Here is a 57,671-nt window from a genome sequence, read left to right as displayed (position 1 = left end):
CGGCATGTTTATCGCCATCCTGTCGGTGGAGATTTATTGCCGCCTGGAAAATGTGGAACGACTGAAAATCAAAATGCCGGATACCGTGCCACCCAATGTCTCGGCCTCTTTCTCCGCGCTCATCCCGTCGATCATCACCGTCACGCTGGTTGCTACCTTCGGCTTTATCTTCCATCAGGTTACCGGCATGTACCTGTACGATGCGGTCTACAAGGTGGTGCAGCAACCACTGGAGTCGGTGATGCAGAGCCTGTGGGGCATTCTGTTGCTGATGTTTGTCGCGCAACTGTTTTGGGTGATTGGCATCCACGGCAACCAGATGATTAAGCCGATTCGCGAACCGCTGTTGCTGGGGGCGATTTTGGTCAATATGAACGCCTTCGAGCAGGGCAAAGAGGTGCCAAATATCATCACCATGCCGTTCTGGGATGTGTATATGAGCATCGGCGGCTCCGGCTTAACCATTGGTTTACTGACCGCCGTGATGCTGGCGACCAAACGCAAAGAGATGCGCGAAATTGCCAAGCTGTCGCTCGGGCCGGGGCTGTTCAACATCAACGAACCGGTGATCTTTGGTATGCCGATTATGCTCAACCCGATCCTCGCCATTCCCTTCATCATTACCCCGCTGGTAACCGGTTCGATTGGCTATTTCGCCACGGTGATGGGCTTTGCCGGAAAAGCGGTGGTGATGGTGCCCTGGACCACCCCGCCGATCATCAACGCCTGGCTCTCCACCGCCGGTTCAATGGGCGCGGTGGTGACGCAAATCATCTGTATCTGCGTGTCCGTATTGATTTACCTGCCGTTTGTGAAGGTGGCGGCGCGTCGTGCCGAGGCGGCAGAAGCGAAAAATCTGCAACCGGAACTGGCGCAAAACTAAGGAGCAAACATGAGTACCTACAACATCCCACTGCCGGACGGCTTTATTTTGGGTGCGGCAGCATCGGCGTGGCAAACCGAGGGTTGGAGCGGCAAGAAGCCGGGGCAGGATTCGTATCTGGATGCCTGGTATACCAACGATCGTCATGTCTGGCATAACGGTTACGGTCCGGCGGTGGCGACGGATTTTATCAACCGTTTCCGCGAAGATGTCGCGCTGATGAAAGCGGCAGGTTTGACGCACTATCGCACTTCGATCAACTGGTCACGCTTTCTCACCGATTATGAAAACGCGGTGGTGGATGAGGAATACGCGGCCTATTACGACCAACTGATTGATGAAATGCAGCGCAACGGTATTGAACCGATGTTGTGCCTTGAACATTACGAACTCCCGGCACAGTTGCTGGAGCAGTACGGTGGCTGGCAGTCAAAGCATGTGGTGGAGCTGTTTACCCGCTATGTCGCGCAGGTTTTTGCCCGCTATGCCGGAAAAGTGACGCGCTGGTTTGTCTTCAACGAACCGATTGTGGTGCAGACCCGTGTCTATCTGGATGCGTTGCGTTGGCCGTATGAGCAGAACACCCACAAATGGATGCAGTGGAATCACCATAAAAATCTCGCGACAGCGAAGGTGGTACAACTGTTCCGCCAGCAGGGCTATGCCGGGACGGTAGGCACCATCCTCAACCCGGAAGTCACTTATCCGCGCTCGTCGGCGGCGCATGATGTTAAAGCGGCGAAGATCTATGACCTGTTCTACAACCGGGTGTTTCTCGACCCGGCGATCAAAGGGGAGTATCCCGTCGAGCTGGTGCAGTTGCTGGAAAAGCACCAGGTGCAATGGGAGGTAACGCCCGAGGAACTGGCGATTATCGCGGCCAACACCGTCGATGAGGTCGGGTTAAATCTCTACTATCCGCACCGGGTAAAAGCCCCGTCGCGCGCCTGGCATCCGGAAACGCCATTCCATCCCGCTTATTACTACGAACATTTCGAGTTACCAGGCCGCCGCATGAATACCTCGCGGGGTTGGGAAATTCAGCCGCGCATCATCTATGACATGGCACAACGCATGAAGGAGGAGTACGGCAACCTGCCGTGGTTTGTAGCGGAAAGTGGTATGGGCATTGAAAACGAAGCCCGTTTTAAAGACGCACAGGGGGAAATTCAGGACGACTACCGTATCACCTTTATTGCCGAGCATCTGTATCAGGCGGTGCGCGCCAGGGAGGCGGGCAGCAATTGTCAGGGTTATATGCTGTGGGCCTTCACCGATAACGTCTCGCCAATGAATGCGTTTAAAAACCGCTACGGATTAATTGAAATTGACCTGGATAACCAACGCCAGCGGCGAATGAAAAAGTCGGCGCACTGGTTTCGTCAGCTGCGCGACAGCCAACAGCTGACAGTCAACATTGATGATGAAATGAAATAAGGACGCGAAGATGAAACGAATCGTACTGGCTTGCGCTGCGGGTATGTCGACCTCTATGGTGGTGACCCGCATGGAAAAAGAGGCAGCGGCACGCGGTCTTGAGTATCAAATCTATGCCATCCCGGAGCAAAACCTGCGGGAAGAGTTACAAAACTACGGCAACGAGGTGGCGGTGGTGCTGCTCGGCCCACAGGTGCGCTTTAAGCTGGAGGAGAACAAAAAGCTCACTGACAGCTATCAGCTGCCGATTGCGGTGATCGACACCGTTGCTTACGGTACGCTGAATGGTGCAAAGGTACTCGATCAGGCGCTGGCTTTGGTACACTAGCGGCCAGATTGCAGACAGGTTGCAGCCTGCCAGGGAGGCGGCTGCAACCTTGCGCGCCATGATGCAAAAAGGTGAAAGCGTGGAAAAAGCCGAAGCGCCACAAGAGAAAAAGCAGTATCAGGAAATTGGTCAGCATCTGCGCCAGCAAATCATTGATGGGCATTACCCGGTTGGCTCACGTCTGCCGCCGGAGCGTCAGTTGGCCGAGACCTGGGGCGTCAGCCGTACCATCGTGCGTGAAGCCTTATTGATGCTGGAGCTGGAAGGGACGGTGGATATCCGTCAAAGCTCTGGCGTGTATGTGATGCGCATACCTTCCGACAGCGATGATGCGGAAGAGGCGTTTTTCCGCAGCGATGTTGGCCCGTTTGAGATGTTGCAGGCACGTCAGTTGCTGGAAAGTAACATTGCCGCGTTTGCCGCCAAAATGGCGACCAAAGCCGACATTGAAAACCTGCGCCGCACCCTTGAGCAGGAGCAGCGGGCTATCGCGCTCAATGACAGCAGCCAGGACAACGATAAGTTATTCCATCTGCTGCTGGCCGGGGCGACACAAAACCAGATGCTGCTGGACACCGTGACCAGCGTCTGGCGACATCATGAGGCCAGCCCGCTGTGGCAGCAGTTGCGCCCGCAGTTCGAAACCCGCGCTTATCGTCTGAAGTGGCTGGGCGATCATCAAACGATCCTTGCTGCGTTACGCCGCCGGGATGTGATGGGTTCGTGGCAGGCGATGTGGCAGCACCTGGAAAATGTGAAAAATACCCTGCTGGAGTTGTCCGATGCCGATGCGCCGGATTTTGACGGCTATTTGTTTGAATCGGTGCCGATCTTTCAGGGAAAATTGATGTAATGCAGATCCTGCCATTGAATGAAGTGCCGCAATTTGCCGAACAGATAACCGACTGGTTGTGGCAGGCGTTTGGTGCCGGGACCACGCGCGAGTTCTACGCCAGCATTGTGCAGAGCAGCCTGAACGGCGCTGATTTTCCTGTCACTTTTGTCGCGCTTGATGCGGGGCGGGCGGTTGGCACCGTGGGTTTCTGGCGTTGTGATTTGATCAGCCGCCAGGATCTCCATCCGTGGCTGGCGGCGTTGTATATCGATGAAAATGCCCGCGGGCAGGGTGTCAGCCAGGCGCTGCAACAACATGTTATCCACTACGCCCGGCAGCGTGGCTATAACCGGCTGTGGCTATGGTCAACCTTCGCCGGTTATTACGAGCGTTTCGGCTGGCAGTTTGCGGGCGAGGCGCTGGAGTACCCCGCAATCCCCGTGCGGGTTTATCAACGAAAGCTGTCGTAGCGGCGCGATTTATCGCGCCGCGACGGGTTATGCCCGGTGTAAGCGGAACGCCCCCACCAGACGTGACATATGCTCCGCCTGTTCCTGCAACGACTGTGACGCCGCCGACGCCTGCTCCACCAGTGCGGCGTTCTGCTGCGTCACATCATCCATTTGATCAATCGCCCGATGCACCTGGCTGATCCCCTGGCTTTGCTCTGCTGCCGCGGTAGAGATTTCACTGACCAGGCTGTTGACCTTTGATATCACCTCGTTGACGGATTGGATGCTATCGCCCACCTGCGCTGCCTGCTGGGCACCGGACTCAATCAAATTGGTTGAGGCTTCAATCAGCGTTTTAATTTCGCGCGCGGCAGTGGTGGAACGATGCGAGAGATTCCGCACTTCCCCTGCCACCACGGCAAACCCTTTACCGTGCTCCCCGGCGCGCGCGGCTTCTACTGCGGCGTTGAGGGCCAGGATATTGGTTTGAAACGCAATGCCCTCAATCAACCCGGTAATGTCTTTTACTTTCAGGGCGCTCAGATGAATGTCATTCATAGTGCTGAGCATGGTATTCAGCGACTCGGTGCTTTGCTGCGACAGGCTGCTGGCGTTATCCGCCAGTTGGGTAGCATCGCGGGTGTGATCGGCGGTCTGACGTACCGTTTCACTCAGCTCGGTCATGCTCGACGCGGTCTGCTCCAGCGAGGCCGCCTGTTGTTCGGTGCGGGCAGAGAGGTCTTCATTACCGGCGGCAATTTGCGTTGAGGCGCTGCTCACTGAGCTGGCGGCGCTGTTCACCGCCGTCAGGGCCTGCGAAATATGGCGCATCAGCTTGTTAAAGGAACCCGCCATTTTGCTCACTTCATCATTGCGGCTCTCATCCGCTTCGAGCGTGAGATCGAGATGTTGCATGGCCTGCGCCATGATGGAGGAGATGTTATTCAGGCTGCGACGGATTTGCTTAATGGTCAGCAAGGCAAACACCACAATCATCAACACCGCCACGGTGATACCCGCTACTGTCGCCCAACTGACAAAATGAAAAATGGTGCGGTTGGTGGTACGGAGTTGATCTCCCATCGCCATATTCAGCGTCATCTGTTGGCGATAACCGGCAATCAGCTTTTGCAGTGTGCCGCCGACACCGTTAGCATTTGCCAGCACGTTCGGTTGATTGGCTTTTACCGCGTCGAGAAACGCGGGCAGACGCTGGCTCATCAGGTTAAGGGTGTCCGTCGCCTGTTGCGCCAGTTGGGCGTCTTTATCATCGGCGATATGGTTGTTCTGGTAAGCCTGCTGTTGGTCGCGAATGCCGGCGATCTGTTGCGTCAGCTGTGATTCAAGCGAATCTGTCGGGCTGTTTTGATATTGATACAAACTGAGCCACAGTTGTTGGCTACGGTCAGTGAGGTCACTCAGCAGTTTGATTGAGGGAATGGCGCGGCTTTGTACATTCTCGAAGCGATCCTGAAACCCGCTGATAAAGCTGATAGCCAGCGTCCCCTGCGCGATGATAACCGCGGTGATAAAACCCAGAGCCAGAAGTAAACGTCTGGAAATGCTCATCTTTCCTCCTTAAATTTCTATCGATCCTTGCTGGCAAGGCCAGAAAAGTCCGGCACAGGTATCGGCAGAAACGTTAAGAAGATGAGGGATATTTAACAGTCGTATTCCAATTTTGTGATGAATGCCCAGGGCGATTTTCATCGCCCTTACGGGTCACGATAAAATTTAACCCGGCCCGCTAACGGAATGGCGACGTACCAGCGTCGGGCTGAACATATTGGTCACTTCCGGCATCGGCAAATCGTTTGCCAGCGCTAACGCCAGTTGAGCGGCTTGCTGCGCCATGGTCACAATCGGGTAACGTACCGTGGTCAGACGCGGGCGCACGTAGCGTGATACCAGCACATCGTCGAAACCAATCAGCGACATCTCTTCCGGCACGCGGATACCGTTATCGCTCAATACCGCCAGCGCGCCAGCGGCCATCGAATCGTTATAACAGGCCACTGCGGTGAACTGCTTGCCGCGACCGAGAAGTTCGGTCATCGCCTGTTCGCCGCCTACTTCATCCGGTTCGCCCCAGGCAACCAGCCGATCATTACTCGGCAGACCATGTTCCTTCAACGCATCGTAATAACCCTGGAGGCGGTCTTCGGCGTCAGAAATGGTGTGGGTGGAACAGATGAAAGCAATCTGGGTATGGCCCTGTTGGATCAAATGGCGTGTCGCCAGCCAGGCACCGTAGCGGTCATCCAGCGCAATGCAGCGTGACTCGAACCCTTTCAGTAACCGATTCAGCAACACCATACCGGGGACTTGCTTCATCAGTTGCTCCAGATCGTCGTCCGGGATCTTCTTGGCGTGCACCACCAGCGCCGCGCAGCGATGGCGCATCAGTTGCTCAATCGCCTGACGCTCTTTTTGCTCGTTATGGTAACCGTTACCAATCAGCAAAAAGTTGCCAGTCTGGCCCGCCACTTCATCAACGGCTTTAACCATCGCGCCAAAGAACGGGTCGGAAACATCACCGACTACCAGGCCGAGCGTTTCGGTGGATTGCTGTGCCAGCGCGCGTGCGTTGGCGTTTGGGTGGTATTGCAACTGCTCCATTGCCTGAGTCACGGCGAGGCGTGAACTCTCGCTGGCCTTGGGGGAATTATTAATCACGCGGGATACGGTCGCGACCGAGACCCCAGCCATTCTGGCGACATCCTTAATGGTAGCCATGCGTTAGCCTGCTTCCGGGAAAACGTTTACACATGCCTCCAGTGTTACGGAAATCCCCCAGCGTCGCAACCCGGCAGAATGCCAGCGCTGTCGCAAAAGTGCGGAAAATCAGACGCTCGCGGCAGGCTTTAGCCCGGCGCAGCCCCTATGTTATGCTGGCGGAACGAATCACACCTGCCTGCCGGACCCTAATCATGAAAACACGCGTGCCACATCTGGCGCACTGGGGCGCTTTTACCGCGGTGACGGAAAATGGCCGTCTCACCGGTTGCGAACCGTTCTTCGCCGATGCCGATCCTTCACCGATGCTGAATACCATCCCTGAGCTGGTTTATTCGGACAAACGTATTCGCCAGCCGATGGTGCGTCGTTCGTGGCTAAAATCCCGTGAGAACAGCGATCGCACGCTGCGTGGTCGCGAAGATTTTGTCGCAGTGGACTGGGACACCGCGCTGGATCTGGTGGCGGAGGAAAATCGCCGGGTGCGCGACCGTTACGGTGCATCAGGTATTTTTAACGGTTCCTATGGCTGGTCCTCAGCCGGACGCGTAAACCACGCACGCACGCTGATCCGTCGCTTCTATTTTCAGGGCGGCGGCGGGGTTGACCAGCAGGGCAACTACAGTTGGGGGGCGGCGCAGTTCTTTTTACCTTATGTGATTGGCACTTACATGCCGCTGACCGGCCGAGTCACCGACTGGCCGGATGTGGTGGAACATGCCGAGATCTTTATCGCCTTTGGTGGCCTGGCGCTGAAAAATGCTCAGGTAGCGTCCGGTGGTGCGGGGCAGCACAGCCTGAAACCGGCGCTGGAGCAACTGACCGCCAAGGGCACGCCGATCATTAACATCAGCCCGATGCGTGATGACTGCCCGGCGTTCGTCAATGCCGAGTGGATTCCAATTCGTCCCAATACCGATGTGGCGTTGATGCTGGCGCTGGGCTTTGAAATTACCCGGCGTCAGGCGGTGGATGAGGCGTTTCTCGCCAGCCACTGCACCGGTTGGCCGCAGCTACGCGCCTATCTGCTGGGCGAGAATGATGGCATTGCCAAAACGCCGGAATGGGCCAGCCAGATCACCGGCATCCCAGCCGCGCGCATTGCGTTACTGGCGCAACAACTGATTGGCAAACGCAGCTTTATCACCTGTTCTTATTCGGTACAGCGCGCCCATCGCGGTGAACAGCCCTACTGGATGATGATTGCGCTGTCGTCGATGCTGGGTCAGCCCGGTTTGCCTGGTGGCGGTTTCTCCTTTGGTCATGGTTCGATGAACAGCGTCGGCAACCCGCGCCAGGAAGGCCCGGCTCCGCTGATGAGTACCGGACCCAATCCGTCTGGTCTGTCGATTCCGGTGGCGCGCATCAGTGATATGTTGCTCAACCCCGGCCAGCCCTACAGCTTCCAGGGCGAGACGTTGCATTACCCGGATATCCATCTGGTGCATTGGGCGGGTGGCAACCCGTTCCATCATCATCAGCAACTGAATCGTCTGGTCGAAGGCTGGCAGCGCCCGGATACCGTGGTGGTGCAGGATATCGTCTGGACGCCAGCGGCGCAGATGGCGGATATCGTGCTACCTGCCACTACCACGCTGGAACGCAACGATATTGGCGGCTCCTCGCGCGATCGCTTTGTGCTGGCGATGCATCAGGCGATTAAACCGCAGCATCAGGCGCGCCATGACTTTGATATCTTTGCCGATTTAGCCGATCGTCTTGGTTATCGCGAGGTGTTCACCGAAGGGCGCAATGAGATGCAATGGATTGAGCATCTCTATCAGCAGTGCGCGGTGGCGCATGCGCGCAAAGGGATCCACTTCCCGGAGTTTGGTGAGTTCTGGCAGCGTGGTTTTGTCGAAATCCCGCAGGGAGGCGCGCCTTACGTGTTTATGGATGCGTTTCGTGCCAACCCGGTGGCGAATCCGATTCAGACCGCCAGCGGCAAAATTGAACTGTTTTGCCAGACCATCGCGGATTACCAACTGGAGGATTTCGCCGGTCACCCGGAATGGCGTGAGCCGCAGGAGTGGCTGGGGGCAAGACTGAGCGAGCAGTTCCCGCTGCATATGATCTCGATTCAACCCTCCGATCGCCTGCACAGCCAGCTCGACGCTACCGCGACAGTGCAGGCCAACAAAACCGCCGGGCGTGAAACCCTGTATATGCATCCGCAGGATGCGGCGGCGCGTGCAATTAACGACGGCGACGAGATTGAAGTCAGCAACGCGCGTGGCCGCATGTTGGCAGGCGTGCGTGTCACCGATGGCCTGACACCGGGCGTGGTGATTATCTCGACCGGGGCCTGGTTTGACCCCGGCTTTGGCCGCGCCTGGCAGCCGTGGGACCGCGCCGGTAACCCGAATGTATTGACGCTGGATATTGGCACTTCGTCGTTAACCCAGGGGCCAAATGCCATGAGTTGCCTGGTGGAAATCAAAAAACATGAGGTTTGCACAATCCAGTAAGAATCTCATCGCTGGTTACATTTTGCGGGTAACTGTTGCGTTTGAGAGATGGCATCCCGTCTCTGCGCCTTGCTACAGTCAGGGTCCCAGAGGTATTGATGGGTGAACATCAAAAAGTTTTCTTGATTACACCGACCTGCGCAGATGCGCAGGTTTTTTTTGCCCGCACATTTCGCTAACGAACTGAAACACAGTTTTCCTGTTATCCCGCCTCGCGTTTCTTTATAACTGCTGCGTATAGCCTGTTCATCTATTTCTTCGCCGCGGTAATAGCATGCCCCGAATAAAAAAATTTCTGGGAAAAGACCAGATTCAAGCTCCATTTAATCCCTTTCGTTTTCGCCTGATCTGTCTGGGTGTGCTCTCCTGTCTGGGCTTGTTGCTGGCACGCGTCGGCGATTTGCAGCTGATTAACCACCCGATGCTGGAACACGAAGCGGATCAGCGTTCACTGCGTACCGTGACGTTGCCGACTAACCGTGGCACCTTACTCGACCGCGATGGTGAAGCGCTGGCACTGAGCGTGCCGTCGCGCGATATCATTGCTGACCCGATGCGGGTGCTGGAGAGCAACCCGGACTTTACCAGCGCCAAATGGGCCTACCTGGCGAATGCGCTGAATATGCGCCCGGACCAACTGGCGCAGCAGATTGTGGCCAACCCGAAAAAACGCTTCCTCTATCTCGGGCGAAAAATTGAACTGAGTATCGCCAAAGATATTGCCGCGCTGAAGCTCAAAGGCATCAGCTCGGTGTATGACGACAGTCGTTTCTACCCGATGAGTGAAGCCGCAGCCCCGTTGATTGGTATCGTTGGCGCGGATAACAACGGTCTGAACGGCCTGGAAAAAGGCTTTGATCGCCTGTTACATGGCGAAGAGGGTAAAGAGGTTTATCGCCAGGATAAAAATGGCGACATCATCTCGATGATTGATTACCAGCCACCGCAGCAGCCGCCGACGGTGCAACTGAGTATCGACAAATTTGACCAGTACACGCTGTTTAGCAAGTTGCGCGACGGCGTGTTGCTCAACAAGGCCGATTCCGGTGCTGCGGTGTTGGTAAAAATCGATACCGGGGAAATTCTGGCGATGGCCTCCTATCCGTCGTTCAACCCCAACAACTATGACGATGCTACCCCGGCGCAGATGCGTAACTCGGCGATTAACGACAGTTACGAACCCGGTTCCACCGTGAAGCCGTTGGTGGTGTTGGAAGGTCTGGAGCGTCATCTGGTGCGCCCTGACTCGGTGATTGATACCTCGCCTTATTCGGTCAACGGCCATCTGATCCGCGACGTCGGCCACTGGCCGCGTCTGACCATGACCGGGATTTTGCAGAAATCGAGTGATATCGGTGTTTCCCATATCGCGCTGGCGATGCCTGCGGAAGCGCTGGTCAATACCTATCAGGCCTTTGGCCTCGGTAAACCTACCGGGCTGGGGCTGACCGGTGAAAGTGTCGGTTACTTCCCGCTGCATCGTGAACGTTGGGCGGATATTGAACGCGCCACCTTTGCCTTCGGCTACGGCCTGCGCGTTACGCCACTGCAAATTGCGCGTGAATACGCCACTCTCGGCTCCTACGGCATCTACCGACCGTTATCAATAACCAAGGTGACGCCGCCGGTGTTGGGCACCCAGGTGGCCGATGCACAAATGGTACAAACCGTGGTGCATATGCTGGAGAGCGACGTCCTGCCGGGCGGCACCGGGGTGAAAGCGGCGGTGCCGGGCTATCGTCTGGCGACCAAAACCGGTACCGCAGAGAAAATGGGGAGCAGCGGCAAGTACGATGGCGGTTACGTCAACTACACCGCCGGCATTGCGCCTGCCAGCCATCCTGAAGTGGCGCTGGTGGTGATGATCAACCATCCAACCGCCGGGGATCACTTTGGTGGTTCGGTAGCCGCACCGGTATTCGGCAACATTATGGGGCCGGTGCTGAAACATATGAACATTGCGCCGGATGCGATCTACAGTAAACCGACACCAGATAAATCTTAATGAAATCAGGATGTAAACGAGATTGCGGAGTTTTCACACCTCGTTGCATTTCCCTGAATTCGGTTGCGTTTTCCGGCTGTCGTCATCACACCGATGATGCGAGGATGAAAGTCCCAGAGGTATTGATTGGTGTGAAGAATGGCAGCCGATGCTGCTCACCCTGTTCAGTTGCACCGACCCACGCAGATGCGTGGGTTTTTTTTATCTGCGATACCAGGCCAAACCGCTTGTTATCGTCCTGCTTAATCGTTCACACCTCTTATCTATCTCTTAACGTTCCGCCGCCAACAAAAAAATATCTCGTCGTGTAACGTATTACCTAACGCACCGCGATGTCGCATTCCATCAAGGTCCGCCAGCCCCTTACTGTGTTGGTAGCGCAGGTAAGGGGCGTATTTATTGCCTTTGTTGAGTCGACAACCCTATGCCAAAACTCAAAGACAGAACGCCGAAAGGCGAGGGCCGCTCAGCGGCTTTTCAGCTGCGTATTCATCCCGAATTGCATAATCAGCTACGCGAACTGACCGATGACGACAATGTCACCTTGTCCTGTTGGTTAAAGGATCTGGCACGACGTGAATTACGTCGTCGTGGCATTGAGCCGAAAGGGTAATTAGCGCGATAAATCGCGCCGCTACATCAGGGGACAAAGTTTAGCAGTGGCGCTAAAAGTCGACGATCCCGTAGCGGCGCGATTTATCGCGCGATAACTTCTATGCATACCCGAAAACCCGCGAAAAGCTAAAAAACACAGCGATTTATCGCACGAAAGGTTTACCATTTTCGTTTCGAAAATATGTTTTACGCAACCTTAACAGCTGCGCCATTGCCTCCTGCCTACAATGACTTTCCTTGAGAGTAATCATTCTCATTACTTTCCCCAATCTTGTTGAGAAAAACTATGCGCCTGAAACTTCTTTCTGCCAGCGTGGTGTTTTTACTGGCAGCCTGTGATCAGGGTGGAGCGACACCCGCCGCGTCTGCGACACCGCAAGTCGGCGTTGTTACTCTGAAAACCGAACCCGTAACGCTGGTCACGCAATTGCCTGGCCGTACCAATGCGGTTCGTACCGCTCAGGTGCGCCCGCAGGTCAGTGGTGTGATCCAAAAAATCCTCTTCACCGAAGGTGGGGAAGTCAAAGAGGGGCAGCCGTTGTATCAGATTGATCCGGCGACCTATAAAGCGTCTTATGACAAAGCGATGGCGACCTGGCAAAACGACGCGATGGTTGCGAAACGCTATCAGCCGCTGGCTGCCGCCCATGCCATCAGTCAGCAGACCTACGATGACGCGGTAGCTGCGGAGCGTGAAGCTAAAGCTGATGTGGAAACCGCCAAGGTCAACCTCGACTACACCCTGGTAAAAGCGCCGATCTCCGGGCATATCAGCCGTTCGCTCTACACTGCCGGTGCGCTGGTGACCAGCGGGCAGACGGACTACCTTGCCACCATTACGCAGCTCAACCCGATCTATGTCGATGTGAATGAGTCAGCCACCGATCTGCTGCGTCTGCGCCGGGCACTGGCGGAAGGCAAAATTGCCAAAGTGGGTGACAACACCGCGGCGGTGGGTCTGACGCTGGAAGATGGCAGCAAATATAGCGAACAAGGCAAACTGGCCTTCTCGGAAGTCAACGTTGATACCGCCACCGGCACCGTGGTGCTGCGTGCCGTGTTCCCGAACCCCAGTAACGAATTGCTGCCAGGTATGTATGTCCATGCCAGCTTCCCGCAGGGTATCCAGCAGCAGGGCATTTTGGTGCCGCAGGAATCCATCATGCATGACACCAAAGGGCAGCCTTATGTCTATGTGGTGAAAAGCGACAACACCATCGCACAGCGCAGCATCAGCACCGGCGAAATGATCCACGGCGAGTGGCTGGTTACCGGCGGTCTGCAAGAGGGGGAAAATGTGGTGGTGAATAACCTGCAAAGTGTTCGCAGCGGCGTCAAAGTGACCACTACCGCCGCCAATACCAATGACACGCCATCCGCTAATGCCGTCAGCCTCTCCATGACTGATGCTGCGGCACAATAAGGGGGCGTCATGTCTAAGTTTTTTATTGAACGCCCGATATTTGCATGGGTTATCGCGATCATTGTGATGCTGGTAGGGGCGATTGCGACGCTCAATCTGCCGGTTAACCAGTATCCGAATATCTCGCCTCCGGCGGTTTCCATCTCCGTTACCTATCCCGGTGCCAGTGCCGAAACCACGCAGAACACCGTGGTGCAGGTGATTGAGCAGCAGCTCAACGGTCTGGACGGCTTACGCTATCTGGAGTCGAGCAGTGCGTCGGACGGTAGTGCGCAGATCATCGCTACCTTTAATCAGGGCATTAACCCGGATATCGCCCAGGTACAGGTGCAGGACCGTGTGTCCCTGGCCGAATCTCAGCTACCGACTGACGTGACACAGCAGGGCATCCGTATCCGTAAGTACCAGAAAAACTTCATGATGGTGGTGGGGTTGATCTCGAAAGACGGCAAGCTGACCAACGGCGACCTGGCCGATATGCTGGTGTCGAAGCTGGAAGATCCGATTTCACGTACTCCCGGTGTCGGCGACTTTATGGTGCTGGGTTCAGAATATGCCATGCGTATCTGGCTCGATCCGGCCAAGTTGTATAAGTACAACCTGATGCCAAGCGATGTCAGTACGGCTATCGATAACCAGAACGTGCAGGTTTCTTCCGGTTCGTTGGGCGGGCTGCCAACGATTCAGGGCGCCAAAACCCAGGCGACCGTGCTGGGCAAAACCCGTTTCACCACGGTGAAACAGTTTGAAAACGTGCTGCTGAAAGTGAACAGCGACGGCTCGCAAGTGCGCCTGAAAGATGTGGCGTCCGTGGCCCTTGGTCCACAGAGTTACGGCATTGATGCCACCCTGAACGGTAAGCCTGCGGCCGGTATCGCGCTGCGTCTGGCGACCGGTGCTAACGAACTGAACACCGCCAAAGCAGTACGTCAGACCATTGCTGACCTGAAAGACGCCTTGCCGGATAACGTGGAAGTCACCTATCCCTACGACACCTCGCCGGTGGTGAGCGCCTCCATCGAAGAAGTGGTGAAAACCCTGATCGAAGCGGTCATCCTGGTGTTCTTCGTGATGTTGGTGTTCCTGCAAAACCTGCGCGCGACCCTGATCACCACCCTGGTGGTGCCGGTGGTGCTGCTGGGGACATTCGGTATCCTCGCCGCTTTTGGTTACAGCATTAACACCCTGACGATGTTCGGGATGGTGCTGGCGATAGGGCTATTGGTGGATGATGCCATCGTGGTGGTGGAGAACGTCGAGCGTGTGATGCACGAAGAAAAGCTCGATCCGAAAACCGCCACCATTAAATCGATGCAGCAGATTCAGGGGGCGTTGTTCGGTATCGCGCTGGTGCTGTCGGCGGTACTGCTGCCGATGGCCTTCTTCTCTGGTTCGACCGGGGTTATCTATCGTCAGTTCTCGATCACCATTGTGTCCGCAATGGCGCTGTCGGTGATTATGGCGTTGATCTTTACCCCGGCGCTCTGTGCCACCTTCCTGAAAGCCAGTTCGGCAGAACACAAAACCACCGGGTTTGCCGGTTGGTTTAACCGTAAATTCGACAGTGGCGCGATGCACTACACCCGTGGGGTGAATAAAGTGATCTCGCGTCGTGGCCTGTTTTTGGTGGTGTATCTGGTGATTGTGGGCGTGACCGGCTTCCTGTTTACCCGTGTGCCGACCACCTTCCTGCCGAACGAAGACCAGGGTCTGATGATGGTGCAGATGACCTTGCCGGTAAACTCGTCGTCGCAGCGTACCCAGCAGGTCATCAACGATCTGAATGATTATCTTCAGAAAAATGAAGCCTCGGTGGTGACCACCACCTTTGGCGTGGCAGGGTTTAACTTCGCCGGTCGCGGGCAGAGTAACGCTATGGCGTTTGTGCGCCTGAAGGACTGGGGGGAACGTACCCACAGCGGCCAGAGCGTGCAGGATTTGGCGAACCGGGTCATGGCTCACTTCGCCAACTACAAAAACGCCAAAATCTTCGCCATGGTACCGCCTGCGGTAATGGAACTGGGGAACGCCACCGGTTTTGACCTCTACTTGCAGGATACGGGCGCGCACACCCACCAGCAGATGATGGATGCCACGCATCAGCTGATTGATCTGGCAAACAAAGATCCACGTCTGGCTCAGGTGCGTATGAATGGCCTGGAAGATGAACCGCAGTATCAACTGGAGATCAATGACGAGAAAGCCAGCGCGCTGGGCCTGAGCATGACCGACATTAATAACACCCTGTCGGTGGCCTGGGGTTCGAGCTATATCGACCAGTTTATGTATAACGGCCGCGTGAAAGAGGTCTATCTGATGGGGAAAGCGGATTCGCGTGTCACGCCGTCCGACCTCAATAAATGGTACTTCCGTAACTCCAGCGGCACCATGGTTCCGTTCTCCGCATTTGCCTCGGGTAAATGGGTGTATGGCTCGCCCCACTTCGAACGTTTCAATGGCCTGACGGCGGAAGAGATTCTTGGTTCCCCGGCACCGGGTAAGAGTACCGGTGAAGCGATGAAAGCCGTAGAAGATCTGGCAAAACAGTTGCCGAGCGGCTTCCGTGTGCAGTGGTACGGCATCTCCTATGAGGAACAGGCTTCCGGTAACCAGACCACGCAGCTGTATGCCATCTCGATTCTGGTGGTATTCCTGTGTCTCGCCGCGCTGTATGAAAGCTGGTCGATTCCGTTCTCGGTGATTCTGGTGGTGCCACTCGGCGTGCTGGGTACCATCTGCGCCGTGTTGCTGCGCGGCTTGCAGAACGACGTGTTTTTCCAGGTTGGGTTATTAACCACCGTCGGACTGGCGGCGAAGAACGCCATATTGATTGTTGAATTTGCCAAGGAACTGCACGAACGGGAAGGTAAGAGCCTGATTGAGGCGGCGGTGGAAGCAGCACGCCTGCGTATCCGCCCGATCATCATGACCTCGATGGCCTTTATCCTCGGAGTCCTGCCGCTCACCATCTCTAACGGTGCCGGCGCGGGCAGTCAGCACTCCATCGGTACGGCGGTAGCGGGCGGGATGATTACCGCAACCTTCCTCGCCATCTTCTTTGTGCCGATGTTCTACGTGGTGGTGTCGCAATTCTTTGCGCGTAAGAAAAAAGCATCCGTAGAGGGGGTGCAGCATGATAACTAAAACCTTCAATTGGGCGTTGCTGCCGCTGGCCGCCGCACTGGGCTTAACCGGTTGTACTATGGAGCCGCATTACCAGCGGCCATCCATGCCAGTGGATGCGCGTTACGATCAACCCACGGCGGTGGGCAACGTCGCGGATTTGCCGTGGCAGAACTTCTTTAATGACGCGACGATGCGCAACCTGATTCAGCTCTCGCTCGACAACAACCGCGATCTGCGTGTGGCGGCATTAAACGTGGAAGAAGCGCGTAACGATGTGACGGTGCAGCGTGCGGCGTTGATGCCATCGATTGACGCCACCGCCAGTCAGACCTCGGCGCATGAGCCGGGTAATCTGTACAACACTAAAACCACCGGTCCGGTGACCTATCACGAGCTGAACGCCGGTCTGGGCGTTACCTCGTGGGAGCTGGATTTCTTTGGTCGTTTGCGCAGCCTGCGTGATCAGGCTCAGGAAACGTATCTCTCCACGGCAGCCACGGAACGCGCCACCCGCATCTCGCTGATCTCCGAAGTCGCGACCGCATGGCTGACCTTGTGTTCGGATAATGATCTGCTGCATCTGGCACAGAACACCGCGCAGAGCCAGCAGGACTCGTACCGTCTGACCAAAATGAGTTACGACGGCGGCGTCAGCAGCGATCAGGATCTGGCGGAAGCGGAAAGCACGGTGCGCGCCGCCGAAGCCGACGTTGCCAGCTACACACGTCAGGTGCGTCAGGATGTCGATGCGCTGCGGCTGTTGGTCGGCACCGATTTACCGGTATCGCTGTTGTCACATGCCACGCTGGACGCAAACTGGCAGTTCCCGGCTACACCTGCCGGGTTGCCGTCAGATTTGCTGACGCGTCGCCCGGATGTGATGGCGGCTGAGCACACCCTGAAAGCGGCTAACGCCAATATTGGCGCGGCGCGTGCCGCCTTCTTCCCGAGTATCACGCTGACCGCCTCCGGCGGATCAACCAGCAGCTCGTTGGGCAGTTTGCTGGGTGGCGGCACCGGAGCCTGGTCGTTTGTGCCGTCAATTAATCTGCCGATTTTTGACGGTGGCAAAAACGAAGCCAACCTGAACATCGCGCATATCGAGAAGCGCATCGAGATCGCCAACTATGAGAAAGCGATCCAGACCGCGTTCAAAGAAGTGAACGATGCGCTGGCGGGGCAGGACACCTGGCAGGATCAAATGACGGCCCTGCAAAAAGAGGTAGGTGCGAACCAGCGCGACTACGACTATTCTGAATTGCGTTATAAGCAGGGCGTTGATAATTATCTCAATGTGTTAGTCGCCCAACGTTCGCTTTACAGTGCGCAACAGTCGTTGATCAGCGCGCATCTGGGCCAGTTAAGCCAGAAAATCACGCTGTACAAGGCATTGGGTGGCGGCTGGAAATCCTGAGATTCTTAACGGAATCCTTACGGTTTGAGCATGGAAAAAATCCTGCTCTTCCGCCGATAATACGCCCGGTAATGATTTACCTTTGAAATAATCCCCTGCTTTTCAGGGGATTTTCCATTTATCTGATGACCTGAAGAACCTAATGAAGACCAACGTACCTCGCTCCGCTTTCTCTCGCTGGCTGAAATGGCTGCTGCTGTTAGTTGTGCTGTTAATTGTCGCTGGCGTGATCTGGCGCGTAGTCGGGGGGCATGCGCCGGGTGGTATGCCATCGGGTGGTGAACGTGGCGGTCGTGGTGGTCATCGTCCGGCCGGTGGTCCTCCGGGCATGGCGATGATGATGGGCGGTGCAACCCTGGTGCATAGCGGTGTGGCCAGTACGGCGGATGTGCCGGTCTACCTCAATGCATTGGGTACGGTGATCCCCAACGCCAGCGTAACCGTCACCAGTCGGGTGGCGGGCCAGCTGGAAAAAGTCTACTTCACCGAAGGACAAAAAGTGGCAGCGGGCCAGTTGCTGGCGCAGATCGATCCGCGCAGTTATCAGGCGACGCTGGCGCAATATCAGGGCGATCTGGCACAGAACCAGGCGTTACTGAAAAGCGCAGAGCTGACGCTGACACGCTACAAAAAACTCTATGCGCAGGACTCGCTGGCACGTCAGGATCTCGACACGCAAACCGCCACGGTCGGCCAGTATCGGGGGGCGGTGGCTGCCGATGAAGCGCAGATCGCCAGCGCCAAACTGGATATCGAATATTCGCGCATCACCTCGCCGGTCAGTGGTCGCGTCGGCTTACGCCTGGTCGATCCCGGTAATATGATCCAGACCACCGACACCACCGGCATTGTGGTGGTGACACAGATGCAACCGGCGGCGGTGACCTTTAGCGTGCCGCAGAGCAATATCCCGCAGCTGACCAAAGCGCTGCACAACAATCAGAGCCTGCCAGCGACGGCATTTGATCAGGACAACACCACGGTGCTGGCGCAGGGTGACGTGCGCTATATCGGTAACCAGATCGACACCAGCACCGGCACCATCGAACTGAAAGCCAGCTTCCCGAACGAAGACGAGTCGCTGTTTGCTAACCAGTTCGTCAACCTGCGTCTGCAAACCGATACGCTGAAAAATGCCACGGTGATCCCGGCGCAGGCATTGCAGTTGAGTAGCGACGGCAGCTTTGTGTTCATCATCAACAAAGACAACACCGTGACGCGCAAAGCGGTCACCACCGGCCCTGCCTTCGGTGAGGATCAGCAGGCGATCCTGAAAGGGGTTGAACCGGGCGATCGTCTGGTGACGGAAGGTATCGATCGCCTGACCGACGGCAGTAAAGTGACGCTGGCCGATGAGAGCAAACCGACTGCGACCGCCGAGGCCAAATGAACCCGTCACGCCTGTTTATCCAGCGTCCGGTCGCTACCATCCTGTTGATGGTCGGCGTGCTGATCTCTGGCATCTTCGCTTATAAGTTTCTTTCCACCTCGGCGCTGCCGCAGGTGGATTACCCCACCATCCAGGTGACCACCTTGTATCCCGGTGCCAGCCCGGATGTGATGGCTTCTTCCGTCACCTCGCCGCTGGAGCGCCAGCTCGGACAGATGGCGGGGCTGAGCCAGATGACCTCCACCAGCTCCGGCGGTTCGTCGATCATTACCCTGAAGTTCAGCCTCGATCTGTCGCTGGACGTGGCCGAGCAGGAAGTTCAGGCGGCAATTAACGCTGCCAACAACCTGTTGCCAAGTGATTTGCCTAATCCGCCGACCTATAAAAAGGTCAACCCGGCAGACAGCGCGGTGATCACTCTGGCGGCCAGCTCCGATACGCTGCCGCTTACCCAGGTTCAGGATCTGGTGAATACCCGTGTGGCACTGAAGCTGTCGCAGATCTCCGGCGTCGGTATGGTGACGCTGGCGGGCGGCCATCAACCGGCCATCCGCGTGCAGATGGACCCAAGAGCGCTGGCGGCGCACAACCTGACGCTGGAAGACGTCAACACCCTGATCAGTAACGGCAACGTTAACGGTTCGAAAGGGGGCTTCGACGGCAAATATCACTCCGTCACCATCGATGCTAACGACCAGCTTCGCACCGCCGAAGAGTACGGCAACCTGATTATCACCTACCAAAACGGTGCTGCGCTGCGCCTGAAGGATATCGCCCATATCGAACAGGGGCCGGAAAACAGCTTCCAGTCGGCCTGGGCCAACAACAGCCCGGCGATTGTGATCAGCGTGCAGCGTCAGCCTGGGGCGAATGTGATTCAGGTGGTGGATGCGATCAAAGCCAAATTGCCGACCTTGCAGGCCGCACTGCCGGATGGCGTGAAGATGAGCATCCTGTCGGATCGTACACAAACCATTCGCGCTTCGATCAGCGACGTGCAGTTTGAGTTGATGCTGTCGGTGGCGCTGGTGGTGATGGTGACCTTCCTGTTCCTGCGCAATATCGCGGCGACGCTGATCCCCAGCGTGGCGGTGCCGCTGTCGTTGATTGGCACCTTTGGCGTGATGTATCTGGCCGACTTTAGCCTGAATAACCTGTCGCTGATGGCGCTGACCATCGCCACCGGCTTCGTAATTGACGATGCCATCGTGGTGGTGGAAAACATCTCGCGGCGGCTGGAGGAGGGCGAAACGCCAATGCAGGCGGCGTTGAAAGGATCACAGCAGATTGGTTTTACCATTATCTCGCTGACCTTCTCGCTGATTGCGGTGCTGATCCCGCTGCTGTTTATGGGCGATGTGGTCGGGCGTCTGTTCCGCGAATTTGCTATCACCCTTGCGGTATCGATTCTGGTATCGATGATAGTGTCGCTGACGCTCACCCCAATGCTGTGTGCTTATTTGTTGCAGCATATCCCGCCGGAGAAACAATCGCGCTTCTCGCGCAAGGGCGGCGAGTTCTTTGACAAATTAATTCGCGGTTATGACCGCTTGCTGACCATCGTCCTTAACCACCAGAAGCTGACGTTGCTGGTGGCGCTGGCAACCTTCGCGCTTACCGCGTTGCTGTACATCGCTATCCCGAAAGGCTTTTTCCCGACGCAAGATACTGGCCTGATTCAGGGTGTGACCATCGCGTCGCAGGATGTGTCCTTTAATGAGATGTCGAAACGTCAGCAGGCGCTGGCGCAGGTGATTCTGAAGAATCCTTCGGTGGAAAGCCTCTCCTCCACCATCGGCATCGACGGCACCAATACCAGCCTTAACAGCGGCAGCATTCAGATCAACCTCAAACCGTTTGGCGAGCGTGATGATAAAGCCGACGTGGTCATTAAGCAGCTGCAACAAGCCGCCGCGCAGGTGACGGGTATTCAGCTTTATCTGCAACCGGCGCAGGATCTGACGGTCAACGACCAGGTCACACCGAATCAGTATCAGTTCACCCTCGATGATGCCGACAGCGAAAATCTGGTGAAATGGACGCCACAACTGGTTGCTGCGTTACAGAAACGCCCGGAATTTAACGGCGTGGTGAGCAATTTGCAGGATCAGGGGCGCGTGGCGTACGTGGAGCTGAACCGCGACAAAGCTGCGCGCTATGGCATTACCGCCGCCGATGTCGATACCGCGCTGTATAACAGCTTTGGTCAGCGTCTGGTTTCCACCATCTTTACCCAGGCGAACCAGTATCGCGTGGTGCTGGAGGTGGCGCCGCGTTTCCAGCAGTCGCCAGCCTCGTTCGACGATGTCTGGCTGCCCTCGACCACCAGCACCAGCGATAGCAGCACCAGCAGCAGTACCACGACATCATCGTCCAGCAGCACCACGAGCAGCTCGACCTCCAGCAGTTCTGATTCGAGCAGCAGCACCACCACCGGTATGGTGAAACTGACCTCGATCGCCACCATTCATCAACGCACCGGTTCACTGATGCATATGCGCCTGAACCAGTTCCCGGCGGTGATGGTGTCGTTCAACCTCAACAGCGACTATTCGCTGGAGGATGCGCAGAAAGCGATTGCCGACGTGACACAACAACTGAATCTGCCTTCGAGCATCACCTTGCGTTATCAGGGCGAAACTTCCGCCTTCCAGAGCGCCACCAGTAACACGCTGTGGCTGATTCTGGCGGCGCTGATCACCATGTATGTGGTGCTGGGCATTCTGTACGAAAGCTTTATCCATCCGGTGACCATCCTCTCCACGCTGCCATCGGCGGCGGTCGGAGCGCTGTTGACGCTGCTGCTGGCTGGCAGCGAGTTCAGCCTGATTGCGTTGATCGGGGTGATCCTGTTGATCGGTATCGTGAAGAAGAACGCGATTATGATGATCGACTTTGCGCTGGAAGCGGAAAACAAACAGGGGATGAGTCCACGCGATGCTATTCATCAGGCGTGTTTATTGCGTTTCCGCCCGATTCTGATGACCACGATGGCGGCGCTGCTCGGTGCGTTGCCGCTGATGCTGGCCTCCGGCTCTGGCGCGGAACTGCGTCAGCCGCTCGGCCTGGTGATTGTCGGCGGATTGATCGTCAGCCAGGTGCTGACGCTGTTCTCCACCCCGGTGATCTACCTGTGGTTTGATGGTTGGGCGCAGCGCGGCAAGCGTTTCGTGCAACGCAAACAACAGCAGGCGCGAGGCGAGCAATGAATTTGACGCGGCTGTTTATCTTCCGCCCGGTTACCACCTTACTGCTGACGCTGTCGATCATGCTGCTCGGCCTGCTGGGCTACCGGTTGTTGCCGGTAGCGCCGCTGCCACAGGTGGATTTCCCGACCATTATGGTCAGCGCCAGTCTGTCTGGTGCCAGCCCGGAAACCATGGCCGCCACGGTGGCGACACCGCTGGAGCGCTCGCTCGGCCAAATCGCCGGTATCACCGAGATGACCTCCAGCAGCTCGCAGGGTTCCAGTACCATTATTTTGCAGTTTGAACTGGACCGCGATATCAACGGTGCAGCGCGAGATGTGCAGGCGGCGATTAACGCGGCACGCAGTTTGCTGCCCAGTTCAATGGAATCGCTACCGACCTATCGCAAAGCCAACCCGTCGGATGCGCCGATTGTGATGCTGGCGCTGGTATCGGCAACCCGTACCCCTGGTGAACTCTACGATCTGGCGGAGAGCAAGATTGAGCAGGCGGTAAGCCAGGTGCAAGGGGTGGGTGAAGTGTCGCTGATGGGCAGTGCGCTGCCTGCGGTGCGTATCGACCTGCAACCGCAGAAACTGACGCAGTACGGAATCTCGCTGGATACGGTGCGAACCGCCATTGCCGACAGCACCACCAACCTGCCGAAAGGTATCCTGCAAGGCAACAGCCAATCCTGGGTGGTGGACAGCAACGGCCAACTGGATAAAGCGGCGCAGTACCGCAATCTGATCATCACCTATAAAGACGGCAAAGCGGTACGCCTGCATGATGTCGCCACCGTCTATGACTCGATAGAAGACAAGTACCAGGCCGGTTTCCTTAACGCTACCCCGTCGGTGATGGTGGGGATTAAGCGCCAGGCGGGGGCTAACATGCTCGATACCATCGACGCCATCAAAGCCCAGTTGCCGGAGCTGGAAAAAGATCTGCCCGCCGATACCCAGTTGAAGGTGGTGGTAGACCGTTCTCCGACGGTGCGCGAATCTCTGTACGACACCGAAGAGACGCTGTTGATTGCGGTGATGCTGGTGATTGCGGTGGTGTTTATCTTCCTGCGTAACGTGCAGGCGGTAGTAATCCCGGCGCTGGCGCTGCCGGTGTCGCTGATTGGCACCTGTGCGGTGATGTATTTACTTGGCTATAGCCTCGATAACCTGTCGCTGATGGCGCTGATCATCTCCACCGGTTTTGTGGTCGATGATGCGATTGTGGTGCTGGAAAATATCACCCGCCATATCGAAGAAGGGCTTAGCCCGCTGCGTGCCGCCTTACGGGGTGCGCAGGAGGTGAGTTTCACCGTGCTGTCGATGACCATGTCGTTGATTGCGGTGTTTATTCCTATCTTGTTGATGGGCAGCATTGTCGGGCGTCTGTTCCGTGAGTTTGCGGTAACCCTGACCATCTCGCTGCTGATCTCGATGTTTGTCTCGCTCAGCCTGACGCCGATGTTGTGCGCGCGCCTGCTGAAGGCCAAACCGAAAGTCACTCAACGCCCGCACCCGGTGTATCAGTTCATTGAAAACCAGCTCAATGCGCTGCTGGCCGCCTACTCGCGCGGTCTGGCGTGGGTGATGGCACACCAGAAAATCACCATGTTTAGCCTGGTGCTGACCGTGCTGCTCAACCTGTTTCTCTATTCGGTGGTACAGAAGGGCTTCTTCCCCAACCAGGATACCGGCCTGCTAATGGGCGCGTTGCGCGCCGACCAGAACATCTCGTTCCAGGCAATGAAGCCGAAGATGCTGGAGTTCACCAAAATCATCCAGTCCGACCCGGCGGTGGAGAGCGTGATGTCATCGATGGGGAGCGGCATGTTTGGTTCGCGTAACAGCGCCAACTTCTTTGTGCGTCTGAAGGATTTTGATCAGCGCAGCGCGACCGCGACCGAAGTGGCTAACCGCCTGAGCATGAAAACCAGCCATATTGCCGGTGGGCAGATGTTCCTGATGGCGGCGCAGGATCTGCATATTGGTGGCCGTAGCGCCAACGCCACCTATCAATACAGCTTACAAGCCGACGATCTTGACCTGCTGCGTACCTGGACACCCAAAGTGCAGGCGGCGCTGGCAGCGATCCCGCAGCTAAACAGCGTCGATTCCGACTCGCAAACCGGCGGTCAGGAAGTGGTGATCAACATCGATCGCGATCGGGCGAAGATGCTGGGCGTGAACGTGCAGATGATCGACACCATGCTGAATAACTCCTTCAGCCAGCGACAAATTGCCACGCTGTACCACACGCTCAACCAATACCATGTGGTGATGTCGTTGCAGGATAGCTACACCCGTGACCCGGACATTTTGCAACAGTTGTTTGTGGTGAATGACAGCGGCGATCGCGTGCCGCTTTCGGCATTCGCCACCTTTAAGGGCGGCAACGCGCCGTTGTCGGTGGCGCATCAGGGCCAGTCAGCGACCAGCACCATCGCCTTTAACCTGAATGACGGCGTGTCGCTGGAACAGGCGCAGGCGCTGATTAAGCAGGCGATGGCGAAACTGGGCCTGCCTTCGACGATTCAGGCGGGCTTTGCCGGGACGGCGGCGGCCTTTGCCCAACTGACGGCCACCATGCCGTGGTTGATTCTGGCAGCGCTGGCGGCGGTGTATATCGTGCTGGGCGTGTTGTATGAAAGCTATATCCACCCGATCACCATCCTTTCTACGCTGCCCTCGGCAGGGGTGGGGGCGCTGTTGCTGCTGTTGCTGACCAATACGCAACTGACGGTGATTGCGCTCATTGGCATCATCTTGTTGATCGGTATCGTGAAAAAGAACGCCATTATGATGATCGACTTTGCCATCGACGCGGAACGTCGCCTGGGGCTGACGCCGCAGCAAGCGATCACGCAGGCCTGTCTGATGCGCTTCCGTCCGATCATGATGACCACGCTGGCGGCATTTTTCGGTGCATTGCCACTGGCGCTGGGCAGCGGTGGTGACGCCGATCTGCGTAGCCCGCTTGGTATGGCGATTGCCGGTGGTCTGGCGCTCAGCCAACTTCTTACCCTGTTTACCACGCCGGTTGTTTATCTCTGGCTCGATAGTCTGAGCCGCGCCACGAAACGTCAGTGGCGGCGGTTGCGTCATGCGGAATCCTGATCCATGAAAATGTCGTTATCTGTTACCCCGATCGTTATGGCGCTGTTGCTGGCAGGCTGTACCGTTGGCCCTGATTATCAGCGTCCGACGATGGCGATGCCGACCCATTTTAAAGAGGCCAAAGGCTGGACCCAGGCCATGCCGCAGGATGATAAGAGCAAAGGTGAATGGTGGTCGGTCTACCACGATGCCACGCTCGACAGCTTGCTGCGTCAGGTCAGCATCTCCAACCAGAACGTTGCCAACTATGCGGCGCAATATCGTGAAGCCCAGGCACTGGCGGGGCAGTCACGCGCCGAGTTGTTCCCATCGGTCAGCTATGACGCCAGCAGCACCCGCAGTGGCAGCCGTGCCAGCACCACCGGGCAGCGCAGCGTCAGCAACAGCCATCAGGCTGAGCTGAGCGCCAGTTGGGAACTGGATCTGTGGGGCAAACTGCGCCGCACGCTGGAAGAGAACAAAGCCAGCGCTCAGGCGAGCGCGGCGGAACTGGCGAATATCACCCTCAGTGCCCAGTCCGAACTGGCGCAGGACTATTTCCAGTTGCGTATCATGGACGAAAAGATCGCCCTGTATCAGCGCAGCGTTGATGCCTATCAGCGTTACCTGACGGTGATTCAGAACAAATATCAGGCAGGTAGCGAATCACGCGCCACCCTGGCGCAGGCTCAGATGCAACTGGAGAGCGCCCGTGCCTCGGCGCAGGATTACCAGTGGCAGCGCGCCCAACTGGAGCACGCCATTGCGTTGCTGATTGGCCGTGCCCCGGCGGATTTCTCACTGCCGGTGGCGAAGCTGGAAGCGACCTTACCGGAGATCCCCAACAGCATTCCGTCGCAGTTGTTGCAACGCCGCCCGGATATCGCCTATGCCGAACGTAACGTGGCGGCAGCCAATGCGGCGGTGGGGGTAGCGATTGCCGGTTACTACCCGGATCTGACCCTGAGCGCCAGTGGCGGCGTCAGTTCATCAACCTTCAGTAATCTGTTCTCGCTGCCGAACCGTGTCTGGTCGCTTGGCCCGGAACTGAGCGGCACGCTGCTGGACTTTGGTGCCACCTCGGCGAAAGTGGAACAGGCGAGGGCTTCTTACGACGCCAGTGTCGCCAGCTATCGCCAGGCGGTGCTGGAAGGGATGCAGGAAGTGGAGGATTACCTGGTGGAGCTGAACACGCTGAAAGGCGAACTGGTTTCACTGCAATTGTCTACTGCTGCTGCGCAGGAATCGGCACGCGTGACGCGGAATCAGTATGAGGCGGGGATGATCGATTATCTCGACGTTGCCACCACTGAAAACAGCAGCCTGAGTGAGCAGCAGACCCTGCTGTCAACGCAAAGCACCCAATGGGTGACCAGCGTTGAGCTGATTGCCGCGCTGGGTGGGGGTTGGCAGGCGGATAAATCGCTATAGTTTGTGCTGGTTTCGTTCGCACTGAGGTGGTTTCGTTCGCCTTGGGCTGATGTAGTTGCAGTTCGCCGGTGCGGCGACCGAGCAAAGGGCGCCTGGCCGCGCCCTTTGCAATCCCGGGCCTCGCGCCAGCCTCCCTCGCCGCTGCGCGGTGCCTTCGCTCATTCACGCTGCCGACGGACCGGCGTCGATTCGCTCCTGCTCAACGCCGCCTTTCGCCGCATCCATGCGGCTCATCCTGGCAGCATTCATTCGCTCAGCGAGTCCGGATGGCGCCCCACCATCGCTGTAGCTGCAGCTATCTTTTTGTTTTTTCCTTTTCGCTTTTTGTTTTTTCTACTGGCTTACAGGCGGTGGGGTGGGCGGCATCCGCAGCGCCGAGCGCAGAGGGAAGGCCAGGACGAGCCGCATGGATGCGGCGAGAGAGCGGAATGAGCCATGGATGGCGAATCCGCGCGTGCCGTATGGCCTGAGTGATAAGCGAGGGCACAGCGCTATGCGCTGCGCGAGGACGGCGCAAGGCGCGGATTGCAAAGGTCCGCGCCCTCGGACCTTTGCCCGTCCGCCTGCACGTTGCGGCTGAAACTGCCTAATGCCTGGCGGGCGGAACCCTCTCAGTGCCAAACCGCTGCCTGACACGTAACACGATTTATCGTGCAGCCCCGCGCGATAAATCGCGCCGCTACTTGTCGAAAATCCCTGAATCCTGCATCGTAGGGGCCATTTTTAACGACTGCTAAGGAGCTGGCATGTTATTCACCTGTCTGCGTTTCCTCTGCCGCCTGTTATGGCGCGTCGAGCTGCGCGGTGATCTGACGGTACTGAACAAACCCAAGGTGTTGATCACCCCTAACCACATGTCATTTCTCGATGGCGTGCTGGTGGCACTTTTTCTGCCGATCAAACCAGTGTTCGCCGTCTATTCATCGATCAGCGATCAATGGTTTATGCGTATCCTCAAGCCGCTCATCGACTTCGTGCCGCTTGACCCCACCAAACCGATGTCGATTAAACATCTGGTGCGTTTGATCAACGAAGGCCGCCCGGTGGTGATATTTCCGGAAGGGCGTATTACCGTCACCGCTTCGCTGATGAAAATCTACAGTGGCGCTGGCTTTGTGGCTGCGAAATCGGGTGCCACCGTGGTGCCAATGCGCATCGAAGGCGCGGAATATACCCCGTTTGGTCGCCTTGCCGGCGTATTTAAGCGCCGTCTGTTTCCGCGTATTACCCTGAGTGTGTTACCTGCGACGGTTATCCCGATGCCGGAAGCCAAACGCGCGCGTGAGCGGCGTATCCTGGCTGGCGAGCATTTACATCATGTGATGATGGAAGCGCGTATGGCGGTGCGGCCACGGGAAACGCTGTTTGAGGCGTTCCTCAATGCGCGTACCCGCTACGGTCTGTTTAAGCCGTGCATCGAGGACATCAATTTCAAAACCGACAGCTACACCGGATTGCTGAAAAAAGCGCTCGGCGTGGGCCGTATCCTCGAGCGCTACAGTCGTCAGGGCGAATATGTTGGCCTGCTGCTGCCGAATGCCACCGTGACCGCTGCGGCCATTCTGGGGGCTTCGCTGCGTGGACGCATCCCGGCCATGCTCAATTACACCGCCGGGGTTAACGGGATGCGCGCAGCGTTGACCGCCTCACAGGTGAAAACGGTCTTCACCTCGCGTCAGTTCCTTGATAAAGGCAACCTGTGGCATCTGCCCGAAGGTTTGACGGACGTGCAGTGGATCTTCCTCGAAGATCTGCGATCGACCGTCACTACCAAAGATAAACTGTGGATCCTCAGCCATCTGTTGATGCCGCGTCGGGCGTTGGTGGCGCAGAAGCCAGAAGAGGCCGCGATGGTGCTGTTTACCTCCGGTTCAGAAGGCAATCCCAAAGGAGTGGTGCATTCGCATAAAAGCCTGCTGGCGAATGTTGAGCAGATTCGTACCGTTGCCGATTTCACCCCGCGTGACCGCTTTATGTCAGCGTTGCCGCTGTTCCACGCCTTTGGTCTGACCGTAGGACTCTTCACGCCGCTGCTGACCGGTGCGCAGGTGTTCCTTTACCCCAGCCCGCTGCATTATCGCGTGGTGCCGGAGCTGGTATATGACCGCAACTGTACCGTGCTGTTCGGCACCTCCACCTTCCTCGGCAACTATGCACGCTTTGCCAGCCCGTACGATTTTGCCCGTCTGCGCTACGTAGTGGCGGGGGCGGAAAAATTGCAGGAAGGCACGCGTCAGATTTATATGGAGAAATACGGCATCCGTATTCTCGAAGGCTATGGTGTGACCGAGTGCGCACCGGTGGTGGCGATTAACGTGCCGATGGCGGCAAAATCACACACCGTAGGCCGAATTCTGCCGGGGATGGACTCGCGTCTGATTTCGGTGCCGGGTATTGAGCAGGGCGGTCGCCTGCAACTGCGTGGGCCAAACGTGATGAACGGTTATCTGCGCGTGGAAAATCCGGGAGTGCTGGAGCTGCCGGTGGCCGATAACGGTGAAGGCGAAATGGAGTCGGGTTGGTACGATACCGGCGATATCGTCAGCTTTGATGAGGGTGGTTTCTGCCAGATTCAGGGCCGCGCCAAACGCTTCGCGAAAATTGCCGGAGAGATGGTTTCGCTGGAAATTGTCGAGCAAATTGCGTTGAAAGCCTCACCAGAAAAACAACATGCTGCATCGTTGCGACCCGATGGCAACCGTGGAGAGGCGCTGGTGCTGTTCACCACTGACAGCGAGCTGGATCGCGAGATGCTCAAACATGCGGCCCGTGAGTTGGGGGCGCCAGAACTGGCGTTGCCGCGTGATATCCGTGTGCTGAAACCTTTGCCGATACTCGGCAGCGGTAAACCTGACTATGTCAGCCTGAAAAAACTGGCCGAAGAGGAGCAGGCATGAGCCAGGCGGTAAATCCGGATACGCCGCTGTTGTCGCGTGGCATGATGGCGGTGATTGTGGCGCAGTTTCTCTCGGCGTTTGGCGATAATGCGTTGTTATTTGCCACCCTCGCGGTGCTGAAAAACCAGTTCTACCCTGACTGGAGTCAGCCGATTCTGCAAATGTTGTTTGTAGCCACTTACATTCTGCTCGCGCCTTTTGTCGGGCAGATGGCCGACAGCTTCGCCAAAGGTCGCGTGATGATGTTTGCTAACAGCCTGAAGCTGTTGGGGGCGCTGATTATCTGTTTTGGCTTCAATCCGTTCCTTGGATACACCCTGGTAGGGGTGGGCGCGGCGGCCTATTCTCCGGCCAAATATGGCATTCTGGGTGAAATCACGCAGGGTGATAAGTTGGTCAAAGCCAACGGACTGATGGAGGGATCGACCATTGCGGCGATCCTGCTGGGGTCGGTTGCGGGTGGCATTCTGGCGGACTGGCATCTGCTGGCAGCGCTAGCGGTGTGTGCACTTACTTACGGCCTGGCTGTCGTCGCAAACCTGTTTATCCCGCGTTTGCTGGCAGCACGTCCCGGCCAGAGCTGGCACTTTGGCATGATGCTGCGCAATTTTACTCAGGCAACGTTGTTGCTGTGGCGTAATGGCGAAACCCGTTTTTCATTGATGGGTACCAGTCTGTTCTGGGGCGCAGGGGTGACACTGCGTTTTCTGCTGGTGCTGTGGGTGCCCGTGGCGCTGGGTATCAGCGATAACAAAACGCCGACCACGCTGAATGCGATGGTGGCGATAGGTATCGTGATTGGCGCGGCTGCGGCAGCAAAACTGGTGACGCTGCAAACCGTACGCCGCTGCATGCCGGCCGGGGTGCTGATTGGCGTGATGGTGGTGGTGTTTTCCTTGCAGCACAGCTTGTTGCATGCGTATCTGATTCTGATGCTGATTGGTGCGCTGGGCGGGTTCTTCGTAGTGCCGCTCAACGCGCTGTTGCAGGAGCGCGGTAAAGCCACTGTCGGGGCGGGCAATGCAATTGCCGTGCAGAACCTCGGTGAAAACACCGCGATGTTGCTGATGCTGGGGCTGTATACGCTGGCGATTAAGCTGGGGGCACCGGCAGTGGCGACCGGCGTTGGTTTCGGCGCGATATTCGCTGTGGCTATCGCAGTTTTATGGTGGAAAGGGCGGCGCTAGCCGCGCGATAAATCGCGCCGCTACGGATGATGGTACGCTTGGTAGCGGCGCAATTTATTGCGCGATGTTGAGTGTGCGTATCAAGGCGCCGGGTAAGTAAACTGGCGGTGAATCGCCTCAATGCCTTCCAGCACGTCCGCATTTAACGTCAGATTAAAACTCTCAACATCGGTCTTCAGCTGTTCCAGCGTGGTCGCCCCCAGCAGGGTGCTGGCAACGAAGGGTTGCTGACGGACATAAGCCAGTGCCATCTGCGAAGGATCGAGATTGTGCTGCTTCGCCAGCGCCACATAGGCCGCTACCGCTTGTTGCGACTGCTCGCCGCTATAGCGTGTAAAGCGACTGAACAGGGTGTTACGCGCACCAGCAGGTTTGGCACCGTTCAGATACTTACCACTCAGCGTACCAAATGCCAGGCTGGAGTAAGCCAGCAGCTCTACGCCTTCATGCTGGCTGATCTCCGCCAGACCCACTTCGAAGCTGCGGTTCAGCAGGCTGTAGGGATTCTGAATGGTGACGATGCGCGGCAGTTCATGTTTTTCCGCCAGTTGCAGATAACGCATCACGCCCCAGGCGGTTTCGTTCGAGACGCCGATATAGCGAATCTTGCCGGCACGGACCTGCTCGGTCAGCGCTTCCAGCGTTTCCAGCAACGTCACCGGTACGGTCGATTCCGTATATTGATAACCCAGCTTGCCAAAGAAATTGGTCTGGCGCTGCGGCCAGTGGAGCTGATAGAGATCGAGATAGTCGGTATTCAGGCGCTTCAGGCTGGCTTCCAGCGCTTCACGGATATTTTTACGGTCCAGCGCCTGGTTAGGGCGAATGGAGGCATCCGCGCCACGTACCGGACCCGCCACTTTGCTGGCGAGGATGATCTTGTCACGGCTGCCACGCTTTTTCAGCCAGCTGCCAATATATTGTTCAGTTAATCCCTGAGTTTCCGGGCGCGGCGGCACCGGATACATTTCTGCGGTATCAATCAGGTTGATCCCCTGGCTGACAGCATAATCCAGTTGCGCATGAGCATCGGCTTCGCTGTTCTGCTCACCAAACGTCATGGTTCCCAACCCCAGCTGACTCACTTCCAGCGTGCTATGGGGGATACGGTGATAGTGCATTGCCGGCTTCCTTTTTTCATTATGGAATGGAATGTTGTGTCCTGTGGGACTATAGCGCGTTGATCGGCGCGGAAGGAAGGGGGGAAAGTTCGGGAAATCGCCTGCACAACTGGAAAAATACCGCAGGCGATGGAATTTGGCACTTAACGCTCAATGATGGTGGAGACCTCGTCACCATTGATCTGCATCTCATGGCCTTTTTCGTCGGTGTACTGCACCAGGCCGGTGTCTTTATCAATCGACGGCTTACCTTCCGTCATAATCATGCGACCATCTTTGGTTGCCATCACGTAATCACTGCTGCAACCGCTTAACACCAACGCCGCCAGCACTAACCCCACTACACTTACCAACCCTTTCATTCGCCACTCCCTACACAGCTTCAACAGCAAAAGTGTAGTAATAAATGTTTTGGGCGTTTGAGGTAATCGCATGATTCTTAAAATCAGTGGGCGAGAATAACTCGCCCTTGACTTTGTCAGGCCGCGCCTTTCTTGCCGCGCATCAGGTTGAGGCACTCCACCGCCATCGAGAAGAACATGGCAAAATAAATGTAACCTTTTGGTACATGGACGCCAAAACTCTCCAGAATCAGGGTAAAGCCCACCAAAATCAGAAACGCCAGCGCCAGCATTTTCACCGATGGATGGCGGTCAACAAACTCGCCAATGGTTCGCGCGGCAAACATCATCATCAGCACGGCAATCACCACCGCCATCATCATAATGATCAGATGGTCCGACAGACCGACAGCGGTAATGACGGAATCGAGGCTGAAAATAATGTCCAGCAGCATAATCTGCACGATGGCCCCGAAGAATGAATGGACGTTGGTTTTATGTTCCTCTTCTCCACCTTCGATCGTCTCATGGATCTCCATGCTCGATTTCCACAGCAAAAACAGGCCACCGAACAGCAGAATCAAATCACGCGCCGAGAAGGCGTGGTCCATCAGTGAAAACAGGGGATTGGTCAGGCGGGCCACCCAGGCAATCGAGGCCAGCAACCCGATACGCATCAGCATGGCACCCATCAGCCCCAGACGGCGAGCGCGATTTTGTTGATGTTTGGGGAGTTTAGCGACCACCAGAGAAAGGAAGATGATGTTATCAATGCCCAGCACCACTTCCAGTATGGTTAACGTTCCCAACGCCAGCCAGGCATTCGGATCTGCAATCCAGTCAAACATGTGTAGATTTAATCCTAAACGAAAGTTAAACGGCGATTATACACGATATCGTTGACGCCCCGGTTACGGCAGCAAAAAATGGCGCGCCAGCAGTGGTCCGGTAAAACTTTTCTTCAGATAAAAGCCGCGCGGGAGCGTCATGATAGGCTCGCCGTGAGCACCGATGGCTTCGGTCAGTGCTTTACTGTTTGCCGCTTTGGGGCGGATTTGTAGCCAGGCACCGTGACGCGCGGTGATGCGTTCCACCTGGCCCAACACGATCATATCCATCAACTCTTCCCAATCTTCGCGCAGTTGTTGCTCTTCTTCGGCATTTGGCTGCCATAACAGCGGTGAGCCGACGCGACGTTCCGCCAGCGGCAAGGCGCGATCGCCTTCAACCGGGATCCACAACACCCGTGCCAGCTTATGGCGCACATGGCTGGTTTCCCAGGTAACGCCGCTGTTCCCGGTGAGCGGTGCAACACATACGAAGGTGGTCTCCAGCGGTTTTCCCAGGGCATCGACCGGAATGGTTTTCAACTCAATGCCGAGATGGGCGAAATCCTGCTCCGCTTTACTGCCCGCGCTGGCACCGAGATGCAATTCCAGCAGCATCCCCACCCAGCCCTTATCCCGTTTCAGATTGGCGGGCATCGGCAGGTTAAGCTGGGCCGCCAGCGCGGCGAAAGTCTGGCCTGCCAGTTGTTGTGCACGTTGCAGTAACTCCGCTTCGTTTTGCGGCGTTGCGGGAGGAAAAGCTGGGGAACTCATGGTTTTGCTCGTGTTGGTTAAATGATAAACAGCAGGCTGCCAGAAAGGTTGTCCACATTTCATAACCGCCGGGCCTGAAGATAATAGCATGATTCGGCATACTTTTTTATTCACCCTCACCCAGCCTTTACCGCAGCGGCGGCAGGTTATCCCGGTTTGTTATCGACAATAAACAGGATCTTAAACCCAGTTATCCACAGAAAGATGGGATAACCCCCACTTTCCTGTACCCCTGTTTCGATTTCCAGCCTTGACTTTAGTGATTTGTTGGCTTTTTTTCCCATTTCTGACCAGGTTTAGGTCATTCTCTGTGGATAAAAACGACGGAGGTCGATCTTTGACCAGTTCGCTAAGGGGCGGTTTTACAAAGCCCCGGTTTCTGGATATGAATTTCGTGTTTTTTATTTTATCGCTATGATTATAATGGATTTTAATATTGTCTGGCCCTGTGTTGATAAGACTTTTCCTAACCGGTTATTCATTTAATTCCCGTGTTCTGCACAAAGCTATCCACAGAAAAGGTGCATAAGATCGCCTGGAAAACCCCATCGCTGTTTATAACTTGGCTAAACTCTGTGAGTTATCCTGTAATTGTTCCGTCATCTCCCCTGATATCCAGTGGTTTACCGCCTGTAAGGAGTGTGAAACAATCAGACTATTCAAATTTAGCTTTGAGGTAGTCCAGTGATCGATGATGATGGCTACCGCCCGAATGTTGGTATCGTAATCTGTAACAGGCAGGGACAAGTGTTATGGGCCAGGCGCTTTGGACAGCACTCCTGGCAATTTCCTCAGGGAGGCATCAATCCCGGTGAAACCGCAGAACAGGCGATGTATCGCGAACTGTTTGAAGAAGTGGGTTTGCACCGTAAAGATGTTCGAATACTTGCTTCAACCCGTAACTGGTTACGTTACAAATTGCCAAAACGTTTGGTGCGTTGGGACACAAAGCCGGTATGTATCGGCCAGAAACAAAAGTGGTTTCTTCTGCAGTTGATGTGTAGTGACGCGGATATCAATGTGCAACACAGCAGCACGCCAGAGTTCGACGGCTGGCGCTGGGTCAGCTTCTGGTATCCGGTGCGTCAGGTTGTCTCCTTCAAACGTGATGTCTACCGTCGCGTAATGAAGGAATTCGCTGGCGTGGTGATGTCTATGCAGGAGAGTGCGGGGCAGCAGCGCAATGCCGCAGCCCATCGACGTAAAAGAGGATAGGCCACGCCCTTTATGCTCACTCAGTTGCGCGAAATAGTTGAAAAAGTGGCGAGTGCGCCGCGTCTGAATGAAGCACTCGACCTGCTGGTAAACGAGATTTGCCTTGCGATGGAGACCGAGGTTTGCTCGGTCTATCTTGCCGATCACGATCGGCGTTGCTACTACCTGATGGCAACGCGCGGGCTGAAAAAACCGCGTGGCCGCACGGTCACGCTGGCGTTTGACGAAGGTATTGTCGGGTTGGTTGGTCGCCTCGCCGAGCCGATCAACCTCGCCGATGCGCAGAGCCATCCCAGCTTCAAATACATCCCCTCAGTGAAAGAGGAGCGTTATCGCTCCTTCCTCGGCGTGCCTATTATCAGCCGCCGCCAGCTGCTGGGTGTGCTGGTGGTGCAGCAGCGTGAACATCGTCAGTTTGACGAAAGCGAAGAATCCTTTCTGGTTACGCTGGCAACGCAAATGGCAGCTTTGCTGTCGCAGTCGCAGCTTGGCCAGCTGTTCGGTCAATTTCGCCAGTCACGGGTAAAAGCCATTGCCGCAGCGCCCGGTGTGGCGGTGGCGCCGGGTTGGGTGGATGAAACCCAACCGTTGCTCGATCAGGTTTCCGCCGCTTCTACGCTGGATGTGCAGCGCGAACGCGATCGTCTGGCGGTCGCCATGAGCGAGGCCGCCAATGAATTTCGTCGCTTCAGTAAACGTTTTACCGCCAGCGTGCAGAAAGAGAGTGCGGCGATCTTCGATCTCTATTCGCACCTGCTGACGGATGCCCGACTGAAAAAAGATCTGTTCGCCGAGATCGAACGAGGATCGGTGGCCGAATGGGCAGTCAAAACGGTGATCGAGAAGTTTGCCGCGCAATTTGCCAGCTTGCAGGATCAATATCTGCGCGAGCGCGCCGGGGATTTGCGGGTATTGGGTCAGCGCCTGTTGTTCCACCTCGATGATACCCTGGTCGGCACCAATGCCTGGCCAGAACGTTTTGTTCTGGTGGCCGATGAATTGACCGCGACCACCCTGGCCGAGTTACCTCATGAACGCCTGGCGGGCGTGGTGGTGCGTGACGGCGCTGCGAACTCCCATGCGGCGATCCTGACGCGAGCAATGGGTATCCCGACGGTGATGGGGGCAGATATCCTGCCAGCCCAGCTCAACAAACGCTTACTGATCGTTGACGGTTATCGCGGCGAGTTGTTGATCGATCCTGAACCGGTGCTGGTGCAGGAGTACCAAAGGCTGATCAGCGAAGAAAACGCGCTGAGTAAAATGGCCGAAGATGTGGTGGAGCAGCCGGGCGAACTGAAAAGCGGCGAACGGGTGCAGGTCATGCTGAACGCCGGTCTTAGCCCGGAACATGAACAGGCGCTCGACAGTTGGGTTGATGGGATTGGCCTGTATCGCACCGAAATTCCCTTTATGTTGCAAAACGGCTTCCCGTCAGAAGAGGAGCAGGTGGCGCAATATCAGGGCATGTTGCAGTTGTTCCACAACAAACCGGTGACGTTACGTACCCTGGATATCGGCGCAGATAAGCAGCTGCCTTATATGCCAATCAGCGAAGAGAACCCCAGCCTGGGCTGGCGTGGTATCCGTTTAACACTTGATCAGCCAGAGATTTTTCTGGTGCAGGTCCGCGCCATGCTGCGCGCCAATGCGGCGTCCGGCAATCTCAGCATTCTGTTGCCGATGATCAGCCATATCGACGAGATCGAAGAGGCACGTCGCCTGATCGACCGCGCCGGGCGGGAAGTGGAAGAGATGCTGGGCTACGTGATTCCTAAGCCGCGCATTGGTGTGATGATCGAAGTGCCGTCGATGCTATTTTTGATCCCGCATCTGGCGGATCGTATCGATTTTGTCTCTGTCGGTACTAACGATCTTACCCAGTATCTGCTGGCGGTGGATCGTAACAATACCCGTGTCGCCAACCTCTACGATCCGCTGCATCCGGCGATGCTGCGTGCATTGCAATTGATTGCCCAGGAAGCCCACAAGGCCAAGCTGGAGCTCTGTCTGTGTGGTGAAATGGCCGGCGATCCGATGTGTGTTGCGCTGCTGGTGGGGCTGGGTTATTACCACCTCAGCATGAACGGAAAAAACATTCCGCGCGTCAAATACCTGCTGCGCCATCTCGATAAAGAGGACGCGCAGAAGCTCAGCGAGCTGGGCGTGGCGGCAAATACGGTGTCGGAAGTGCGTCATCAGGTTTCGGCGTTTATGGAACGGCGTGGTCTGGGCGGATTGATCCGTGGTGGTCGTTAAGGTTTACATTTCTGCGGCATATGTATGAAAACCCGCTGTGCTATGATGCGCAGCTTTGATTGTATTGCCCTTGGCCACACCCGTTTTCAGGGCAGAAAATTTCATGGTGAAAGATGACTAACGGCTATATCGCTTTTCCCCAATTTGACCCGGTGATTTTCTCCGTCGGTCCGATTTCGCTCCACTGGTACGGTTTGATGTATCTGGTGGGTTTTGTGTTCGCTATGTGGCTGGCGGTGCGTCGCGCTAACAAGCCAGGTAGCGGCTGGAAGAAAGAGGAAGTGGAGAACCTGCTGTACGCCGGTTTCCTTGGCGTTTTCCTCGGCGGGCGAATTGGTTATGTGCTGTTCTATAACCTGCCGCTGTTCCTTGAGAATCCGCTCTATCTGTTTAAAGTCTGGGATGGCGGCATGTCATTCCACGGTGGCTTGATTGGTGTGATCGTGGTGATGCTGGTGTTTGCCCGTCGTACCAAACGTACCTTCTTCCAGGTTTCTGATTTTATTGCGCCGCTGATCCCGTTTGGTCTGGGGGCGGGCCGTCTCGGCAACTTTATCAACGGTGAGCTGTGGGGCCGTGTGGCACCTGATTTTAAATTCGCCATGCTGTTCCCCGGTTCGCGCAGCGAGGATGTGGCATTGGCTGCCACTAACCCGCAGTATCAGTCATTGCTGAACACCTACGGCGTGTTGCCGCGTCATCCGTCGCAGCTGTATGAATTGATGCTGGAAGGTGTGGTGCTGTTTATCATCCTCAATCTGTTTATTCGCAAGCCGCGCCCGATGGGTAGCGTCTCCGGCCTGTTCCTGATTGGTTACGGTGCGTTCCGTATTATCGTTGAATTCTTCCGCCAGCCGGATGCCCAGTTGGGTCTGTTCGACGGTGGTATCAGCATGGGGCAGATTCTCTCTACTCCGATGATTCTGGCCGGTGTGATTATGATGGTTTGGGCGTATCGTCGTCGCCCGCAGCAACAACCCCGCGAGGTAAAATGAAACAGTATCTGGATTTGATGCAACATGTGCTGAATGAAGGCGCAGAAAAGGCCGACCGAACCGGTACCGGCACGCTTTCCATTTTTGGCCACCAGATGCGTTTCAATTTGCAGGATGGTTTCCCGCTGGTCACCACCAAGAAGTGTCATCTGCGCTCGATCATTCATGAGCTGCTGTGGTTCCTGCAAGGTGATACCAACATTGGTTATCTGAAAGATAACAAGGTCACCATCTGGGATGAGTGGGCGGATGAGAACGGCGATCTTGGCCCGGTGTATGGTAAGCAGTGGCGCAGTTGGGGCAGCGCCAATGGCGAACAAATCGATCAGATTAGCCGGGTGATTGAGCAGTTGAAACGTGACCCGGATTCGCGCCGAATCATTGTTTCGGCATGGAACGTCGGTGAACTGGACCAGATGGCGCTGGCACCTTGCCACGCATTTTTCCAGTTCTACGTAGCGAACGGCAAACTCTCTTGCCAGCTTTATCAGCGTTCGTGCGATATCTTCCTTGGTCTGCCATTCAACATCGCCAGCTACGCGTTGCTGGTGCATATGGTGGCGCAGCAGTGTGACCTGGAAGTGGGTGATTTTGTCTGGACCGGTGGCGATACCCATTTGTACAGCAACCATCTGGAGCAGGCGCGCCTGCAACTGACCCGTGAACCGCGCCCTCTGCCGAAGCTGATCATCAAACGTAAACCTGCCTCTATCTTTGACTATCAGTTCGAAGATTTCGAGATTGAAGGTTACGATCCCCATCCGGCCATCAAAGCGCCGGTCGCGATCTAATACCGCGTAGTGTGTCCCGTCGCGGCGCGATTTATCGCGCCGCGCGTGCCTTTTCAGATCTCCCTCGCAAAACTCTGTAACCCACTGTATTCATCTGGTATTTCCTGCGTACTCTTTTCCAGAGTACATTTTCTCGCCTTGAGCGAAACACGCCAGGCACGCACTCTGACGACCATGAACAGAAACGATGAAAACGGCTTTACCTTGCCGGAACTGTTGGTGGTGATGGTGATTGCGGGTGTGCTGAGTCTGGGTGCGATGCAGGGATGGCAACGCTGGCAACAACAGCAACAACTCCGGGAAAGCGTGCTGCAACTCCAGGGTTTTTTATTACGGCTGCGTGCCTGGGCCAGTTGGCAAAACGCCGAGGCCAGCCTGTGGCTGCAACCAGGGAATCCGGGCTGTATCGGCAGCGGACCGCGACCGTTGGACGGTTGTCAGTCAACATCCCGTTGGATTTTTGTCCCACCACATGCCGGTGTGAAGCTGGTCAACATCATCGGTGAGCCAGGATTCTATGGCCGCCGCGATGTAGCACGGGCTGGCAGTATTGATGTTGAAAGCAGCGTCGGCCGCTGGCGGGTGATCATTTCAGCGCGAGCACGTATTCGCGCCTGCCAGCCGGGAGAGAAGGGATGCGAATAAACCAGGCCGGTTTTAGCTTGTTGGAAATGTTGATGGCAATGGCGGTGGGGGCGGTGTTGATGGTAAGCGCCGGGCGTTTTTTACCGCTGTTGCTGGCAGAAAACCTGCGTTTACAACAGCGTGTACAACTGCAACAGGAACTACAGCAAATCACGCAAACGCTACAAAAAGCGTTGCGGCGAGCGGGTTACTGCAATGGGGAATGCAGTGGCCCACCACTGACCATCCGGGAAAACGGCAGTTGTGTCTTGTTGCGCTGGGATGAAAACAGCAATGGCCGCTGGGAAGGCGTTGGCCATAGCGACAGTGATTTTTATGGTTACCGATTACGCAGTGGTCAGCTTGAAATGCAGCGTGGCGTGGATGACTGCAATGGCAATGGCTGGGAACGTTTGACCGACCCTGAGTTTCTTGCGGTGGAACAGTTCAGGGTTGAGCGGGAGGCAAGGCGCCTGATGGTGCAGCTGACGGGGAAGGTGGCTGAACAATCACTTACGCAGGAGAGCTGGGTAACGGGGGAGAACCTGTGAATCAGGCTGGAAACAGTACGCTGGGAATGGTGCTGATGGTGTTGCTAATGGGGGGGCTGACCTTACAGGCTACACGTACCCGGCTGGCACAGGACATGGTGCTGGTTGCGGATGAACAGCACTATCATCAGGATTTCTGGCTGGCAGCGGGCGCATTGCAATGGGGGACGGTGCAACACTGGCCGCACAGCCAGGGCTGGCAATGTCAGGATTGGGCGGCCGAAAAGTGGCGCAGTTGTCTGCTACGGATGGAGGGTGACAATGGTTTATTGCAGGGACATGGAGCGGAACGGGAGCTGGCACTGTGGCATTGGGTGTCAATTCAGGGGAACCAGCTCAAACCACGGGCGCAGGGCTGGATTGACTACTGCCCGCTGGCCGACGCCGCATTATGCCAGGCAGCAACAGGGATTTAGTCTGGCGGAAACGCTGGTCGCGATGCTGTTGCTGGCGATGAGCATCAGCGCGTTGCTGCATTATCATCGGGCATTAACGTTGAGCTTTAGCCAACAATGGCAACAACGTCAGGCATGGCGGGTGGCGGGGCAGGCGTTGCTTGGGCACGATGTACCCGGCTGGCAGATTCAGCGTCAGCAGCAACTTCAGCCGGGTGGCTGTGTACTGGAACGGGCAACCGTCCGTGGTCCACAGCAGCGCACAGCGTCACTGGCAAGGTTGGATTGCTCATCTCCTTGATTATGTCCTTGCGGTAGGCATCCCCAACGATACAGGGTAGAGTGACCGGGCTGCGTCGTTTTTAATTTATCAGGAGTCTTCATGTTCCGGGTTTACCACTCCAATCAGCTTGACCTGTTAAAAGATCTGGCGGTCACGTTGATTAAATCAGAACCCCTTACAGACCCGCTGGCGGCTGAACAGGTTCTGGTACAAAGCCCCGGTATGGCGCAATGGCTACAAATGGAACTGGCGAGCAGCTTTGGTATTGCGGCCAACATTGATTTTCCGCTCCCCGCCAGCTTTATCTGGAACATGTTTGTGCAGGTGCTGCCAGATATTCCGCAGGAAAGCGCCTTCACGAAAGCCAGCATGAGCTGGAAACTGATGCATCGCCTGCCCGCCCTGTTGGAGCAGGAAGCATTTCTGCCGCTGCGTCACTACCTGAACGACGACGATGATAAGCGTAAGCTGTATCAGCTCAGTGCTCGCGTTGCAGACCTGTTTGACCAGTATCTGGTCTACCGATCGGACTGGCTCAATAGCTGGGAGCGCGGCGAGCTGATTGAAGGGTTGGGTGATTCGCAACAGTGGCAGGCAGCATTATGGCGCGACCTGGTCAGCTTCACCGAAAGCCTTGGCCAGCCGCTCTGGCACCGTGCCAATTTATATGCACGCTTTATCCGGACACTGGAGCAGGCAGACAGCCCGCCGCCAGGCTTGCCGCAGCGCGTATTTATTTGCGGGATTTCGGCACTGCCGCCGGTTTATTTGCAGGCGCTGGAGGCGCTGGGGCGCCACATCGATATTCATCTGCTGTTCACCAATCCCTGTCGTCATTACTGGGGGGATATTCAGGATTACGCATTTCTGGCTAAGCTCCAGAGCCGTCAGCGCCGCCGACTTCATTCCAATGAACAGCAATCGCTGTTTCGCGATCCTGCGTTGGCCTCGTCGCTGTTTAATGACGCAGGTGAACAACAATTAACGAATCCGCTCCTCGCATCGTGGGGCAAGTTAGGGCGCGATAATCTTTTCCTGCTCAGTCAGATGGATGCGGCTGCAAACGATATTGATGCTTTTGTCGACATGCCCGCAGATACTTTGCTGCATGCGTTGCAGGCGGATTTACTTGACCTGGAAGATAATGCGGTAATTGGTGTCGACGCCGGGGAACTGGCAAACAGCCAGGGGAAGCGTTTGCTGGATCCGCAGGATCATTCGCTGACCATTCAGGTGTGCCATAGCGCCCAGCGTGAAGTGGAAATTTTGCAGGACCATTTATTGGCGCTGATGGAAGCCGATCCAAACCTGAAGCCGCGCGATATCATCGTGATGGTGGCAGATATCGACAGCTACGCCCCCTTTATCCAGGCGGTGTTCGCCAGCGCACCATCATCGCGTTATTTGCCGTTTGCCATCTCTGACCGCCGTGCCAGCCAGGCACATCCGGCGATCCTGGCGTTGCTGAGTTTACTCGCACTGCCGGAGAGTCGCTTCGCTTCGGAAGAAGTGCTGGCGCTGCTGGAGGTTCCGGCACTGGCGCAGCGCTTCTCGGTGGATGAAAGCGGATTACGCCTGCTGCGCCGTTGGGTGATGGAATCCGGGATTCGTTGGGGGCTGGATGATGCCAGCGTGGAAGCACTGGCGCTCCCGGTCACCGGGCAGCACACCTGGCGTTTTGGTTTGCAGCGTATGCTACTGGGCTATGCGCTGGAAAGTCGCAACGGCGACTGGCAAGGCATCCTGCCTTATGACGAATCCACCGGATTAATTGCCGAACTGGCGGGGCATCTGGCGGAGTTGCTGGCAAAACTCGATGACTGGCGTACGCGACTGGCGCAGGAGCGCACCCTTAATGACTGGTTGCCGCTATGCCGTGAAATGATCGAGAGTTTCTTCAGCGGTGATAGTGAAAGCGAAGCGGCGCTAATGCTGGTGGAAACCCAGTGGAAACAGATCATTGAGCAGGGCATGCAGGCCTCTTATCAACAGGCGATTCCTGTGACGTTACTGCGCGATGAGTTACGTTCACGACTCGATCAGCAACGCATCAGTCAACGTTTCCTTGCAGGGCCGGTTAATTTCTGTACGCTGATGCCGATGCGTTCGATCCCGTTTAAGGTGGTGTGTTTGTTAGGGATGAACGATGGTGTTTACCCCCGCACTCTGGCGCCGCTTGGCTTTGATCTGATGCAACAGCAGATGCGCAAAGGTGATCGTAGCCGCCGTGATGATGACCGCTATCTGTTCCTTGAAGCGTTAATTTCCGCGCAGCAGCAGCTGTATATCAGCTACATCGGCCGTGCCATTCAGGATAATACCGAGCGCTATCCGTCGGTATTGGTCACGGAGTTGGTTGACTATCTCGGTCAGAGCTTCTGTCTGCCGGGGGATGAAGCCTGTGAACCGGATGTCAGCGAGCAACGCGTGCGCGAACATTTGCAGACGCTGCACAGCCGTATGCCATTTGCCCCTGAAAACTATTTGCCGGGGCGTAATGGGCAAAGTTTTGCCGCTGAGTGGTTACCTGCCGCCGCAGGGCAGGGTGAGGCGCAGCCTGATTTTGTCCAGCCATTGGATGCACTGCCACTCACCACATTGTCGCTGGAGCAACTGCTGCGTTTCTGGCGTCATCCGGTACGAGCCTGGTTTCAGCAACGGCTGGGGGTGGCTTTCTGGATGGAAGAGAGTGAGTTGCCTGACAGCGAACCTTTCGCCCCTGACAGCCTCGAACGTTATCAGATCAACGCGCAGTTGCTGAATACCCTGGTTGCCGGAGAGGATCCTGCGCAGTTATATGCCCGTCATCGCGCGGCGGGTAACCTGCCTTATGGCGCTTTTGGGGAACTTTTCTGGCAAAGCCAGACCGAAGAGATGCAGGAAGTGGCTGCTGAGGTCAGTGGACAACGTCAGACATCGGAAAGCTGGGAAGTGAATCTACGGCTTGGTGATGTGCAGTTGACCGGCTGGCTTACGCAGGTGCAAGCTGATGGACTGCTGCGCTGGCGTCCCGGCGTACTCAATATGAATGATGGTTTACTGTTGTGGCTGGAGCATCTGGTGTATTGCGCGCTGGGAGGCAGTGGCGAAAGCCGGATGTATGGGCGTAAACAGAGCCACTGGCGTTTTAACGCACTTCCTTGTGACCAGGCGCTGAGTTTGTTGCAGGAGTATGTGGCCGGGTATCAGGCAGGATTAGCACAGCCACTGATGCTGTTGAATAAATCCGGCGGAGCCTGGCTGGAAGCGAGTTTTGATGCCAAAACCCGCCAGTTACTGGATGACGAGGCGACGCAGAAAAAAGCGCGCAGTCGGCTGTTACAGGCCTGGCAGGGTGGTTTCCAACTGGAAGGTGAGGGCAGTGATCCTTACCTCCAGCGTCTGAGCCGTGTGCTTGATGACACGGCATTACAGGCAATCACTGAGGCGGCACGATGCTGGTATTTGCCAGTACGTCTGGCGCATCAGGATGATGAATAGCAATCGGGTGACGGTGTGACAGGATGTCGTCCCCACCACAATAAAAAAGTCATTTTTTGACCGCCGGGTGCACAGCCAGCGGTAAAGGGTAACGTAAGGGGTTTAAATGCGGATTTACGCACGCTGGATAGCGGCGCTGCTGCTGAGCGTCACGGCATTGGTTGCTGTGGCTGATGAGCAACGTGGCTGGCAGCCAGTCAATGAAACCATTCGTAAGAGCGATCATGATCCACGCGCCTATCAGGCCATTACGCTGACAAACGGTATGACCGTATTGTTAGTCTCCGATCCCGCCGCACCGAAGTCGCTGGCAGCACTGACCTTACCGATAGGATCCCTCGATGATCCCAATCAACAGCTGGGGCTGGCGCACTATCTGGAACACATGGTGCTGATGGGGTCGAAGCTGTATCCGCAGCCGGATAACCTCGCAGAATTCCTGAAAAAACATGGCGGCAGCCACAATGCCAGCACCGCGTCTTATCGCACGGCGTTCTATCTGGAAGTGGAAAATGATGCACTGCAACCGGCGGTGGATCGTCTGGCCGATGCTATTGCTGAGCCGTTGCTGGATCCGGTCAATGCCGATCGTGAGCGTCATGCGGTTAATGCGGAATTGACGATGGCGCGATCGCGCGATGGTTTGCGTATGGCGCAGGTGGGCGCGGAAACTCTCAACCCGGCACATCCCGGTGCGCGTTTTTCGGGCGGCAACCTCGATACGCTGAAGGATAAACCTGATAGCAAACTGCATCAGGCATTGCTCGATTTCTATCACAGCCACTACTCGGCTAACCTGATGAAAGCGGTGATTTACAGCAACAAACCGTTGCCGGAAATGGCGGATATCGCCGCGAAAACGTTTGGCCGCGTGACCAATCATCAGGCGAAAGTGCCGGATATCAGTGTGCCGGTGGTGACTGATGCACAGAAAGGCATCATTATTCATTATGTGCCTGCTCAGCCGCGCAAACAGCTGAAAATTGAGTTCCGCATTGCCAACAATAGTGACCGTTTCCGTAGCAAAACGGATACATTGATCAGCTATTTACTCGGTAATCGCAGCAAAAACACCCTGAATGACTGGCTACAGCGCCAGGGGCTGGCGGACGGTGTTAACGCCGGAGCCGATCCGATGACCGAACGCACCAGCGGCGTGTTTGCCATTACCGTGTCCCTGACTGATAAAGGTCTGGCGCAGCGTGATGAAGTGGTCGCGGCGATCTTCAGTTACCTCGATATGTTGCGGAATAAAGGCATCGATAAAGCCTATTTCGATGAAGTTTCCCATGTGCTGGCGCTGGATTTCCGTTATCCCTCCATCACCCGCAATATGGATTACATTGAATGGCTGGTTGATACCATGCTGCGTGTGCCAATTGAGCATGCGCTGGATGCCCCATACCTGGCGGATGATTATGATCCTGCCGCCATCAAAGCGCGTCTGGCGGAGATGACACCGCAGAATGCGCGCATCTGGTATATCAGCCCGCAGGAGCCGCACAACAAAGAAGCCTACTTTGTGAATGCGCCCTATCAGGTGGATAAAATCAGCGATGCCCAGTTCAGTGACTGGCAACAGCGCGCGGCTGCCATCCAACTGTCAATGCCGACGCTTAACCCTTATATCCCGTCAGATTTCTCGATTATGCCGTCTGATGGCAAAACCTATACCCATCCGGTGGCGCTGACTACGGGCGACAGCATGCGTATTTTCTGGATGCCAAGCCAGTTCTACGCCAGTGAACCTAAAGCCGCCATCACCCTGGCGCTGCGTAACAAAGCGGCGATCAGTGATGCTCAGCAACAAGTGTTGTTTGGCCTCAATGACTATCTCTCCAGCCTCGCGCTGGATCAGCTGAACTCTCAGGCCTCGGTTGGCGGTATCAGTTTCTCCACCGGAGAAAACGATGGGCTAGAGTTCAACGCCAGTGGCTTCACTCAGCGTTTGCCTGAGTTGCTTAAAAAGCTGGTGGAAGGCTATGCCACTTTCATGCCGACTGAGCAGCAACTGGAACAGGCGAAATCCTGGTACCTTGATCAGCTGGAATCCGCCGACAAAGGCAAAGCCTTTGAGCTGGCGATTCAGCCAATGCAGATGCTGTCGCAGTTGCCCTATACCCAACGCGAGGTGCGCCGTAAGCTGGTGAAAGAGATCACCCTGAAGCAGGTAACGGACTACCGTGATGCACTGATCCACCACGCCACGCCAGAAATGATCGTGGTCGGGAATCTTCCTGCTGACCGGGTTAAACAGTTGGGGGAGGACCTGAAACAGCAGTTGCAAAGCGATGGCCATCGTTACTGGCATAGCGACTATGTGTCGATTGAGAAACCGATTAAAGCCAATCTGCAAAAAGCGGGCAGCAGCACCGATTCGGCACTGGCGGCGCTCTATGTCCCTCTGGGTTACAGCGAATATCAAAGCATGGCAAACAGCTCAATGCTGAGCCAAATCGTGCAGCCCTGGTTCTACAACCAACTGCGCACCGTAGAGCAATTGGGTTATGCGGTGTTTGCTTTCCAGATGCCGGTAGGCCGCCAGTGGGGTATCGGCTTCCTGTTGCAAAGCAACAGCAAACAACCCGCTTTCCTGCTGCAACGTTTCCAGGCGTTCTATCCACAGGCGGAGCAGCGTTTGCGCAGCATGAAACCGGAAGAGTTTGCCCAGTATCAACAGGCGATGATCAACGATCTGCAACAACGCCCGCAAACGCTCGATGAGGAAGCAAATCGCTACAATCGTGATTTCAACCGGCAGAATTTTGCCTTTGATACGCGTGAAAAAGTGATTGCTCAGATTCAGCAACTGACCCCCGTCGCACTGGCGGATTTCTTCCATCAGGCGGTGCTGGCTCAGCAGGGCATGGCAATGATTTCGCAAATCGGCGGCAGCCATGATGGCACGGTGAAAGACGATTATGCTCAGTTGCCCGGCTGGACCACCTGGCAGGAGCTTTCGCAGTTGCAACAGTCGCTGCCGGTTAAGAGTGACGCCCAATGAGTTTGCAGCCAGAATCGCTCAATCCGTTAACGCTGCCGTTGCGTGGCGAACGGTTAATTGAGGCATCCGCAGGCACGGGGAAAACCTTCACCATCGGTCTGCTTTACCTGCGGTTGTTGTTAGGGTTGGGAGGCGAACGAGCCTATACCCGCCCACTCTCGGTGGAAGAGATTCTGGTGGTGACTTTCACGGAAGCCGCGACCGCAGAATTGCGTGGGCGCATTCGCGCAAATATCCACGAACTGCGGCTGGCTTGTATTCGTGGTCACAGCAACAACCCGATGTTGGCTCAACTGCTGACGGAGATGCCGCAACCAGCGGATGCAGCGTCCCTGCTGCTGGCAGCGGAACGGCAGATGGACGAAGCGGCAATCTTTACTATCCACGGCTTCTGTCAGCGTATGCTCAACCTTAATGCCTTTGAATCCGGCATGTTGTTTGAGCAGCAGTTGATTGAAGATGAACAACAGCTGCTGAAGCAGGCCACTGCCGACTTCTGGCGACGTCACTGTTATCCGCTGACGCTGGACGTGGCGCGAGCCATCGTGGCGGAGTGGAGTGGCCCGGAGCAGTTGCTGGCAACCCTGCGTCCCTGGTTACAGGGAGAAACGCCTACCCTGCAATCTCCCCCGGCGGCTGATGAAACTTTGGCTACGCGACATGCGCAGAATCTGGCACGTATTGCAGATATTAAAGCGCGCTGGGCTGCGGTGGGCGAAGACATTGTTAGCCTGATTGGCGATTCCGGGGTCGATAAGCGCAGCTACAGCAGTAAAAATCTGCCGATATGGGTTAACAAAGTGTCGCTGTGGGCGCACAGCGAGACGCTGGACTATCAGGTGCCCCCGGAACTGGCGCGTTTTGGTCAGCAGGTGCTCGACGAGAAAACCAAAAAAGGGGAGGCCCCGCGTCACGCATTGTTTGTCGCGATTGACCAGTTCCTGGCGCAGCCGATTTCGCTGCGTGATTTGGTGATTGCCCGGGCGCTGAGCGAAGTTCGTGAGGCGGTGCGTAAAGAGAAACGTCTGCGTGCGCTGCTTGGCTTTGATGACCTGTTGAGTCGTCTGGATGAAGCGCTGCAACAACCCGGCGGGGCACAGTTGGCACAGGCCATCCGCCAGCGTTTCCCGGTGGCGCTGATTGATGAATTTCAGGATACCGATCCGCTGCAATACCGTATTTTCAGCACGCTGTATGTTAATCAACCAGAGCATGCTTTGCTGTTGATCGGCGATCCCAAGCAGGCAATTTATGCCTTCCGTGGGGCTGATATTTTTACCTATATCCGCGCCCGTAATGATGTGAGCGCTCACTATACGCTCGATACCAACTGGCGCTCCTCACCATCAATGGTGACAAGCGTCAACCAGCTATTCTCCAGGCTCAAAGCCCCGTTTCTGTTTGCCGATATTCCTTTTCTGCCTGTGAACTTTGCCGTACCGAACCAGACGTTGACCCTGAGTCTTGACCAACAACCCCAGGCGGCATTGCGTTTTTGGTTACAACCCGGCGAAGGATGCAGCGTGGGGGATTATCAACAGTTGATGGCGCAGCAGTGTGCGGCGGATATCAGCCGCTGGTTGCAGGCTGGTCAGCAGCAACGTGCGTTGTTAGGAAAAGCCCCGACTTTGCGACCGGTGCAGGCATCCGACATCACCGTGCTGGTCCGTAGCCGCAACGAAGCCAATCTTATTCGTGAGGCATTGAATCAGCTGGCGATCCCGTCGGTATACCTGTCGAACCGCGATAGCGTGTATACCACGCCGGAAGCGCGTGAACTGTTGTGGCTGCTACAGGCGGTTTTGGCACCGGAACAGGAGCGTATGCTGCGCACTGCCCTGGCAACCTCATTGTTTGCCTTTGATGCGGCGCAACTGGATGCGCTTGACCAGGATGCGCGCGGCTGGGATCAACTGGTGGATACTTTTGCCCGCTGGCAGTTGGTTTGGCAGCAACGTGGTGTATTGCCCATGCTGCGGGAGATGATGCTGGAGCGTCAACTGGCGGAAAATCTGCTGGCTTCCGAAAACGGTGAGCGTCGTCTGACTGACTTGCTGCATCTTGGCGAGCTGTTGCAGGAGGCGGCCAGCCAGCTCGACAGTCCTCACGCCCTGGTGCGTCATCTGGCGCAGCAGATTGCCCGCCCGGACAGTCAGGCGGCCAGTCAGCAGTTGCGTCTTGAAAGCGATCGCCATCTGGTGCAGATCGTCACCATCCACAAATCGAAAGGGTTGCAGTATCCCCTTGTTTGGCTGCCATTTGCCGCCGGTTATCGCGAGGCCGATAGCGCGTTGTATCATGACCGGGAAAACTTCGGGGCGGTGCTCGATCTGCAAAATGATGAGGCCAGCCTTGAGCTGGCAGAACAGGAGCGTCTGGCGGAGGATTTGCGCCTGTTATATGTGGCGCTGACGCGTTCGGTGTATCACTGTAGCGTTGGCGTGGCCCCCCTGTTCCGTGGCACGCGAAAGAAAGAGGGAGCCAGCGATCTGCATAAAAGCGCGTTGGGTTATCTGCTGCAACGCGGTGAGGCGGCAACAGCGGAGCAGTTGGCGGCGTTGCTGGCGGAGATGAACGCTGACGGTACCGAAGTGGTGCTGGCCGGGGAGTCCGATGCCACGCGCTGGCAAGCGCAGACCGTCAGTGAAGAGACATTAAGCGCACGGGAGGTCACGCGTGTGCTGGCCGAACCCTGGCGCGTTACCAGCTATTCAGGCTTGCAGCAGCATGGCAGCAGTCGTTTGCTGGAGGTCATGCCTGGGTTTGATGTGGAAGCATCTGGCGATGAGTCGGGTGAACCTCAACCATCAGCGTTGACGCCGCACCATTTCCCGCGTGGTGCTGCCCCCGGCACCTTTCTGCATGAATTGTTTGAGTCGCTGGATTTCACTCAACCGCCAACGGATGCGGCGCTGGAGCAGCATTTGCAACAGAATGGCTATCCGCTGCACTGGCAGCCGATGTTGAGCGCATGGATTGCCAGGGTCGTCAGTACACCGCTTGATGCGCAGGGTATTCAACTGGCAGGAGTGCAGACAAAAGATCGCCTGGTAGAGATGGCGTTTTATCTGCCGATTGAGGGCATGTTGCTGGCCGAAAAAATGGATAAGTTGGTCAAAAGCCATGACGAATTATCCCGCCAGGCGCCAGCTCTCGATTTTCGTCAGGTGCAGGGCATGCTGAAAGGCTTTATCGATTTAGTGTTTCGCTGGCAGGGGAAATATTATTTGCTGGATTACAAATCTAACTGGTTGGGTGACAGTCATGACGCTTACACGCCGCAGGCGATGGCCCAGGCGATGATCGACCACCGTTACGATTTGCAGTACCAACTCTACAGCCTGGCACTACACCGTTATCTGGAGCATCGCCTGGTGGATTACGACTATGAACAGCATTTCGGTGGCGTATTCTATCTGTTTTTACGCGGCATGGATGGCAGCTCGCCTGCCAATGGGGTGTTCCATACCCGCCCCTCCCACGCATTCATTACCCAACTGGATAACCTGTTTCGCGGCGAAGGAGCGACATCATGAGTAGCATGACTGCGCTGCTGACTCAGGCGATGGCATTGCGTTTGTTGCGCCCGCTCGATATCCAGTTTGCCTGCCTGTTGGCAGATGACACTCAACCGGCACGTTTGCTGGCGGCGGCCTGTCTGAGCGCGGAGGCCGGTGAGGGGCACGTTTGCCTGCCTTTGACACAATTGACGGCGGAGCAATTATTTAATGGCCGACATCCTGAGCTGGCCCAGGCGATGTGGCAGGCTGCGGGTGCCCCGCAAGACTGGCAAACGGCGTTTCACGATTGGCCCGCGCTGAGTGATGGCTCACAGGCTACCCCGATGGTACTGACGCAACAGCGGCTCTACCTGCATCGCTTATGGCAGAACGAAGGTCAGGTCGCACGCTTTTTCCGTGTGGATGCCGCACCACAGCAATTCGCGCCAGAAGTGGTGCGCCCGGTGCTGGATGTGTTGTTTGGTACCCAGGCAGAAGACTGGCAGAAAATTGCCGCTGCGGTGGCGTTAACGCAGAAAACCGCGGTGATTTCTGGTGGGCCAGGCACCGGGAAAACCACCACGGTGGCAAAATTGTTGGCGGCATTAATCCGGCTGAGTAAGGACCCACTGCGCATTCAACTGGCCGCACCGACCGGCAAAGCGGCGGCACGCCTGACGGAATCGCTCGGTAAGGCGTTACGGCAACTGGACGTCAGCGAGGAAGAACGCCTCTGCTTCCCGGCAGAAGCCACCACGTTACATCGTTTATTGGGGGCGCAGCCGGAGACACAACGCCTGCGCTATCATGCCGGTAATCCTCTGCATCTGGACGTGCTGGTCGTGGATGAGGCCTCAATGGTTGACCTTGGCATGATGGCGAACCTGATTGCCGCGTTGCCGCCACAGGCTCGCGTCATCTTCCTCGGCGATCGCGATCAGCTTGCATCGGTAGAGGCCGGGGCGGTGCTGGGGGACATCTGTCGCTGTGCGGAGGCGGGTTATAGTCCGGTACGTGCAGCTCTGCTGAGTCAACTGACTGGATGTCATCTGACGGGCAGGGAAGATCCCCTGGCTCCACAGGTACGTGATGCCATTTGCCTGCTACGCAAAAGTTACCGCTTCGACGCACAATCCGGTATCGGTCAGTTAGCGACCGCCGTTAATCAGGGGGATGCGGTTGCGGTCGAGCGGGTGTTTGGTGCGGGCTTCAATGATATCTCTCGCCAGCCGTTGAGCGATACTGAGGCGTATCAGACGATGCTGACACAGGTCGCAGAGGGATATCGACCCTACCTGAACCTGGTGGCCGAACGAGCCGACCCCGCCACGATTATTCATGCTTTTGGCCGTTATCAGCTGTTGTGTGCGTTACGTGAAGGGCCTTTTGGTGTTCAGGGGCTTAATCAGCGTATTGAACAGAAACTGATTCAGTTGCAACTGTTGCGTCGTCCGGCTGGAGGCAGTCGCTGGTATCAGGGGCGACCGGTGATGGTGACGCGCAACGACAGTGCATTGGGGCTGTTCAATGGCGACATTGGCATTACCTTACTGGACGAAGAGGGACTGCTGAAAGTCTTCTTCCCGTTACCGGATGGCACCATCAAAGCCGTTCAGCCCAGCCGCTTACCGACGCATGATACGGCATGGGTGATGACGGTGCATAAATCCCAGGGATCGGAGTTTGATCATACCGCGCTGGTCATGCCGGCGCAGTTTCTGCCGGTGCTGACCCGTGAGCTGATTTATACCGCCATTACCCGTGCACGCCATCAATTGACGTTGTACAGCGATGAAGGGGTATTCCGCCGTGCGGTACAACTGCGCACGCAGCGCAGAAGTGGATTGCTGGAGAGGTTGGTTTCGTAGCGGCGCGATTTATCGTGCGGGTTTTTATTGGCATCGCGCACGAAATCGCGCGATGAATCGTGCCGCTACGGCAGGCGGAACAGTTAGCGCAAATCTGCCATCAACACCTTAGAGCGGCGCTGATAGTTGTACATTTTTTTCTTGCTCTCCGGCAGCGATTCAATGTCCACCGGTGTGAAGCCGCGTTCCTGGAACCAGTGAATGCTGCGGGTGGTGAGCACGAACAGCTTTTTCAGACCCATCTGCCGTGCCTGCAATGCCACACGTTGCAGCAGTGCTTCGCCGCGTGACGAGCTACGATAATCCGGATGAACGGCCACACAGGCCATCTCGCCAATCTGTTCGTCCGGGAACGGGTAGAGTGCCGCGCAGGCAATGGTCAGGTTATCGCGTTCGATGATGGTGAACTTGTCGATCTCCATTTCCAGTTGCTCGCGAGAACGACGTACCAGAATCCCTTGTTGTTCCAGCGGGCGAATCAGCTCCAGAATGCCACCAATATCATTGATGGTGGCACGACGAATCTGTTCGGCAGACTCCATGACAATCTGTGTGCCGATACCGTCACGCGAGAACAACTCCTGCAACAGCGCGCCATCTTCCTGATAGCTGATTAAATGGCTGCGACGCACGCCGCTGCGGCAGGCTTTGACTGCGCCACGCAGAAAACGCACCGTGCCAGAAAGGAAATCACCTTCGTTTTCCATTTCATCAATACGCGCCTGGGCGTCGTTCGGGAACAGTTCGGAAATGATATTGCCATCGCGGTTGGTCACGCCCTGTTCAGAACAGAAGCCGATCATTTTTTCCGCTTTCAGTTTGATCGCCAGTTGGGTAGCGACTTCTTCTGAAGTCAGGTTAAAACTCTCACCGGTAACGGAAACAGCAACCGGACCAAGCAGCACAATCGCCCCGTTATCCAGCTGACGATGGATTGCCTCTTCGTCGATACGACGAATGCGTCCACTGTGGCAGTAATCCACGCCATCATCGACGCCAAGAGGTTGGGCGATGATGAAGTTGCCGCTGACCACGTTAATATGCGCGCCCTGCAAAGGGGTGTTGTTCAGGCTCATCGACAGACGCGCGGTGATATCCAGCTGTAAACGACCTGCCGCCTGTTTCACCAGCTCCAGCGATTGCGCATCGGTAACACGCGTATGTTTATGATAAGTCGGCTCCAGTTGATGCTGTGCCATGCTGGCATCAATCTGCGGACGGGCGCCGTAAACCACCACCAGGCGGATGCCAAGGCTATGCAACAGACCGATGTCGTTAACGATGCTGGAGAAGTTATCATGCTCGATGGCCTCGCCACCCAGCATAATGACAAAGGTCTTGCCACGGTGGGCATTTATATAGGGAACGGTATGGCGAAAACCCTGAACCAGTTCAGTACTACGTTCCTTCACGGCAAACCCTCTGTGAATGGTTATTCGAATTTTTTGTATTTTTATGCTTTATTGCGCCGTAATGCAAGCGGCGAGCCTGACGTTACTTTACGAATTTTCTGATGCAACCTGCGCTAACAGCCTGCATTATCTGGCTTTTCCTGAGTGGGAAGGCACCAGGGACTGGCTAAAGTTTTCATCTTCTTTTACTCAACTGGCGATATTTTAGACATTACGCAGTAGCTGGAGAGGCATGTTTGACGTAAATCCTTTTTTTTCACGCCGACGATTATTGCAGGGAGCGGGCGCGCTATGGTTGCTGAGCGTGACGCGCAGCGGGCTGGCGGCCAGCCAGCATATTGTGGCCGTGCGCATCTGGCCTTCGTCGACGTACTCGCGCGTTACGCTGGAATCCAATGTTCCCCTGCAATACAAACAATTCACGCTGAGTCATCCCGACCGTCTGGTTATCGACATCAACAATCTGCATATCAATCCGGTGCTGAAAGGCGTCGATAAACTGGTGCGCGTTGATGATCCCTATATCAAAACGGCCCGCGTGGGGCAGTTCGATCCCAATACGGTGCGTATTGTACTGGAACTGAAGCGCAGCGTGGCACCACGCAGTTTCACCCTCGATCCGGTCGCGGGGATTAAGCATCGGTTGGTGGTCGATCTTTATCCCAGCCAGCGTCAGTCGGAAGAGGATCCCTTACTGGCGTTACTCCAGGATTACAATCAGGGCGATCTGGATCGCGATCAACCTGCGCAGGCCCCGTTACCGGGTAAAGCCGGACGGGACCGCCCGATTATCATCATGATCGATCCAGGGCATGGCGGGGAAGATCCTGGCGCGCATGGCAAATATAAAACGCGTGAAAAAGATATTGTGTTGAAGATGGGGCGCTATCTGAAGGCGCTGATCGACAAACAACCCAATATGAAAGCCTATATGACGCGCAACGAAGACGTATTTATCCCGTTGCGTGTCCGGGTGGCAAAAGCGCGCAAGCAGCGTGCGGATTTGTTTGTGTCAATTCACGCCGATGCCTTTACCAGCCGCGCGGCGCGCGGTTCGTCAGTGTTTGCTCTTTCCACCAGCGGCGCAACCTCTGCTGCGGCACGCTTTCTGGCACAAACCCAGAATGAATCAGACTTGATTGGTGGCGTCAGCATGAGCGGCGACCGTTATCTCGACCACACCATGTTCGATATGGTGCAGCGTCAGACCATTCATGACAGCCTGAAGTTTGGTAAAGAGGTGTTGTCGCGCATGGGGCACATCAACCATCTGCATAAACGCACGGTGGATCAGGCCGGTTTTGCGGTGTTAAAAGCGCCGGATATCCCGTCGATTCTGGTGGAGACGGCGTTTATCAGTAATGTGGAAGAAGAAAGGAAGCTACGTACGGCGCGTTACCAGCATCAGGTAGCGGAAGCCATTCTGCATGGCATCAAAGCGTATTTCGAGAAGGGAGCGGTGCTGGCGCATCGCTGATGGTTGTGGCAAGGATGCCGCGATTCTCCAGACGATAAAAACAAAAAAACACCCGTTAAGGTGCTTATTTGTATTGGTTGCGGGGGCCGGATTTGAACCGACGACCTTCGGGTTATGAGCCCGACGAGCTACCAGGCTGCTCCACCCCGCGTCCGTCTGTCGCTGTGCGACTTTTCACATTGTCTCTCTTCATCTAAGAAGAGTTGGTTGCGGGGGCCGGATTTGAACCGACGACCTTCGGGTTATGAGCCCGACGAGCTACCAGGCTGCTCCACCCCGCGTCCGTGGATGCGCACTATACTCCGCACGCGCCGCGATGCAACCCCTTTTTGACAGAAAGCACAAAATTTACAGCCAGTTGGTGAATAAAACCCCCAATAGGTTATTTATTGTACGTATATCAAGGTCGCACTGGGTGGCGGATTTCATTCTGTCGGCCCCTTTGCTATCGTCGCCATGCAAACTATCGATAAAAAGAGAAGGTCATGAAAGCAAATCGTGTGAAGTATGCACTTACTGGCGCATTTCTCGCGCTGTTGGCGGGTTGTAGCTCCAAACCTACGGATCGTGGTCAGCAATATATAGATGGCAAGTTGGATCAGCCGCTGGGCCTGGTGAACCAGCCGAATGCGAAAGGGCGTCCGGTCAATGGTCGGGACTTTGGCGATCAGGTTCGTCAGATTCAGTCTGCGTCCTCCGGGTTGTATGGCCGCAACACCGGTACCTACAGCGCGATTGAAAACTGGCTGATGTCAGGCGGTGATACCCGCCAGTTGCGTCAATTCGGCCTTAACGCTTATCAGATGGAAGGGACGGATAACTACGGCAACGTGCAGTTCACCGGTTACTACACCCCGGTGGTCGAAGCGCGTTATACCCGTCAGGGCGAATTCCAGTACCCGATTTATCGTATGCCGCCTCGCCGCAGTGGGCAAAAATTACCCAGCCGCGCTTCTATCTATAGCGGCGGCCTCGATGATCGTTATGTTATTGCTTACAGCAACTCGCTGATCGACAACTTTATGATGGATGTTCAGGGCAGCGGCTATGTCGACTTCGGCGATGGGCGGCCACTGCGCTTCTTTGGTTACGGCGGTAAAAACGGCTGGGCTTACCATAGCATTGGTAAAGAGCTGATCGATCGCGGTGAAGTGAAACGCGAAGATATGTCGATGCAGGCGATTCGTCAGTGGGCGCAGACACATTCACCAGAAGAGGTGCGTGCACTACTGGAAACCAACCAATCTTTCGTGTTCTTCAAACCGGAAGAGTATGTACCGGTACGTGGTGCCAGCGCCGTGCCGCTGATAGCCAAGGCTTCGGTGGCCTCTGACCGTTCGCTGATCCCAGCCGGGACGGCGCTGCTGGCGGAAGTGCCGCAGTTAAACGAGAAGGGCAAGTTTAACGGTAAGTATGAAATGCGTCTGATGGTGGCGCTGGATGTCGGTGGTGCGATTAAAGGCCAGCATTTTGACATCTATCAGGGCGTCGGCCCGGATGCCGCTCATCTGGCTGGTTTCTACAACCATTATGGTCGTGTCTGGGTGCTGAAAGCGGCTCCGGGAGCCGGTCAACCGCTGTTCAGCACCGCACAAAGCGGCAATAATGGTTCGTTGTTGTTAGGTTCCAATTAAATTTTCCTCTGCGGGCGTTATCGCCCGCACGATCAGTAAGGTTTGTTATGACAGTGGTTAGCGACGCCTGGCGACAACGCTTTGGCGGCACGGCGCGTCTGTATGGGCAGGATGCGTTGCAGCGTTTTGCCGACGCCCATTTTTGCGTGATTGGCATTGGCGGTGTGGGTTCCTGGGCGGCAGAGGCACTGGCGCGTACCGGCATCG

At 56.1% G+C, this 57,671-nt stretch carries 39 protein-coding genes and 2 tRNA genes (2 of these 41 cut by a window edge); 32 read left to right on the top strand and 9 right to left on the bottom strand.

What is annotated here, in order from left to right:
• The 5 genes from AC6I8R_RS16625 to AC6I8R_RS16605 form a co-directional block, all read left to right on the top strand.
• Positions 1-883: the 3' portion of a PTS sugar transporter subunit IIC gene (locus AC6I8R_RS16625; protein ID WP_497832601.1), read on the top strand. Its footprint begins 452 nt before the window's first position; 883 of the gene's 1,335 nt are visible here — the last part of the coding sequence; its start codon lies beyond the left edge, outside the window; its stop codon occupies positions 881-883.
• Positions 884-892: 9 nt separating this feature from the next.
• Positions 893-2,320 carry a glycoside hydrolase family 1 protein gene (locus AC6I8R_RS16620; protein ID WP_497832600.1) on the top strand — a complete coding sequence of 476 codons (1,428 nt, stop codon included), beginning with the start codon at positions 893-895 and terminating at the stop codon, positions 2,318-2,320.
• Between the two features lie 10 nt (positions 2,321-2,330).
• On the top strand, positions 2,331-2,648 hold the full coding sequence (locus AC6I8R_RS16615; protein WP_021184597.1) for a PTS sugar transporter subunit IIB: 318 nt from the start codon (positions 2,331-2,333) through the stop codon (positions 2,646-2,648).
• A 79-nt stretch (positions 2,649-2,727) separates the two neighbouring features.
• A complete protein-coding gene (locus tag AC6I8R_RS16610) occupies positions 2,728-3,501 on the top strand; it encodes an FCD domain-containing protein (protein WP_208725551.1) in 774 nt (257 codons plus the stop codon).
• Entirely contained in the window at positions 3,501-3,953 is a 453-nt protein-coding gene (locus AC6I8R_RS16605) for a GNAT family N-acetyltransferase (RefSeq protein ID WP_497832599.1), read from the top strand. The genes AC6I8R_RS16610 and AC6I8R_RS16605 overlap by 1 nt, the downstream gene beginning before the upstream one ends.
• Before the next feature lie 27 nt (positions 3,954-3,980).
• Here AC6I8R_RS16605 and AC6I8R_RS16600 read toward each other — a convergent pair whose 3' ends face one another.
• On the bottom strand, positions 3,981-5,504 hold the full coding sequence (locus tag AC6I8R_RS16600; protein ID WP_415175245.1) for a methyl-accepting chemotaxis protein: 1,524 nt from the start codon (positions 5,502-5,504) through the stop codon (positions 3,981-3,983).
• 165 nt (positions 5,505-5,669) lie between these two features.
• Positions 5,670-6,671 (bottom strand): HTH-type transcriptional regulator GalR, encoded by a 1,002-nt coding sequence (galR, locus tag AC6I8R_RS16595; RefSeq protein ID WP_036626566.1) that lies wholly within the window; start codon positions 6,669-6,671, stop codon positions 5,670-5,672.
• A 194-nt stretch (positions 6,672-6,865) separates the two neighbouring features.
• On the opposite strand from galR, the gene AC6I8R_RS16590 reads away from it, so the two are divergent.
• The 12 genes from AC6I8R_RS16590 (at position 6,866) to lplT (ending at position 30,913) form a co-directional block, all read left to right on the top strand.
• Entirely contained in the window at positions 6,866-9,139 is a 2,274-nt protein-coding gene (locus AC6I8R_RS16590) for a molybdopterin-dependent oxidoreductase (RefSeq protein WP_208723695.1), read from the top strand.
• A gap of 274 nt (positions 9,140-9,413) precedes the next feature.
• Entirely contained in the window at positions 9,414-11,144 is a 1,731-nt protein-coding gene (locus AC6I8R_RS16585; protein WP_021184591.1) for a penicillin-binding transpeptidase domain-containing protein, read from the top strand.
• A 424-nt stretch (positions 11,145-11,568) separates the two neighbouring features.
• Positions 11,569-11,757 (top strand): hypothetical protein, encoded by a 189-nt coding sequence (locus AC6I8R_RS16580; protein ID WP_021184590.1) that lies wholly within the window; start codon positions 11,569-11,571, stop codon positions 11,755-11,757.
• Positions 11,758-12,045: 288 nt separating this feature from the next.
• Entirely contained in the window at positions 12,046-13,182 is a 1,137-nt protein-coding gene (locus AC6I8R_RS16575; protein ID WP_208723697.1) for an efflux RND transporter periplasmic adaptor subunit, read from the top strand.
• Between the two features lie 9 nt (positions 13,183-13,191).
• Positions 13,192-16,326, top strand: a complete 3,135-nt coding sequence (locus AC6I8R_RS16570; protein WP_021184588.1) for an efflux RND transporter permease subunit — start codon at positions 13,192-13,194, stop codon at positions 16,324-16,326.
• Positions 16,316-17,722: an efflux transporter outer membrane subunit gene (locus AC6I8R_RS16565; RefSeq protein ID WP_415175242.1), complete on the top strand. Its 1,407-nt coding sequence runs from the start codon at positions 16,316-16,318 to the stop codon at positions 17,720-17,722. Before AC6I8R_RS16570 ends, AC6I8R_RS16565 begins: the two co-directional genes overlap by 11 nt.
• 142 nt (positions 17,723-17,864) lie before the next feature.
• Positions 17,865-19,112, top strand: a complete 1,248-nt coding sequence (locus tag AC6I8R_RS16560) for an MdtA/MuxA family multidrug efflux RND transporter periplasmic adaptor subunit (RefSeq protein WP_021184586.1) — start codon at positions 17,865-17,867, stop codon at positions 19,110-19,112.
• Entirely contained in the window at positions 19,109-22,321 is a 3,213-nt protein-coding gene (locus tag AC6I8R_RS16555) for an efflux RND transporter permease subunit (RefSeq protein ID WP_497832598.1), read from the top strand. The genes AC6I8R_RS16560 and AC6I8R_RS16555 overlap by 4 nt, the downstream gene beginning before the upstream one ends.
• A complete protein-coding gene (locus tag AC6I8R_RS16550; RefSeq protein WP_415175240.1) occupies positions 22,318-25,419 on the top strand; it encodes an efflux RND transporter permease subunit in 3,102 nt (1,033 codons plus the stop codon). Before AC6I8R_RS16555 ends, AC6I8R_RS16550 begins: the two co-directional genes overlap by 4 nt.
• Positions 25,420-25,422: 3 nt before the next feature.
• Positions 25,423-26,829: an efflux transporter outer membrane subunit gene (locus AC6I8R_RS16545; protein ID WP_497832597.1), complete on the top strand. Its 1,407-nt coding sequence runs from the start codon at positions 25,423-25,425 to the stop codon at positions 26,827-26,829.
• Positions 26,830-27,575: 746 nt separating this feature from the next.
• Entirely contained in the window at positions 27,576-29,726 is a 2,151-nt protein-coding gene (aas, locus tag AC6I8R_RS16540; RefSeq protein WP_497832596.1) for a bifunctional acyl-ACP--phospholipid O-acyltransferase/long-chain-fatty-acid--ACP ligase, read from the top strand.
• Positions 29,723-30,913: a lysophospholipid transporter LplT gene (gene lplT, locus AC6I8R_RS16535; protein ID WP_208723704.1), complete on the top strand. Its 1,191-nt coding sequence runs from the start codon at positions 29,723-29,725 to the stop codon at positions 30,911-30,913. Before aas ends, lplT begins: the two co-directional genes overlap by 4 nt.
• 80 nt (positions 30,914-30,993) lie before the next feature.
• On the opposite strand, the gene AC6I8R_RS16530 is transcribed toward lplT, so the two are convergent.
• The 4 genes from AC6I8R_RS16530 to mutH all read right to left on the bottom strand — a co-directional run bounded on the left by AC6I8R_RS16530 (position 30,994) and on the right by mutH (position 33,976).
• Entirely contained in the window at positions 30,994-32,034 is a 1,041-nt protein-coding gene (locus tag AC6I8R_RS16530) for an NADP(H)-dependent aldo-keto reductase (RefSeq protein ID WP_021184579.1), read from the bottom strand.
• Between the two features lie 143 nt (positions 32,035-32,177).
• On the bottom strand, positions 32,178-32,396 hold the full coding sequence (locus AC6I8R_RS16525; protein WP_021184578.1) for a YgdI/YgdR family lipoprotein: 219 nt from the start codon (positions 32,394-32,396) through the stop codon (positions 32,178-32,180).
• A 116-nt stretch (positions 32,397-32,512) separates the two neighbouring features.
• On the bottom strand, positions 32,513-33,223 hold the full coding sequence (locus tag AC6I8R_RS16520) for a TerC family protein (RefSeq protein ID WP_021184577.1): 711 nt from the start codon (positions 33,221-33,223) through the stop codon (positions 32,513-32,515).
• A 63-nt stretch (positions 33,224-33,286) separates the two neighbouring features.
• The gene (gene mutH / locus AC6I8R_RS16515) at positions 33,287-33,976 is read right to left on the bottom strand and encodes a DNA mismatch repair endonuclease MutH (RefSeq protein ID WP_021184576.1); all 690 of its coding nucleotides are present in this window, start codon (positions 33,974-33,976) and stop codon (positions 33,287-33,289) included.
• Positions 33,977-34,660: 684 nt separating this feature from the next.
• On the opposite strand from mutH, the gene rppH reads away from it, so the two are divergent.
• The 12 genes from rppH (at position 34,661) to recD (ending at position 52,941) form a co-directional block, all read left to right on the top strand.
• Complete coding sequence (gene rppH / locus AC6I8R_RS16510) at positions 34,661-35,191, top strand: RNA pyrophosphohydrolase (RefSeq protein ID WP_021184574.1); 531 nt, start codon at positions 34,661-34,663, stop codon at positions 35,189-35,191.
• A 12-nt stretch (positions 35,192-35,203) separates the two neighbouring features.
• Positions 35,204-37,450: a phosphoenolpyruvate--protein phosphotransferase gene (gene ptsP, locus AC6I8R_RS16505; protein WP_021184573.1), complete on the top strand. Its 2,247-nt coding sequence runs from the start codon at positions 35,204-35,206 to the stop codon at positions 37,448-37,450.
• Positions 37,451-37,563: 113 nt separating this feature from the next.
• Complete coding sequence (gene lgt, locus AC6I8R_RS16500) at positions 37,564-38,445, top strand: prolipoprotein diacylglyceryl transferase (protein WP_021184572.1); 882 nt, start codon at positions 37,564-37,566, stop codon at positions 38,443-38,445.
• Entirely contained in the window at positions 38,442-39,236 is a 795-nt protein-coding gene (thyA, locus tag AC6I8R_RS16495; protein WP_208723707.1) for a thymidylate synthase, read from the top strand. Before lgt ends, thyA begins: the two co-directional genes overlap by 4 nt.
• A 174-nt stretch (positions 39,237-39,410) precedes the next feature.
• Positions 39,411-39,881 carry a prepilin-type N-terminal cleavage/methylation domain-containing protein gene (locus AC6I8R_RS16490; protein WP_415175236.1) on the top strand — a complete coding sequence of 157 codons (471 nt, stop codon included), beginning with the start codon at positions 39,411-39,413 and terminating at the stop codon, positions 39,879-39,881.
• Entirely contained in the window at positions 39,872-40,411 is a 540-nt protein-coding gene (locus tag AC6I8R_RS16485; protein WP_415175235.1) for a prepilin peptidase-dependent protein, read from the top strand. Before AC6I8R_RS16490 ends, AC6I8R_RS16485 begins: the two co-directional genes overlap by 10 nt.
• The gene (locus AC6I8R_RS16480) at positions 40,408-40,827 is read left to right on the top strand and encodes a DUF2509 family protein (protein WP_497832595.1); all 420 of its coding nucleotides are present in this window, start codon (positions 40,408-40,410) and stop codon (positions 40,825-40,827) included. Before AC6I8R_RS16485 ends, AC6I8R_RS16480 begins: the two co-directional genes overlap by 4 nt.
• The gene (locus AC6I8R_RS16475; protein WP_497832594.1) at positions 40,772-41,107 is read left to right on the top strand and encodes a prepilin-type N-terminal cleavage/methylation domain-containing protein; all 336 of its coding nucleotides are present in this window, start codon (positions 40,772-40,774) and stop codon (positions 41,105-41,107) included. The genes AC6I8R_RS16480 and AC6I8R_RS16475 overlap by 56 nt, the downstream gene beginning before the upstream one ends.
• A gap of 81 nt (positions 41,108-41,188) precedes the next feature.
• Positions 41,189-44,569 (top strand): exodeoxyribonuclease V subunit gamma, encoded by a 3,381-nt coding sequence (gene recC / locus AC6I8R_RS16470; protein WP_415175232.1) that lies wholly within the window; start codon positions 41,189-41,191, stop codon positions 44,567-44,569.
• Between the two features lie 106 nt (positions 44,570-44,675).
• Positions 44,676-47,573 (top strand): pitrilysin, encoded by a 2,898-nt coding sequence (gene ptrA / locus AC6I8R_RS16465; RefSeq protein ID WP_497832593.1) that lies wholly within the window; start codon positions 44,676-44,678, stop codon positions 47,571-47,573.
• Entirely contained in the window at positions 47,570-51,109 is a 3,540-nt protein-coding gene (gene recB / locus AC6I8R_RS16460; RefSeq protein ID WP_497832592.1) for an exodeoxyribonuclease V subunit beta, read from the top strand. Before ptrA ends, recB begins: the two co-directional genes overlap by 4 nt.
• Positions 51,106-52,941, top strand: a complete 1,836-nt coding sequence (recD, locus tag AC6I8R_RS16455; protein ID WP_497832591.1) for an exodeoxyribonuclease V subunit alpha — start codon at positions 51,106-51,108, stop codon at positions 52,939-52,941. The genes recB and recD overlap by 4 nt, the downstream gene beginning before the upstream one ends.
• An 83-nt stretch (positions 52,942-53,024) precedes the next feature.
• Here recD and argA read toward each other — a convergent pair whose 3' ends face one another.
• Positions 53,025-54,353: an amino-acid N-acetyltransferase gene (argA, locus tag AC6I8R_RS16450; RefSeq protein WP_021184562.1), complete on the bottom strand. Its 1,329-nt coding sequence runs from the start codon at positions 54,351-54,353 to the stop codon at positions 53,025-53,027.
• 232 nt (positions 54,354-54,585) lie between these two features.
• Between argA and amiC the strand changes: the two genes are divergently transcribed.
• Positions 54,586-55,830 (top strand): N-acetylmuramoyl-L-alanine amidase AmiC, encoded by a 1,245-nt coding sequence (amiC, locus tag AC6I8R_RS16445; protein ID WP_415175228.1) that lies wholly within the window; start codon positions 54,586-54,588, stop codon positions 55,828-55,830.
• 74 nt (positions 55,831-55,904) lie between these two features.
• Here the strand turns inward: amiC and AC6I8R_RS16440 are convergent.
• Together AC6I8R_RS16440 and AC6I8R_RS16435 are read right to left on the bottom strand one after the other, a co-directional pair.
• Positions 55,905-55,981, bottom strand: a tRNA-Met gene (locus AC6I8R_RS16440).
• A gap of 53 nt (positions 55,982-56,034) precedes the next feature.
• A tRNA-Met gene (locus AC6I8R_RS16435) sits at positions 56,035-56,111 on the bottom strand.
• Between the two features lie 204 nt (positions 56,112-56,315).
• Here AC6I8R_RS16435 and mltA point away from each other — a divergent pair.
• Together mltA and tcdA are read left to right on the top strand one after the other, a co-directional pair.
• Positions 56,316-57,464, top strand: coding sequence for a murein transglycosylase A (gene mltA, locus AC6I8R_RS16430; RefSeq protein ID WP_021184559.1), 1,149 nt, complete (start codon positions 56,316-56,318; stop codon positions 57,462-57,464).
• Between the two features lie 47 nt (positions 57,465-57,511).
• Positions 57,512-57,671, top strand: the beginning of a protein-coding gene (tcdA, locus tag AC6I8R_RS16425) for a tRNA cyclic N6-threonylcarbamoyladenosine(37) synthase TcdA (protein WP_021184558.1). The gene runs 644 nt beyond the window's last position; only the first 160 of its 804 coding nucleotides appear in the window; the start codon lies at positions 57,512-57,514; the stop codon falls past the right edge of the window.

This window comes from Pantoea sp. X-Soil-OKNW-713 (assembly GCF_059730685.1).
The sequence above is the reverse complement of the archived record's forward strand: the minus strand, read 5'-3'. Positions and strand labels throughout refer to the sequence as shown.

Coding starts and splice junctions, on each gene's coding strand:
- AC6I8R_RS16490 (WP_415175236.1), top strand. CDS start 39,411: ATGAACAGAAACGATGAAAACGGCTTTACCTTGCCGGAACTGTTGGTG.
- AC6I8R_RS16585 (WP_021184591.1), top strand. CDS start 9,414: ATGCCCCGAATAAAAAAATTTCTGGGAAAAGACCAGATTCAAGCTCCA.
- AC6I8R_RS16520 (WP_021184577.1), bottom strand. CDS start 33,223: ATGTTTGACTGGATTGCAGATCCGAATGCCTGGCTGGCGTTGGGAACG.
- AC6I8R_RS16575 (WP_208723697.1), top strand. CDS start 12,046: ATGCGCCTGAAACTTCTTTCTGCCAGCGTGGTGTTTTTACTGGCAGCC.
- amiC (WP_415175228.1), top strand. CDS start 54,586: ATGTTTGACGTAAATCCTTTTTTTTCACGCCGACGATTATTGCAGGGA.
- AC6I8R_RS16615 (WP_021184597.1), top strand. CDS start 2,331: ATGAAACGAATCGTACTGGCTTGCGCTGCGGGTATGTCGACCTCTATG.
- AC6I8R_RS16580 (WP_021184590.1), top strand. CDS start 11,569: ATGCCAAAACTCAAAGACAGAACGCCGAAAGGCGAGGGCCGCTCAGCG.
- recC (WP_415175232.1), top strand. CDS start 41,189: ATGTTCCGGGTTTACCACTCCAATCAGCTTGACCTGTTAAAAGATCTG.
- galR (WP_036626566.1), bottom strand. CDS start 6,671: ATGGCTACCATTAAGGATGTCGCCAGAATGGCTGGGGTCTCGGTCGCG.
- ptrA (WP_497832593.1), top strand. CDS start 44,676: ATGCGGATTTACGCACGCTGGATAGCGGCGCTGCTGCTGAGCGTCACG.
- AC6I8R_RS16550 (WP_415175240.1), top strand. CDS start 22,318: ATGAATTTGACGCGGCTGTTTATCTTCCGCCCGGTTACCACCTTACTG.
- lplT (WP_208723704.1), top strand. CDS start 29,723: ATGAGCCAGGCGGTAAATCCGGATACGCCGCTGTTGTCGCGTGGCATG.
- AC6I8R_RS16600 (WP_415175245.1), bottom strand. CDS start 5,504: ATGAGCATTTCCAGACGTTTACTTCTGGCTCTGGGTTTTATCACCGCG.
- AC6I8R_RS16590 (WP_208723695.1), top strand. CDS start 6,866: ATGAAAACACGCGTGCCACATCTGGCGCACTGGGGCGCTTTTACCGCG.
- AC6I8R_RS16525 (WP_021184578.1), bottom strand. CDS start 32,396: ATGAAAGGGTTGGTAAGTGTAGTGGGGTTAGTGCTGGCGGCGTTGGTG.
- AC6I8R_RS16485 (WP_415175235.1), top strand. CDS start 39,872: ATGCGAATAAACCAGGCCGGTTTTAGCTTGTTGGAAATGTTGATGGCA.
- AC6I8R_RS16605 (WP_497832599.1), top strand. CDS start 3,501: ATGCAGATCCTGCCATTGAATGAAGTGCCGCAATTTGCCGAACAGATA.
- thyA (WP_208723707.1), top strand. CDS start 38,442: ATGAAACAGTATCTGGATTTGATGCAACATGTGCTGAATGAAGGCGCA.
- AC6I8R_RS16530 (WP_021184579.1), bottom strand. CDS start 32,034: ATGCACTATCACCGTATCCCCCATAGCACGCTGGAAGTGAGTCAGCTG.
- mltA (WP_021184559.1), top strand. CDS start 56,316: ATGAAAGCAAATCGTGTGAAGTATGCACTTACTGGCGCATTTCTCGCG.
- AC6I8R_RS16565 (WP_415175242.1), top strand. CDS start 16,316: ATGATAACTAAAACCTTCAATTGGGCGTTGCTGCCGCTGGCCGCCGCA.
- AC6I8R_RS16560 (WP_021184586.1), top strand. CDS start 17,865: ATGAAGACCAACGTACCTCGCTCCGCTTTCTCTCGCTGGCTGAAATGG.
- mutH (WP_021184576.1), bottom strand. CDS start 33,976: ATGAGTTCCCCAGCTTTTCCTCCCGCAACGCCGCAAAACGAAGCGGAG.
- ptsP (WP_021184573.1), top strand. CDS start 35,204: ATGCTCACTCAGTTGCGCGAAATAGTTGAAAAAGTGGCGAGTGCGCCG.
- AC6I8R_RS16620 (WP_497832600.1), top strand. CDS start 893: ATGAGTACCTACAACATCCCACTGCCGGACGGCTTTATTTTGGGTGCG.
- AC6I8R_RS16545 (WP_497832597.1), top strand. CDS start 25,423: ATGAAAATGTCGTTATCTGTTACCCCGATCGTTATGGCGCTGTTGCTG.
- AC6I8R_RS16570 (WP_021184588.1), top strand. CDS start 13,192: ATGTCTAAGTTTTTTATTGAACGCCCGATATTTGCATGGGTTATCGCG.
- lgt (WP_021184572.1), top strand. CDS start 37,564: ATGACTAACGGCTATATCGCTTTTCCCCAATTTGACCCGGTGATTTTC.
- aas (WP_497832596.1), top strand. CDS start 27,576: ATGTTATTCACCTGTCTGCGTTTCCTCTGCCGCCTGTTATGGCGCGTC.
- AC6I8R_RS16555 (WP_497832598.1), top strand. CDS start 19,109: ATGAACCCGTCACGCCTGTTTATCCAGCGTCCGGTCGCTACCATCCTG.
- recD (WP_497832591.1), top strand. CDS start 51,106: ATGAGTAGCATGACTGCGCTGCTGACTCAGGCGATGGCATTGCGTTTG.
- recB (WP_497832592.1), top strand. CDS start 47,570: ATGAGTTTGCAGCCAGAATCGCTCAATCCGTTAACGCTGCCGTTGCGT.